This is a genomic window from Pseudonocardia ammonioxydans, from assembly GCF_900115005.1.
Classification (GTDB): domain Bacteria; phylum Actinomycetota; class Actinomycetes; order Mycobacteriales; family Pseudonocardiaceae; genus Pseudonocardia; species Pseudonocardia ammonioxydans.
This window is the reverse complement of the sequence record NZ_FOUY01000002.1, coordinates 341,570-394,161: the sequence shown is the minus strand read 5'-3', so window position 1 is coordinate 394,161 and position 52,592 is coordinate 341,570. Positions and strand designations below refer to the sequence as shown.

The window sequence follows — 52,592 nt, the reverse complement described above, 5'->3', positions numbered from 1 at the left end:
GGCCAGCAACAGCTCATGCAGCGCCGGCCACACTCCGGCTTCGGTCCAGTCCCGCATCCGCCGCCAGCACGTCACCCCCGAGACGCCGAACGCGGCGGTCGGGAGCTGGCTCCAGCTGATCCCGTTGCGCAGCACGTACATGATCCCGCGCAGCGCAGTCCGGTCGTCGACCGGCCTGCGCCCGGGGAACCGGTACCGGCGCGGTGGACGAACTGGAAGCAGCGGCTCCACGCGCTCCCACAACGAGTCAGGAACAAGATCGGCAGCCATGTCGAGCGACTCTGCCGCAGCCCAGCGAGTGTCTACAGCAGACACGCCGAGCTCATTCTGAAACTATCTCTAAGCAGCGCCAACGCGCGGAACGCGCTCCTGATGGCCGCCGCATCAGGCACGACGTCCGTGACGGGATCCGGCATGGCCTGCAGGCCGATGCTCGGCTCCTGGACCGGCTCAGGACGCCCGCAGGTCGGGCACTGCCGTTGGGCGAGCCCTCCGCTGTGAACCCGGCGGACGATCGGTCGCCCGAGGATGGTCTCGTTATGGTTCTCCTCGTGGTTGACGGGCTTCGGCATGACGGGCTCCCTCGGTCGGTGGAACCAGCCCGGTGAGCTTTGAAGTTGGTGGGCCGGTAGCGGGGCGCGGTGCGAAGCGCCCGCCCCTGTCCTCCGCGCCCGACTCCGCCCGGCGAGGCTCGCGGTCACGGGCGGCCGCAGGCCGTCGGCGCAGCCGATGCGCAGCACCCTGGACCGTGAGACCGGGCGGAGTAAGCGGCCCACCGGTCAGGGCAGCCCGGCCTACGCCGGTCCGCGGCGGCTCTGCCGCCCTCGCTTTCGAGTTGTCCACAGGCTCACGCCACGAGCCCCACACAGTCGTGAGAACCGCCTACCGTCCTCGCCATGGGCGACACCCACCGCCGGTACCTACCGGGGCTCCTACCGAACAGCCATCCCGCCGCCTCGGCCGAGCTGCGGCTGGCTGAGACGGCCCGCGTGACATCGGCCTTCGCGCGGGGCATGGTCCCCACAGGGTCGCCGGCAGTGCTGTTGCCCGGAGTTCTCCTCGACGACGCGATTCAGCTCATGCGCCATGCGCAGGACGTGCTGGCCTCGGCGGTCCGAGTTGAGCTGGCCGCGGGCACGAGCCGGCGCGCGCTGGCCGACGCCCTCGGGGAGCACGAAGACGCGACGCGCAGTCGGTCGGAGATACTCCTCGACGAAGTTCCGCCTGACATTTCGTCCGACGATCTGGTCGACCGGCTGTTCGATCTTGACGCCTGGGTCCGTCGACACCACGAATACGGGGACCCCAGGCTCACGGCGCACCCCGTGACCGACGCTGTGCTCTGCATGCTCCGCCGGCCGACCAGCGGGATTGACGGCCTTCAGGGCGCCGCTACGAACGTCTTGAGCCGCTCCTTCAGCACCGGGTCCGAGACCTCGAGCGTGAAGTCGTCGAGTTCAGAAGGATCGCGGCCGTCGCGGCGTACTGCCCCCACCAGCAGCTCACGGAGCCCAGGGGCGTCATCGGGATCGGCCTCCGCAGAGAAGTCTGCAATCACGTAGCCACGACGCCGGACGACGAAATCGAGGAGACGGCGCTGCGGTGCAAGCGGCGTCCTCTCGTCAGGCACCGCCGCGGTGTTGACCGCGGGCTCGGTCGGCTGCTCAGGCGCAAGAACAACAGCGCCTCCGCCCGCCCGAGTACGGACCACGCCCCAGGTCTGCAGCAAGTCGAGAGCCTTGTACGCCGTACCGACCCCGACCTCGTGCTCCCGAGCCAGCCTGTTGATCGCCGGAAGATACTCGCCCTCCGAGAGCTCACCCGCCTCGATCCTCCGCAGGATCGCCGCAGCCGTCTTCTCGAACGGCAACCGTGGCGCGGTCCGTGCACGTTCCACCGCCGACACGGACGTCGGCCTTTCCGGTAGCCGGGCGGTGATCCCCGCCGCGGCGCGTTGGTCGGCCTCGGCCAGCCAGGCGGCATAGACCCGCAGCGTCGTGACCCCGCCGCCGCCGTGGCCGAGACGACCTGCGACCGTGCGGATGTCCATGCCGGCGGCGATCAGCTCGGTCGCCGAGTAGTGCCGCAGGCCGTGAAAGTGGGTCTCGAGGCCGAGACGCTTCGCCATCCGGGTGTAGCGCTGCCCGACCGACGACGGCACCAGGGACGCGCTGCTGTCCGCGGACTGAGAGAACACGAAGGACGCACCGGTCAGCTCTCGCCCGAGCTGAGCGGCAGCCTCCTCGGCCCGCGCCTTGTGCTCCGCGAGCACTGCGGTCGTCTCCTCATCGAGGGTGACCCGGCGCTGCTGATGGGTCTTGGTGTCCTTCTCCACCAGGTTCCGACGCCCGTCCGTGGCGATCGCCCGACGGATCTGCACGGTCCGGCCGTCGAGGTCGACGTCGCGCCAGCGCAGCGCACACACCTCGCCACGGCGCGCCCCCGTCGTCATCGTGAACCAGACCAACGCACCCCAGTCCGGATCCGCAGACGCCTCCTCAATCAGCTTCGCCGCCTCGGCAGGCGTCGGTGGCCGCGGATCCGGCGGCTTCGGTGCGGGAACCTCGGCCTGCACCACCGGGCTCGTCGCCACCCACCGCCAGCGCACAGCCCGCTTATACGCGCCGCTGAGGACGTGGTGAACGTGCCGGATCGTCGTGTTCGACAAAGGCTTACAGACATGCGGACGGCAACGCTCGTCGCACTCATGCGGCCGCGGGGTCCGATGATCGACGACCTTGCTGCGGGGCTTGCAATGGACCCGGCAGCGACGGAGCTCGGCATAGAGCGAGTCCAGTTCGTCCGGGCCCAGAGCACCCGCCTTCTTGCTCCCAACGAACGGCCGGACGTGCTTGTCCAGATACCGCGCGTACATCAGGTGTGTAGAGGCGCTCACGTCGATCATCTCGAGGTAGCGATCCAGCAGCTGGTTCACCGTGGCAGAAGTTCGGGGGCTCCGGCGCTCGTCGACCTCGTTCAGCATCCGGGTGCGGGCGGCCTCGGCTAGAATCTCCGCCCGGGGCCCTGCCGGGATGATCTCTGTCAGGTAGTGGCGGCGCCGGGTGACAGCATCGAAGCCTGCATAGACACGCACTCGCAGGCCTCCGCTGGGCAGCGCATCGATCCCTCCGCGGGGCCGCTTCCGGCTGCCCTTCCTGGTCGCCATGACAGCACGATAGGGGCCGTTCGCGTCACGTTTGATGTCACGACACGCCCGCGCTGAGCGGGCCTGACCAACGAACTACCTGGTCGGACGTGGTGGGCGCGGCAGGGATCGAACCTGCGACCGCTCGGGTGTAAACCGAGTGCTCTCCCGCTGAGCTACGCGCCCCGACTCGAACGAGACCGTGACAGTCTCACACGGCCGCGAGCGCGCGCCGCCACCCGTCCTGGTCCCGGGGCTCCCCGGGCTGGTTCACCTCGGCGAACGAGACGATCCCGTCCGGCTGCACGAGGAACGTCCCGCGCAGCGCCATCCCCTTGTCGGCGTTGAAGATCCCGTAGTCCGAGGCCACGGCCCCGTGCGGCCAGAAGTCCGACAGCAACGGGAACGTGAAGCCGGCCGACGACGCCCAGGCGCCCAACGCGAAGGTCGGGTCGCAGGAGATCGCCAGGACCTGCGTCGCGGAGTTCTGGAAGTCCCCGACGGACTCCTGGACAGCGGAGAGCTCGCCCCCGCAGATCCCGGAGAACGCGAACGGGTAGAAGACCAGCAACGCCGAACGCCCCGACCCGAGAACCGACTCCAGCGACACCGGAGAGCGGTTCTGGTCGGGCAGGGCGAACGGCGGTGCCGGTGCTCCGGCGGTGACGCTCAGCGTTTGCCGCCCTTCCCCTGTTTCGGCGGGACGAGCTTGGACCCGACCCAGTCGTCGCCGAGGGTCGCGTTGGACGTCTGGGACAGTCCGGCGGTCGGGGCCGCCTCCGCGATCTCCGACGGTTCGAGGTGACCGTCACGGCCGGTCTTGGGTGTCAGCACCCAGACCACACCGTCGTCGGCCAGTGGGGTGCGGGCGTCGACGAGGGTGTCGACGAGGTCACCGTCGCCGTCGCGGAACCACAGGAGGACGACGTCGATGACCTCCTGGGCGTCCTCGTCGAGCAGTTCCTCACCGATCGTCTCCTCGACGGCCTCTCTGACCTGATCGTCGACGTCGGTGTCGTATCCCAGCTCCTGGACGATCATGCCCGGCTCGATGCCGAGCTTCCCCGCGATGTCGGACGCACCGGCATCAGCCGCGGTCACCACTCGTTCCCCTTTCACGCTGCTCACGCAGACCATCGTCATCGGTTCCGCGCGCGGGCGCCACCCCTGCCGCGAAATCGGATGGGGCATCGGATCACGTGGGCACGACCGGATGCAACTGCCTCGCCCGGGAGCGGCAGCCCACGTTCAGTTACGTACGAGTAGTACCTATCCTCGCCCGCACGCACCGCAAGCCGGGTCCTTCCACGTGGGACGCGAGTTTCGGGCCCGCGCCGGAAGGGGCACGATGGGGGCCATCACGCCCGCTCGACCCCGGTCGGGCGCACCGTGACCACCGCCCCGCCGACCCCGGGGGCGGCCGGGCACGGACGCGGGCGTGCGGAAGCAGGGCCGGGCGATCCCGGCCACCGACGGACCAGGCAGGGAGAACCCTTGACCGCGCAGAGCAGCAGGGCCGGCAGCACCGACAGTGGGGAGCCGCGCCGCGTCAACATCATCCGGGACGGGCTCGCGTCCCACCTCCCGGACATCGACCCGGAGGAGACGGCCGAGTGGCTGGAGTCCTTCGACGCGGTCCTGGACAACGCCGGTCAGCAGCGCGCCCGGTACCTGATGCTGACCATGCTGCAGCGGGCCCGTGAGAAGCGCGTCGGGGTCCCGGCGCTGACCACGACCGACTACGTCAACACCATCGCCACCGAGCGGGAGCCCTGGTTCCCCGGTGACGAGGAGGTCGAGCGCACCTACCGGCGCTGGCTGCGCTGGAACGCGGCGATGACCGTGCACCGCGCCCAGCGGCCGGGCATCGGGGTCGGCGGGCACATCTCGTCCTACGCCTCCTCCGCGACGCTCTACGAGGTCGGCTTCAACCACTTCTTCCGCGGCAAGGACCACCCCGGCGGCGGCGACCAGATCTACATCCAGGGCCACGCCTCCCCCGGCATCTACGCGCGTGCCTACCTCGAGGGCCGGATGTCCGAGGACCGCCTCGACGGGTTCCGCCAGGAGCTCTCCCACGCCGGCCCGGGCGGTGGCCTGCCGTCCTACCCGCACCCGCGCCTCATGCCGGACTTCTGGGAGTTCCCCACGGTCTCCATGGGCATCGGCCCGATGAACGCGATCATGCAGGCCCGGTTCAACCGGTACCTCGACGACCGCGGCATCTCCGACACCTCCCAGCAGCAGGTCTGGGCGTTCCTCGGCGACGGCGAGATGGACGAGCCGGAGTCCCGCGGCATGATCCACGTCGCGGCGAACGAGGGCCTGGACAACCTCAACTTCGTCATCAACTGCAACCTGCAGCGCCTCGACGGCCCGGTCCGCGGCAACGGGAAGATCATCCAGGAGCTGGAGGCCTTCTTCCGGGGCGCCGGCTGGAACGTGATCAAGGTCGTCTGGGGCCGTGAGTGGGACGCCCTGCTGCACGCCGACCGGGACGGCGCGCTGATCAACCTGATGAACACCACGCCGGACGGCGACTACCAGACCTACAAGGCCAACGACGGCGCCTACGTCCGCGACCACTTCTTCGGCCGCGACCCGCGCACCAAGGCCATGGTCGACCCGATGAGCGACGCCGACATCTGGAAGCTCAAGCGCGGCGGGCACGACTACCGCAAGGTGCACGCCGCCTACGCCGCCGCGACCGCGCACCACGGCCAGCCGACCGTCATCCTCGCGAAGACCATCAAGGGGTACGGCCTGGGCACGCACTTCGCGGGCCGCAACGCCACCCACCAGATGAAGAAGCTGACGCTCGACGACCTCAAGCAGTTCCGCGACGAGCAGCGCATCCCGATCCCCGACGCCCAGCTCGAGGCCGACCCGTACCTGCCGCCGTACTACCACCCCGGCGAGGACGACGACGCCATCCAGTACCTCAAGGAGCGCCGCCGCCAGCTGGGCGGGCCGATCCCCTCGCGCCGGTCGGGCTCCAAGGCGCTCGTGCTGCCCGGCGACAAGGTCTACGACATCCTCAAGAAGGGCTCGGGCAAGCAGGAGGTCGCCACGACGATGGCGTTCGTCCGGCTGCTGCGCGAGCTGGTCAAGGACTCCGAGATCGGCGGCCGGTTCGTGCCGATCATCCCGGACGAGGCCCGGACCTTCGGGATCGACTCGATGTTCCCGACCCAGAAGATCTACAACCCGCACGGGCAGAACTACACCTCGGTCGACGCCGAGCTGCTGCTGGCCTACCGCGAGTCCGAGCAGGGCCAGATCCTGCACGAGGGCATCAACGAGGCCGGCTCGGTCGGGTCGTTCACCGCGGCGGGCACGTCGTACGCCACGCACGGCGAGCCGATGATCCCGGTCTACATCTTCTACTCGATGTTCGGCTTCCAGCGGACCGGTGACTTCATCTACGCCGCCGCGGACCAGATGGCCCGCGGGTTCCTGGTCGGCGCCACCGCCGGGCGCACGACGCTGACCGGTGAGGGCCTGCAGCACAACGACGGCCACTCGCTGCTCCTGGCCGCGACCAACCCGGCCGTCGTCGCCTACGACCCGGCGTTCTCCTACGAGGTCGCCCACATCGTCAAGGACGGTCTGCGCCGCATGGTCGGCGAGGACGCCGAGAACGTCATCTACTACCTGACCGTCTACAACGAGCCCTACGTCCAGCCGGCCGAGCCCGACGGCGTCGACACCGACGGGATCCTGCGCGGCATGTACCGCTACGCCGCCGCGCCGGAGGGCAACGGCCCGGTCGTGCGGCTGCTGGCCTCCGGCGTCGCGATGCCGTGGGCGCTGACCGCGCAGACGATGCTGAACGACGAGTGGGACGTCCGGGCCGAGGTCTGGTCGGTGACCTCCTGGGGCGAGCTGCGCCGCGACGGCGTCGAGGCCGAGCGGGCGAACCTGCTCGCGCCGGGCGCCGACCCGGTCGTGCCGTACGTGACGACGACGCTGAGCGGGGGCGACCACGCCGACGCCCCGGTTGTCGCCGTCTCCGACTGGATGCGGGCGGTCCCGGACCAGATCCGCCAGTGGTCCCCCGCCCCGTTCCTGTCCCTGGGCACCGACGGGTTCGGCCTGTCCGACACCCGCCCGGCCGTGCGGCGGCACTTCGCGGTGGACGCCGAGTCCATCGTGGTCGGCGCGCTGTCGGCGCTGGCCAAGCAGGGTCTGGTCAAGTCCGAGACCGCGGCCGAGGCCGCGGCCGGGTACAAGATCGACGACCCGCAGGCGGCCGGTCCGCAGACCAGCGACTCCGGCGTCGCCTGAGCGATCCGCGGCGCCCGACGGCCCGTCACGCCCCGGTTCCGGGGCGCGGCGGGCCGTCGTGTATTTCGCCCCTCCCAGGGCGGCGCAGATCACGATAGGCTCCGGCCGACGGTGATCGCGGGAGATCACATCTCGCGCGACTCGCCGTCGCGACCAGGGCGTGGACCGTGTGCGCCGCTGGCCGGCGGTTCCGGGACGAGGTGTCCCGGGCCGATGAACGAGGGAGCAGGAATGGCAGAGGGCACCGTCAAGTGGTTCAACAGCGAGAAGGGCTACGGCTTCCTCGCTCCCGACGGTGGTGGTGCGGACGTGTTCGTGCACTACTCGGCGATCCAGACGCAGGGCTACAAGACCCTCGACGAGGGTCAGCGCGTGTCGTTCGACATCGAGCAGGGGCAGAAGGGGCCGCAGGCCAGCGGCGTCACACCGCTCGCCTGAGCCGGGCGACGCCCGCGCGGCGACATCCATCCACATCGGTCCTGACGGTCCGGGCACCGCTGCCCGGACCGTGATCGGCGGCGCCCGCCCACCTACTCGAGGCCGAGGGCGCTGTGCATCTCCCAGACGAGGACCTCGGCCCCGGCCGCGCCGGCGGTGACCCGCCGGCCGCCGTCGTCGACGATCCTGGCCGCGTCACCGACGTCCAGGACCGTGCCGGCAGGCACTCCGCCGGCGTGCGCCGTCATACCGGTCTCCAGCCCGGCGGTCCCGCGAGTCACGAACGTGTGCACGAACGGGGCCGCGGGCAGCTCGACGGCGCCTCCCGGTCCTAGCCGCACGACGGTCAGCGCGGCGTGCCGCTGCCGCAGCGGCAGCACCCGCAGGTCCCGGTGCCGCGCCAGCCCGGAGGCCAGCACGACCGGTTCCCCGCCGTCCACCGGTGCCTCGCGCACCGCGTACTCGGGCTCCCCGCCCGGGGCGTCGGGCACCACCCACATCTGCACGAACCGCACCGGCCGCTGCGCCGTGGCGTGCTCGGAGTGCCGCACCCCCGACCCCGCGCCGAGGCGCTGCACCGATCCGGGCCCCACCCGCTCGACCCGGCCGCTGCCCGAGTCGCGGTGCTCGAGCTCGCCGTCGAGCACCCAGGTGAGGATCTCGGTGTCGCGGTGCGGGTGCTCGTCGTACCCCCGGCCCGGCACCACCCGGTCCTCGTTGTGCAGCAGGAGCAGCCCGAAGTGGGTGTTCGCCGGGTCGTAGTGCGCGCCGGCGGAGAAGCTGTGCCGCGAGTCCAGCCAGCCGGTGGCGGTGCGGAACCGCTCGCCGGCCCGGTGCACGGTGACGCCCGGTTCGACGTGCGGGTCTCGGTCTGTGGAGGCGTTCATCGTCGTGTCATGCTGCCCGACGTGCACCGCCACCCGGTCGCGGACGCGACCCTGCGCCGCCTCGAGCTGGCCTCGGCGCGGCTGGCGGCGGAGTGCCTCGCGGAGATGGAACGGCGACGGTCCTGGTTCGCCGCGCTGCCCGCCGACCAGCGGGCCGGGGTCTCGCTGGTGACCCAGACCGGGGTCGCGAACTTCGTGGCCTGGCTGCGCGAGCCGGACCGCACCACGCCGCTGACCGCCGAGGCCTTCCGGATCGCGCCGCGCGACCTGGCCCGGCGGATCAGCCTGCGCCAGACCGTCGAGCTGGTGCGGATCGCGGCGGACGTGTTCGAGGAGCACCTGCCCCCGCTGGCCGCCGACGCCGCGGAGCGCCACCGGCTCACCGAGGCGGTGCTGCGCTTCGGCCGGGAGATCGCGTTCGCGGCCGCCACCGTCTACGCCGGCGCCGCCGAGTCCCGCGGTGCGTGGGACGCCCGGCTGGAGGCCCTGGTCGTGGACGCGGTGCTGCGCGGCGACGTCGACGGGGCGCTGGTGTCCCGCGCCGCGGCACTGGGCTGGGACCCCACCGCCCGGGTGCACTGCCTGGTCGGCAGCGTGCCGGGGACGGGGCCGGACTCGCCGCAGCTGATCGTGGAGCTGCGCCGGCTCGCGGCCCGGCTCGGCTACGAGGTGCTGGTCGGGGTGCAGGGACGACGGCTGGTCGTGCTGCTGCACGTCACCGGCCGGGCACCCCGGCGCCGGGTCGACCGGCTCGCCGACGGTGCCGGCCCCGACGGCACGACGGCGAACGGCACCGCGCGGGGCGACACGGCGCCGGGCGGCACCGGGGACGCCGGCACCACGACACGCGGTCGAACGGCGGTGAGCACGGCCGCGGCGGGTGCCCCGCCGGCGAGCGGTAGCGCGCCGGGCGGGACGGCAGCGGGCGACCGCGGCACACGTGCCACGTCGACGGGCACTGCGCCGCCGAACGGCACCGCCCGCTCGGGCGAGCGGTCCGGCCACGGGGACGGACCTCCGGACCCGGTGCTCGCGGAGATCGCGTCCCGGTTCGGTCCCGGCCCGGTCGTCGCGGGCCCCGCCAGCACCGACCTGGCCGCGACCGGCAGCGCCGTCGCCGAGGCGCTCGCCGGGCTCGCCGCCGCCCCCGGCCATCCCGACGCGCCCCGCCCGGTCGATGCCGCCGACCTGCTGCCCGAGCGCGCGCTGTGCGGTGACCCGGCCGCGCGGCGGCGGCTCGCCGAGGACGTCCTGGCCCCACTGCACGACGCCGGCGGCGAGCTGCTGCGTACCCTGTCGGCGTACCTGGAGGGCGGCGGCAGCCTGGAGGGGTGCGCCCGTGCGCTCTACGTGCACCCGAACACCGTGCGGTACCGGTTGCGGCGCATCGGCGAGCTGGTCGGGCGCTCCCCCACCGACCCGCGGGAGGCGTTCGTGCTGCGTGCGGCGCTCGTCGCCGACCGGGTGGGCCGGGCCCGCACGGGCCTGCCCGCCGACACCCCGCTGACCCCGCTGGACGGCAGCGAGGCCGGCTCCCCCACGGACACCGGCACCGGTCCCGGCACGAGCACCGGGACGAGGGCCGGGAGCCCGGCGGACGACCCGGTCGTACCGGGTGGAGCGGCCCGGTGAACGCTGTGCGAGTTGTCGTGAACCCTACAAAGAAGGTCCGCTACGGGCCGGTAACGAGGGCTCGGTCACACTGCTCCGTTGGAGGAATCCTCCAACTACGGTGGGCCGAAGTTCGTCGTAACCGATATCCCGTCGTCGACCCCGTGAGGTGTGTGATGTCCCGGTGATCGCCCTGCTCGCTCCCGGCCAGGGGGCCCAGACCCCCGGCATGCTCGCTCCGTGGCTGGAGGATCCGGCCGCCGAGAAGGCCGTCACCGGCTGGTCCGAGGCCGTCGGGCTGGACCTGGTCCGGCTGGGCACCACCGCGGACGCCGAGGAGATCACCGACACCGCCGTCACCCAGCCGCTGATCGTCACGCTCGGACTGCTCGCCGCGCGCCGGCTGCGCGACAAGGCGGAGCTGGGAGCGGACACGATCGTCGCCGGGCACTCGATCGGGGAGATCACCGCCTGCGCGATCGCCGGCGTCCTGACCGACGACGCCGCCGTGGCCCTGGCCGGCGTGCGCGGCCGGGAGATGGCCGCCGCCTGCGCCGCCGCCCCGACCTCGATGGCCGCCGTGCTCGGCGGGGACGAAGAGACCGTGCTGGCCCGGCTGGCCGAGCTCGGCCTCGACCCGGCCAACCGCAACGGCGCCGGGCAGATCGTCGCCGCCGGCGCCCAGGAGGCGATCACCGAGCTGGTCGCCACGCCGCCCGAGAAGGCCCGGGTCAAGGAGCTCCCGGTCGCCGGGGCGTTCCACACCGCGCACATGGAACCGGCCCGCGCCGCCCTGGAGACCCACGCCGCGTCGGTCGAGGTCGCCGATCCCGGGCTGACCCTGCTCTCCAACGCCGACGGCGAGGTCGTCACCTCCGGCGCGGACGCGCTGCGCCGCCTGGTCGCCCAGGTGACCCGCCCGGTGCGCTGGGATTCCTGCATGGAGACCCTCGGGGCGCGCGGTGCCGCGGCCTCGCTGGAGCTCCCCCCGGGCGCCACGCTCACCGGCCTGGTCAAGCGCGCCCTGAAGGGCACCCCGACCCTCGCGGTCAAGACCCCCGACCAGCTCGACGCCGCCGTCGAGATCGTCAGCGAACACGGGAGGTGACCCGCATGCGCCTGCCCGACACGACCGCCGGGGCCCGCATCCTGGGCATCGGCAGCATCCAGCCCGACCACGTCGTCACCAACGCCGACCTCGAGAAGCGGGTCGAGACCGACGACGCGTGGATCCGATCGCGGGTCGGCATCGCCGAGCGCCGGATCGCCGACGCCGAGACCTCGCTGCCCGACCTCGCGGTCGAGGCGGGGAAGGCGGCGCTCAAGGACGCCGCGTTCGACCCGGCCGAGCTGGACGCCGTCGTCGTCGCCACCTGCACGATGCCCAACCCGATCCCGAACGCGGCCGCCCAGGTCGCCACCGGTGTCGGCGCCGCGGGCGTGGCGGCCTTCGACGTCAACGCCGCGTGCGCGGGCTTCTGCTACGGCCTCGGTGTCGCCGCGGACATGGTCCGGGCCGGGACGGCACGGCACGTGCTCGTCATCGGCGCGGAGAAGCTCTCCGACTGGATCGACTGGGACGACCGCTCGACCTGCATCATCTTCGCCGACGCGGCAGGCGCCGCCGTCGTCGGACCGGCGGCGACCGGCGACGAGGTCGGAGTCGGCCCGGTCGCGTGGGGCAGCGCCGGCGACCGTGCCGACGCCATCCGCATCCTCGGCGACACGACCAACAAGCTGCACCAGGAGGGCCAGGCGGTGTTCCGCTGGGCGACCACCGCGGTCGCCCCGGTCGCCCTCGACGCCGTCGAACGCGCCGGGCTGACCCCGGCCGACGTCGACGTGCTGATCCCGCACCAGGCCAACCTGCGCATCGTCGAGGCGATCGCCAAGAAGCTGCGCCAGAAGGGCGCGCGGGAGGACATGGTCGTCGCCGACGACATCGTGCACTCCGGCAACACCTCGTCCGCGTCCATCCCGATGGCGCTGGACCACATGCGCGCCGCCGGCCGGGTACGGTCCGGCGACGTGTTGCTGCTCGTAGGCTTCGGCGCGGGACTGTCCTACGCCGGACAGGTCGTCGTCTGCCCGTGACGCAGGGTCGACGACGTCCTGGCACCACACCCTTTCCGAACTCACCTCGCAAGGAGACACCGACCGTGGCTGACAACGCTGAGATCCTGTCCGGGCTGGCCGAGATCGTCGAGGAGGTCGCCGGCATCGACACCGCCGAGGTGACCCGGGAGAAGTCCTTCGTGGACGACCTGGACATCGACTCGCTGTCCATGGTGGAGATCGCCGTGCAGGCCGAGGACAAGTTCGGCGCGAAGATCCCGGACGACCAGCTGGCCGAGCTGAAGACCGTCGGCGACGCCGTCGACTTCATCGCCAAGCACCAGTGATCCGTACCGGCGGGCAGCGCGGAGTTCGCGGAGCGCGGATCGACAGGCAGCGCGGAGCTCGCGGAGCGCGCATCGATACTGTCGGGCCCGCCCATCCGCGTGCCGCCGGGGAGAAGGAGACGTCATGACCGACGGAGTGGTCGTCACCGGTTTCGGGGCCACCACCCCGCTCGGCGGGGACGCCGCCTCCACCTGGGAGGCGCTGCTCGCCGGGAAGTCCGGCGTGGGCACCACGCAGGCGGAGTGGACCGAGAAGTTCGACCTGCCCGTGCACATCTCCGCGCAGCTCGCGGTGAACCCCACCGAGGTGCTGCCGCGGGTGCAGGCCCGCCGGATGGACCGCTGCGAGCAGGTCGCCATGGTCGCCGCCAAGGAGGCCTGGGAACACTCCGGCCTGGGCGCGATCCCGGGTGAGGACGGTGCGGCGGTCGAGGCCGAGCGGCTGGCCGTCGTCCTGGGTGCCGGCATCGGCGGTGCGCCGACGCTGCTCGCGCAGGACGACCTGCTGGAGGAGCACGGCCTGCGCAAGGTCTCCCCGCTCACCGTCCCGATGCTGATGCCCAACGGGCCGGCCGCCATGGTCAGCCTGGAGTACAAGGCCAAGGGCGGGGTGCACTCCCCGGCCTCGGCGTGTGCCACCGGCGCCGAGGCGCTGGCGTGGGCCTGCAAGCTGCTGCGTGACGGCGAGGTCGACGTGGTGCTCGCCGGTGGCGCCGAGTCCTGCATCGTGCCGATCACCGTGGCCGGTTTCGTCCAGGCCCGGACCCTGTCCAGCCGCAACGACGACCCGGAGCGTGCCTCCCGGCCGTTCGACACCGGTCGGGACGGGTTCGTGCTCGGCGAGGGTGCCGGGGTGCTGGTGCTCGAGCGGGAGGAGTTCGCGAAGGCCCGCGGCGCGACGGTCCACGGCCGCCTCGCCGGGGTCGGGCTCACCTCCGACGCCTTCCACATCACCGGTCCCGACCCGGAGGGTGAGGGCCAGGTCCGCGCCATGCGCAAGGCCGTCGAGAACGCCGGTCTGCAGCCGTCCGACGTCACCCACGTCAACTGCCACGCCACCTCCACGGTGGTCGGCGACGTCGGCGAGTCGGTCGCGGTGCGCAAGGCCCTGGGTGATCACCCGGTGCTGACCGCCCCGAAGTCGGCGCTCGGGCACCTGGTCGGCGGGGCCGGTGCGGTCGAGGGCATCATCTCGCTGCTGTCGGTGCGCGACGACGTCATCCCGGCCACGCTCAACCTCGTCGACAAGGACCCCAAGGTCGAGCTCGACGTGGTCGCCGGTGAGCCGCGGAAGACCACGGTGGATGCGGCGCTGAACAACTCGTTCGGCTTCGGCGGGCACAACGCCTCGCTGCTGTTCACCAAACCCTGACAGCGGCAGCGACTACTGCTCCAGCTGACACCGACGGCGGCCCGGGCATCCGGGCCGCCGTCGGCGCATCAGGGCTCTCCTGCTAGCAGGGGGCGCCGAGGATGCTGTCCGCGTCGCCCACCACGATCCGGGGCGGCGACCCGGCCATCTGATAGCTCCCCTGCCAGCAGATCCGGCCGACCTGCAGCCCCGGCGGTCCGTCCTCCGGGTTCTGGACGCTGACGAAGCGCACCAGCGCCAGGACACCGCCTCCGGGTGCGGGGTCGATCCGGTCGATCCGGATCGTGCCGTCGGTGGTGGTACCGACGCCCTCCAGCCACTCCTCGCGCGGCTGCGCCTCGGCCCGTTCCGCACTGACCACCCGCGTCCAGGTCCCGTGGTCGCGGCTGTTCACCGCGTTGAAGTAGAGCTGGATCTGTTCGAGCACCAGCTGCGCCGCCGGATGTCGTGCGGCGCCGGAGCTGATCGTCACGACGCCGTCGCCGGCACCGTTGCGCGGCACCGACGGCGCCGCCGCGCCCGGCGCGACCCCGTCGGTCGCCGTTCCCGACGCCGTCCACGCGATCCCCCCGACCGCGACCAGTGCCACCGCCATCGCGGCCGCGGTCACCGCGGCCCTCCCACTCACCGATGCCCCCCGTACACGGCCCCCAGTGTGCCGGGGTCGGGAGTGGACTAACCGACCCGGTGGGTGAGCAGCGTGACCACGGCACCGTCACCGGCGAAACGGAACGACTCCAGCTCGTCGTCCCACGCCGTGCCGAGCAGCTGGTCCAGCCGCCGGGTCAGGCTGCCGCCGCTCTCGGCCATGACCGCACGCAGCTGGTCCTCGGGCAGCACGACGTCGCCGTTGGCGCTGGTGCGCCCGTGCCACATGCCGAGCCCGGGGACGTGCATGAACCGCTCGCCGTCCACCCCGGGGCTGGGTTCCTCGGTCACCTCGAACCGCAGCATGGACCAGGCACGCAACGCCCCCGCGAGGGCACCGGCGCTGCCGGCCGGCCCGCTCCACGAGCACTCGGCCCGCATCTGCCCGGACGCCACCGGCTGCGCGGACCACTCGAGAGAGACCCGCGTACCGAGGACGCCGGAAATCGCCCACTCGACGTGCGGACAGACCGCAGTCGGCGACGAGTGGACGAACACCACTCCGCGTGTGCTCACTGCCAACCTCCGCTGTCGTCGACGAGGATCGTCTTCCCCTACGTCCTCGGTACGTCAGCGGTGATGCGTGGAGACTCGCGTGACGGATGTGCTGCGCGTGGGTGTCGGGTGACCTCCGTGATCTGTGGGGAACGGGTGACGCCACTCTGCCGTATCGGGGCGCGGGCGGCCACCCCGACACGACCACCGGGTGACTCGCGACCGGCGTGTCGCGACCCGGCGCGCGGGGTCAGGCGGTGTAGGTGGCGACCGCCGCGCCCGTCTCCGGGTCGGTCCGCTCGGTGCGTGTGAGGTCGCCGCGGTCGGCGAGGACGTCCAGGTGCGCACCCGTCTCGAGGACGGCGAGCATCCGGTTGAACATGTCCATGTCGTCGAAGCGATGCTCCCGGCGGGTCCAGCGCAGCACCCGCGCCACCTCCTGGGCGGAGGGGTTCCCGGCGGCGACCGCGTCCCGGCACTGGGCGAGCCGGACGTCGTGGTGGGCCAGCAGCTCGTCGGCCCGCGCGTGCACCCGGCCGCCGATCGGGCCGTGGGCGGGCAGCAGTGCGGCGTCGGGCAGGGCACGGACCAGCCGCAGCGAGTCGAGGAACTGGCCGAGCGGGCTGGCGACCGTGGTGGGCTGCAGCCCGATCGACGGCGTGATCCGCGGCAGGACGTGGTCGCCGGCGAAGAGCAGGCCGTGCGCGTCGTCGTTGAACACGAGGTGACCGCGGGTGTGGCCGGGCGTCTCGACGGCGGTCAGCGTGCGCGTCGCGGCCTGGTCCCCGACCGTGATCGCGGCGCGGTCGGCGAGCCACTCGTCGGGCGCCTCCCACTCCTCCTCGTTCGGCCGCGGCCAGGGGCCGCTGCGCCCGATCTCGGCGACCAGCTCCGCCGCGCCGCAGCGCAGCAGCCGGGTGCGCTCGGGCTCGTACTCCGGCCGGTCCGGGGAGGCGATGAACTCCAGGTTCGGGCGCTCCCCCGCACCGAGCAGGACGCGGGTGCCGTACTCGCGGCGCAGGATCGACGCCAGCGTGTAGTGGTCGCGGTGCGCGTGGGTGATCAGGAACCGGCGGACGTCACCGAACCCGGAGCCGAGCGCGGCGAGCGCCTTCTCCAGCAGGTCGCGGGCCTCGTCGATCGCCCAGCCGGAGTCGATCAGGGTCCAGCCGCCGGCGTCCTCCAGGGCGTAGACGTTCACGGCGCGCAGCCCGTCCTGCGGCAGGGGCAGCGGGATGCGGTAGACGCCGGGGGCACAGCGGAACACGCCCGAGGCGGTCCAGTCGCCGTCCGGGTCGTCCTCGGTCACGGTCGGGGCGATCACCCCGCGGATCCTAGTGCAGTGCTAACGAGTGAACGCGTCCCGGCCGGTCGTCGCGGTGTCGAACATCGCCTCGCCGTAGTGCTCGCGGAAGGTCGCGAGCATGTCGTCGAACGGCAGGTCGTGGAAGGTGCCGCGGTCGTTCTCGTAGGACATGTAGCGGGCACCGGCGCCGTCGTACTCGTGCATCAGCGCGTCGTCGCCGCCGTCGAACGTGATGGGAGCGACACCGAATCGGGCGCAGAGCTCCGCGTTGAACGCCGGTGTGGCCTTCCGCCAGCGGCCGTCGAGCCACAACGCGGTGTACCCGTGCCAGACGAACAGGTCCACCCCGCCCATCCGCTCCCGCAGCCGCGCGGTGTTGAGATGGTTGCGGACGTCGGCGAACCCGAGCCGGGCCGGGATCCCGAGCGCGCGGGCCGCGGCGGTGAGCAGCACCGCCTTGGGCACGCACCAGTTGCCGGAGAGCTCGGCGACCCGGCTAGCACGGTAGGCGTGCGGGTCGGTCACGACGCAGAACGGGTCGTACCAGATCTCGTCGCGGACGGCGTCGAACAGGGCGCTCGCCTGCTCCCGTGGCCCGGTGCGGCCCGCCGTCACGCGGTCGGCGAAGGCCCGGACGGCCGGCGCGTCCGCATCGGTGAACCACCCCGGCTCGAGGTCCTCACCCGTGGGCCCGTCCTGCTCCGCCGGTCGCGACATCGCCGTCCCCTTCCGCACTGCTGTACGACGCCTCGGTGAGGCCTGCACGAGGCCTGCCGGACACCTGCCCGAGGTCTCCTCGACGGAGCGCGCCCGCCACGTCCGCGACCCTACGCGGGTGCCAGATTCTCACCATGCGTGCTCGACAGGTCACCGTGCGTCGAGGGTCGAGAGTGAGTCCACCCGAGGGAGGGACACGTTCGCCCCGGGAGGGTGGCCGGATCCGCGCTACCGTCCCTGCGTTCGGTGATCGCGAGGTCGTTCCGCCACGGCGGGGCGGCACGAGGAGGGGCGCACGCATGGGGGCAGGTATCCCGGAGCAACGGGCCGGGCAGGAGGCGCCGTTCCTCACCGTGGCCGAGGTGGCCGAGCGGATGCGGGTGTCACGGATGACGGTCTATCGCCTCGTGCACTCCGGCGAGCTCCCGGCGGTGCGTTTCGGCCGTTCGTTCCGGGTTCCGCCGGAGTCGGTGGAGGCGTTGATCGAGTCGGCCCGCTACACGGGGGGCTGAGGGGCGCACACCGGCCCGTCGCCGCCGGGCACGGCACGGGCGACGGCTGCACGACGGTGGCGGAACCCGATCATCGTCGGGCAGCATCGTCGCCCGTGAGCTCGCCACGACACGGCGTCCCCGTCCGGGTACGGATCGGGCAACGGCCGGACCACGTCCGCTGGTTCCGGGTGGTGCCCCGCGCCGGCGACTGGGTCAACTTCGCACCACCGGGCATGCCCCGCGACGACTACGAGGTCGGCTGGGTCCTGCACTGGGCGGAGGACCCCGACGACACCGAGACCCCCGAGGTGACGATCGAACTGCAGCTGGTCGAGCCGGGATAGCGCCCGGTGTCAGCGGAACCCGTGGCTGGTGATCGCCGCGGGCCCGCCGGTACGGAGCGCGTCCAGCACCGCCCGTTCGTGCGGGACGGTCGGCTCCGGCAGCACCGCCAGGGGGAACCACCCGAGGCCCGCCGTCTTCCCCGATTCGGCCTCGTGTGGTTCGCCCGACCAGCGCCGGCAGGTGAAGAAGAAGTCGACGCGCTCGTCGATCGGCTCGCCGGTGCTCCGCGTCCGGTGCACCGCGGTGAGCGGGGCGAGGTCGGCCGGGTCGATGGTGACGCCGAGTTCCTCGTGCGCCTCCCGGACGGCCGCGGCGAGCGCGTCCTCCCCCGCCTCGACGTGCCCGGCCGCGGCGGCGGCCCAGTACCCGTCCATGAACCCGGTGTTCGCCCGTAGCTGCAGCAGCACCTCGGTCCGGTCGGCCTCGCCGCGCAGCAGCAGGACGTAGGAGGCGGGCACCACCCGGTAGCGATCGGTCACCATCCGACCCTAACCGTGCCCGCACGGTCCCCGTGGCCGGTTCCGGAACGTGGTGCTGCCCTCAGTGGACGATGCCGAGCCAGCGCCCGGCGCAGCCGTGGCAGGCGCCGTGGGTCGTGTCGGCGCGGTGCACGAGCACGTGGCAGAGGGCGCAGTGCACCAGGCGGCGACGGGCCCGGCGGAGCAACCCGTCCCGGACGGCCGTGACCTGCAGGCCCTGCTCGCTCTCCGGGTCGGTGCAGGCGAGGAGTCCGGGCACCTCGGCAGTGTCGGCCGGGTCGAGGACGGGCCGGTGGCCGTCCCACCGGGGCTCGGGACGGGCCAGCAGCGGGGGACCGTGCGGGGCGAGCCCGAGCATCAGCTGCGCCGGCTCGCCGGCCACGAACCACTCGACGGGGTCCGGGGCGGCCCCGGGCGGGGTCAGCCCGGCCGAGCGCAGGTCGGCGTCGGTCCAGCCGCCGGCCCGCAGTTCGGCGGGGGTCAGCCCGAAGTGCCGCAGCCCGTCCACCGGGAGGTCCAGGGCGCGCAGCTCGGCCGGGGACGGGACGCCGACGTACACCTGCCCGCGGGCGCCGCGCTCCTCCGCCGGGTCCGCGTCCGGCTCGGGCCCGCCGGCGGCCGGGTGCCACGGAGCGCCGACCAGGACCGCGACCACCCGCGGATCGGTGGCCAGCCGCCGCGCCACCTCGCCGGTGCGGTCCTCCACGGTGTCTCCCCTCCACCCGCACTCACCGGCGGCCGTGCAACCCGGTGTGCGGACGACGTGCACCGCGCCCCCACCGGTGATCGAGTCCGGGGGCCGCGACCGGGCACCGGCCCGCGTTCCGGGTGGCCCGGGCAACGCCGTGGGGCGGCGCCGGAACCGGCGCCGCCCCACGGATGGTGCTGTGCGGCCCGCTCAGCTGCAGCCGCTGGTGGAGCCGCACCCCTCGCAGAGGTAGCACGACCCGGCCGGTCGCATCTTCGTCCCGCAGGTCATGCACAGCGGGGCGTCGGCCGCCTTGCCCAGCCGCAGCTCCAGCAGCTCGGTGGAGCTGTGGGCCTCGGCCGGTGCCGGCGTCTCGGCCGGTGCCTCCTGCTTCGTCCCGTCGCCCGCCGGGAGCGAGGACCGGAACTCGTCCATGTCCAGGTTCTCGCTGCCCGACCCGTAGTCGTTCTCGACCTGGGCGGCCCGCTCGTCCGCGGAGAAGATGCCCAGCTGGGCGCGCTTCTCATAGGGCAGGTGGTCCAGCGCGAGCCGGCGGAACAGGTAGTCCAGCACCGACGTGGCGATCCGGACGTCCGGGTCGTCGGTCATGCCGGCCGGCTCGAAGCGCAGGTTGGAGAACTTCGAGACGTAGAACTCGAGCGGGATCCCGTACTGCAGCCCGACCGAGATCGACATCGAGAACGCGTCCATCACGCCGGCCAGGGTCGAGCCCTGCTTGCCCAGCTTGACGAAGATCTCGCCGAGCCCGTCGTCGGGGTAGCTGCCCGCGGTGAGGTAGCCGTCGGCCCCGCCGACGGTGAACGACACGGTCTCGCTCGGGCGCTTCTTCGGCAGCCGCTTGCGGATCGGCCGCTGCTCGACGACGACCTCCGGTTCCGGCTTCGCGTCCCCGGAACCGCCCTTGCCGGCCGACAGCGGCTGGCCGACCTTGCAGTTGTCGCGGTAGATCGCCAGCGCCTTGAGCCCGAGCCGCCAGCCCTCGAGGTAGATCCGCTCGACGTCCTCCACGGTGGCCCGCTCGGGCATGTTCACCGTCTTGGAGATGGCACCGGACAGGAACGGCTGCGCGGCCGCCATCATCCGGACGTGGCCCATCGGCGCGATGGACCGCTCACCCATGGCGCAGTCGAAGACCTCGTAGTGCTCGGGCTTCATGCCCGGTGCGTCGACGACGTGACCGTGCTCGGCCACGTACTCGACGATCGCCTCGGCCTGCTCGGCCTGGTAGCCGAGGTTGTCCAGGGCGCGGCGCACCGACTGGTTGACGATCTGCATGGAGCCGCCGCCGACCAGCTTCTTGAACTTGACCAGCGCCAGGTCCGGCTCGATGCCGGTCGTGTCGCAGTCCATCATCAGGCCGATCGTGCCGGTCGGGGCCAGCACCGACGCCTGGGCGTTGCGCCACCCGTTGGCCGCGCCGATCTCCTGGCACTGCTGCCAGACCTGGGTGGCCAGCGTCTGCACCGGCGCGCTGGCCGGGAAGCTGCGGATCTGGTCGTTCGCCGCGGCGTGCTTGCGGATGACCCGCTGGTGGGCCTCGGCGTTGCGGGCGTACCCCTCGTACGGGCCGACGGTCCCGGCGAGCTCGGCGGAGCGCTTGTACGCGGCACCGGTCATCAGCGAGGTGATGGCACCGGCGAGCGCACGGCCGCCCTCGGAGTCGTAGGCGTGCCCGGTCGCCATGAGCAGCGCGCCCAGGTTGGCGTACCCGATCCCGAGCTGGCGGAACGTGCGGGTGGTCTCGGCGATCGGGTCGGTCGGGAAGTCCGCGAAGCAGATCGAGATGTCCATCGCGGTGATGATCAGCTCGACGGCCCGGGCGAACGTGTCGGCGTCGAACCGGTCGTCGGCGTCGAGGAACTTCAGCAGGTTCAGCGACGCCAGGTTGCAGCTGGAGTTGTCCAGGTGCATGTACTCCGAGCACGGGTTCGACGCGGTGATCCGGCCCGACTCCGGGCAGGTGTGCCAGTCGTTGATCGTGCTGTCGTACTGGACGCCGGGGTCGGCGCAGTTCCACGCCGCCTCGGCGATGCCGTGGAAGAGCTTGCCCGCGTCGATCGAGTCGATGACCTCGCCGGTCGTGCGGGAGCGCAGGCCGAACTCGGTGCCCTCCTCGACGGCGCGCATGAACTCGTCGGACACCCGGACCGAGTTGTTCGCGTTCTGGTACTGCACCGAGGCGATGTCGGAGCCGCCCAGGTCCATGTCGAAACCGGCGTCGCGCAGGACGCGGATCTTGGCCTCCTCCTGGGCCTTGGTCTCGACGAACTCCTCGATGTCGGGGTGGTCGACGTCGAGGACGACCATCTTCGCCGCGCGGCGGGTGGCGCCACCGGACTTGATGGTGCCCGCCGAGGCGTCGGCGCCGCGCATGAACGAGACCGGGCCGGAGGCCGTGCCACCGGAGGACAGCAGCTCGCGCGACGAGCGGATCCGGGAGAGGTTCAGGCCGGCACCGGAGCCGCCCTTGAAGATCAGCCCCTCCTCCCGGTACCAGTTCAGGATCGACTCCATGGTGTCGTCGACCGAGAGGATGAAGCAGGCGCTGACCTGCTGCGGCGACGGCGTGCCGACGTTGAACCAGACCGGCGAGTTGAAGCTGAACACCTGGTGCAGCAGCATCCAGGTCAGCTCGTGGTCGAAGATCTCGGCGTCGGCGTCGGACGCGAAGTAGCCGTGCTCGACACCGGCCCGGCGGTAGGCCCCGACCACCCGCTCGATGAGCTGCTTGAGGCTGGACTCGCGGGCGTCGCTGCCGACCGCGCCCCGGAAGTACTTGCTGGTGACGATGTTGGTGGCGTTCACCGACCAGAACGACGGGAACTCCACGCCGCGCTGCTCGAAGTTGACCGTCCCGTCACGCCAGTTCGTCATGACGACGTCCCGGCGCTCCCAGTCGACCTGGTCGAACGGGTGAACGCCCTCGGTGGTGAAGACGCGCTGCACGGTCAGGCCGCGCCGCTTGGCGCCCGCCTTCCCGCGACCGCGCGCGGCCTTCGCCGGCGCCTCCCCGGTGCCGCCCGTGTCGTTCCCGGCACCTGTCGTCGGGCCCCCGACGGTCTCGGTCATCCACTGCCTCCGCATCCGACGTGTCCTGTCCGCCCGCGCGCTGGGGTACGCGGGCGGCGCGGGACGGTGCTGGCCACCGCCCCGTCTCACTCCGGTCCTGCCGCGCGGCCCCGGCCCCGGTGTGCGCCCCCTGCAGCCACCACACCGCTCCCGGCCGGGAGCCCGCTCAACCGTCCCGGTTGCCGGCCTCGTCGTCGGCTGCTTCCCCGGCAGCCGCCGAACGCAGGTCGGCGATCTCCTTCTCGAAGTCCTCGATGGAGGAGAAGGATCGGTAGACGCTCGCGAACCGCAGGTACGCGACCTCGTCGAGATCGCGCAACGGTCCGAGGATCGCCAGCCCCACCTCGTGGCTGGGGATCTCGGCCGCCCCGCGGGCACGCACCGCCTCCTCGACCCGATGGGCGAGCTGCTGCAGGTCGTCCTCGTCGACCGGCCGGCCCTGGCACGCCCGCCGAACCCCGCCGACCACCTTCAGCCGGCTGAAGGGCTCGCTCACCCCGCTGCGCTTGACCACGGCGAGCACGGTCTCCTCGACCGTGGTGAAGCGCCGGCCACACGAGGTGCAGGACCGGCGACGGCGGGTACAGGTCCCGTCGTCGGCGGTCCGGGAGTCGATCACCCGCGAGTCCGGGTGCCGACAGAACGGGCAGCGCATGGCGGACCCACCCTTCTCCCGTGGCGTACCGGGCACTCGCCCATGATACTCGGATCCCCCAACCTGTGGGAGAACGACATCAATGTAACCCCAACATCTAGGGGTTGGCCATCCCGGGTCCGGCGTGGCGCCGAGCTTCGCCCGATCGGGAAGCAGCCTCGCACACCGGCTGTCGGGGACACCCCGACCCGCGTCGGCACGTCCGGGCGCATCGCCGCTGATCAGGCTGTGCGACGGCCGCGCGGTGACCGCCCGTCGCCGCGGCACGGCCGCGCCGGACGGCCTCCCGGGTCCGCGACACGCCGCACCGGCGCGCCGGATGGCACGCCGCCCCACGCAGGCCGGATGACACGCCGCCCCGCGCGGGCCGCCGGGACCGGCGACACCAGGGAGCCCGAGGGGATCAGCGGCCCGCCGTCCCGGACACGACGGCTCCCGTGCCGACCGGCTCCACCGGGCCGGAGTTCCATCCCGCGGCCGCGTCGCCCAGCAGCCCGAGGACCACCACCGCGGTGGCGGCGCAGGCGACCGTGGCCACCCCGATCAGGAACCGCTCGCCGGCCGAGCGCACCCGCAGCCGCGGGCTCCGGCGACGCGCGGGGGCCACGCAGCGCCGGGTCGCCGGGCGGACCGTGCGCGGCGGCACGATCGCCGGCCCGGTGGAGCCGGGACGCCCCGCAGCGCGCCGGGCGCCACCGACCGCCGGGACGGCCCGCACCACGACGGGCCGCACCGCAGGGAACGGTGCTGCAGGAAGCAGTGCCGCAGGGAACGGTGCCGCCCCGGCCGGGCAGGCCTGCCCGGCCAGGGACCCGATCGAGCGCCTGACCGGGAACCCGATCGAACGCGGTGCCGCACCGGCCACCGGGACCGGACCCGCACCGGCACGCCTCGCGCCCGCCCCGCCCACGTCGGCCCGGGTCACCCCGGCAGAGCGCGCCCCGGCAGAGCGCGCCCCGGCAGAGCGCGCCCCGCCAGAACGCGCCCCGCCACACCGCACGGCACCGGCCGATCGCCGGGGACCGCGGCGCTCCCGGCCGGTTCCCGGCCCCTGCGCCACCTCTCGCACGTCGAGCTCTCGCATGGCTCCTCCTGCTCCTCCAGGACCGCACCGCCGCGTGGCGGGCCGTCGCCGTCGACGCCCGGCCACACCCGGCCGCACGTCCTGCTCGCCCCGACCGGCCCTTCCCCGAGGCCGCTCGAACGGGCGTACGAGCTGTCTAGCACCGGGCACCGACAGGATCCGCGTCGTCGCAGGTCCGGACGGTGGTCGGCGCCCGCGGCGGGTCGGTCCCGCCCGGCGCCGACACCCGGCCCGGCCCGCGTCGGCCGGCCGGCACGTGCACCGGCGCCACCGCGACCCGGGGTCGAATCGATGTTCGATCGAACGCCCGTGCGATGTTGTACCACCACGGGCCCGGCGGAATCCACGACACGCCCGGCACGAACTTCGAACGCATGTTTGGCGTACGGCCGGAATGTGGCTACTGTGGGTGCCGGTACATCCTCGAGGAGGCGAATGCGATGGCAGCGGACGAGTCCGGAGGCGGGGCGCCCACCGGGCGCGGCTCCGCGAAGGTCCGGGAGTTCCCCGAACCCCGGTCCGACACGCGCGGTCTGACCCCACGGCAGCGGAAGGTCCTGACGGTCATCCGCGACTGGGTGGACCGCTACGGCTACCCGCCGAGCGTGCGCGAGATCGGCGACGCGGTGGGGCTGACCTCCACGTCGTCGGTCCACCACCAGCTGCGGACCCTGGAACGCAAGGGGTTCCTGCGCCGGGACCCGAACCGCACCCGCGCGGTGGACGTGCGCAGCCCGGAACAGATCAGCGGTGACGGCGGGGAGGCGGAGGCCGCGGCCCCGTCGGAGACGCCGTCGCCGGCCTTCGTCCCGCTGATCGGCGACATCGCCGCGGGCGGGCCGATCCTCGCCGAGCAGGCCGTGCAGGACGTGTTCCCGCTCCCCCGGGAGATCGTCGGCGAGGGCACGTTGTTCCTGCTGAACGTCAAGGGCGACTCGATGATCAACGCCGCGATCACCGACGGGGACTGGGTGGTCGTCCGGCAGCAGCCGGTGGCCGAGCAGGGCGAGGTCGTCGCGGCGATGATCGACGGCGAGGCCACGGTGAAGACGTTCCGCCGCAAGGACGGACACATCTGGCTGATGCCGGCGAACGACGCCTACGAGCCGATCCCGGGGGACGACGCGTCGATCCTGGGGCGGGTCGTGGCGGTGCTGCGGCGACTCTGAGCGCGGCCCGCGGAGCACCCGCGGCCTCGCCCCGGACACCGGGCGGTCAGCGGCGCCGCCCGTGCAGGATCATCGCGCCGACCCCGGCGAGCAGCAGCAGGCCGAGCCCGCCGGCTCCGGCGACGGCGGGCAGCCACGGCGGGAACGTCGGTGTCGCGGGCACCTCCGCGGGCTGCTCGACGACCGGTGCCGCGGCCGCGGTCGCCGCGGGCAGCGCACCGGGGACCGTACGGATCCCGGCCGGGGAGAGGCCGCGGGCCTCCGACGCGGAGTGCAGCGTCCCGCGGCCGTCCAGCGCCACCGCCTCCCCCTGCGCCTCGTCCGGCAGCGGCACCGGCAGCGGGGCCTCCCGCAACGCCGCCACCAGCGCGTCCGCGGTGACCGGCGCCGCGGGATCACGCAGCGGGAAGATCCAGGCGTCAGTGTAGGTCCGCAACGCGGCGGCGCGGCCGCCGTCGGCTCCGGGTGGGCCGACCGCAGCCCCGGTGACCGTCCGCGAGCCGGTCGCACCGAGGGGACCGCCCGTGGTCGCCGAGTACGGCAGCACCACGTCCGCGACCCGGTCCAGCGGTACCGGTCCGGTGGCTGCGGCGCCCCCGGTGTCGTCGAGCGCGCGGGACGGCCGGTAGACACCGGCGGCACCGGTGTCCTTCTCGACGATCAGTGGGACACCGTCGTCGGCGACGAGCACCGCCTCCGCATCCCGCGGACCGTCCCGGTAGACCAGGTCGTGCACCCGCGGCGGGCCCGCGAACGGCAGCACGACCAGCCGCACCGCAGCGCGGCGGGCCCCGTTGTCACCGGTGTCGGCCAGCCACACCGTGCCGTCGGGTGTCGCGCCCAGGTCCTCGACATCGGTGACCGGGACGGCGGTGTCGCGCACGGCGGTGACCGCACAGGTCGCCGGGTCCAGGGTGAACAGCTGCGCGGTACCGCCGCCGTCGACGACGGCGTGATAGCGCTCGGGCGGGGCTCCGCGGGGCCCCTCGGCGACCAGACCCGATATCTCGGCCACCCACGGGTCGTCCACGGTGCAGGCCGGGACCGGCGGGCCGACGGACGGCCCGGGCCGATCGTCCGAGGTCACGGGCCCGTCCGGCCGGGCGGGAACGCTCGGCCCGGCCGGCGGTACGACGGCGTGTGCCGCGCTCGGCGCCACCACGCTCCCCGATCCGGCCGGCGGCACGGCCCCAGCCACACCAACGGCTACCGCCATACCAACGGCCACGGTCACACCAACGGCTGCGGTGGACCGCAGCAGGGTCGCCGAGGCGAGCGCCGCAGCGGCCCCGGCGGATCTCGCTCGCCCGGCCGGGCCGTTCGCGACGCGTTCCGCGGAACCGGTGGAGGCGGCCGCAGGGAGCGGGCCGGGCGTGGGCCGGTGCCCCCGGGTCAGCGCCCGACCACCGTCGCGGGGAGGTCGGTGGACTCCACCGCGCTCCCGCCGACCGCGTACGGCAGCACCGCGGTGCCGAGCTCGGGCCCGACCCGGGCCCGGATGCGGGTGCCGTCGCCGGTGTGCTCCTCCGCGAGGATCTCGCCCTCGTCGTGCAGCCGCGCCACGAGCGCGCCCTCGGTGTAGGGCAGCAGCAGGTCGACGTCGTACTCCGGTCGCGGCAGCCGCTCGGCGATCCGCTCCCGCAGCTTCGCGATGCCGGCGCCGTTGTGCGCCGACACGAACACCGCGTCGGGCTGGGCGTGCCGCAGCCGGGCCAGTGCGAGGTCGCCGGCCGCGTCGGTCTTGTTGATCACGAGGAGTTCCGGCGGCATGGTGCCGCCCTGCTCCTCACCGATCTCGACCAGGACCTGGCGGACGGCGGCGATCTGGTCGTCGGGCAGCGGGTCGGCCCCGTCGACCACGTGCACGAGCAGGTCGGCCCGCGCGGCCTCCTCGAGCGTCGACCGGAACGCCTCGACCAGCTGGTGCGGCAGGTGCCGCACGAACCCGACGGTGTCGGTGAGGGTGTAGGCACGGCCGTCCGCCGTCTCGGCGCGGCGGGTGGTGGGGTCCAGCGTCGCGAACAGCGCGTCCTCGACCAGCACCCCGGCGTCGGTCAGCTGGTTGAGCAGGCTGGACTTGCCGGCGTTGGTGTAGCCGACGATCGCCACCGACGGGATCTCGTTGCGCGTGCGGCTGCCGCGCTGGGTCTCGCGGACCTGACGCATCGCGCCGATCTCGCGGCGCAGCTTCGACATGCGCGCCCGGATCCGGCGGCGGTCCAGCTCGATCTTCGTCTCACCGGGGCCACGGCCACCGATCCCGACACCGCCCGCGGCCCGGCCGCCGACCTGCCGGGAGAGCGCCTCACCCCAACCGCGCAGCCGCGGCAGCAGGTACGACAGCTGGGCCAGCTCGACCTGGGCCTTGCCGTCCCGGGAGCGGGCGTGCTGGGCGAAGATGTCGAGGATCAACGCGGTCCGGTCGATCACCTTGACCTTGAGCCGCTCCTCCAGCTGGCGGAGCTGACCGGGCGAGAGCTCGCCGTCGCAGATCACGGTGTCGGCCTCGGAGGTGCGCACCGCGAGCCCCAGCTCGTCGACCTTGCCGGAGCCGATGAACGTCGCCGGGTCCGGCGTCGAGCGGCGCTGCACCAGCCCGTCGAGCACCTCCGAGCCGGCGGTCTCGGCGAGGCGGGCCAGCTCGGCGAGCGAGGCCTCGGCCTGCTCCGCCGAGCCCTCGGTCCAGACCCCGACCAGCACCACGCGCTCCAGTTGCAGGCGCCGGTACTCGACCTCGGTGACGTCGGTGAGCTCGGTGGACAGGCCGCGGACGCGGCGGAGCGAGGAACGCTCCTCGAGTTCGAGTTCGCCGGTGGACGGCATGCGGGCTTCAGTCATCTCGTCACCGAGTGTCCCACGTTCCGGGTCCGTTGTCCGGTTCGTTTCCCCGGCTCCACCCGGCCGCGCCGACCGGCGGCCCTGCGGTGTGCCCGGCGTCAGGCCGGTGCCTCCCACCAGGCCCGATCCAGCTCCCCGGTGGCCAGGAGGACGGCGGGGCCATGCAGCACCGTGGGGCCGGTGGAGCCGCCGTCCCCCGCTTCGACGGTCACCCGCAGCCGCCCGCCCGGGGTGGCGACGTGCACGTCGCCCGCGTCGTGCCCGGCCGAGCGCAACGCCGCGACGACGGCGGCGACCGTCCCGGTCCCGCAGGCCCGGGTCTCCCCCACCCCGCGTTCGTGCACGCGCATCCGCACCGTGCCCCCGTCGGCGGGCCCCTGCAGCGGGGTCACGAACTCGACGTTCACCCCGTGCGGGAACACCCGCCGGTCGTACGACGGCGCCCGGGTCAGGTCCAGCGCATCCGGGTCGGCGGCGATCACGCAGGCCAGGTGCGGGTTGCCGACGTCGAGCGCCACCCCGTCGAACCGGGCGTCACCGCTGGTCGCGACGGACGCGGCGCCGATCGCCACCGGGCCCATGTCGACGGACACGGTGTCCCCGGAGATCGTCGCCGTGCGCACCCCGGCCCGGGTGCCGATCGCACCGCCTCCCGGGGCCCAGCCGCGGTCGTGCAGGTAGCGGGCGAACACCCGCACCCCGTTGCCGCACATCTCGGCCACCGAGCCGTCGGCGTTGCGGTAGTCCATGAACCACTCGACACCCTCGACGGGCTCCGGGACCGACTCGTCCCCGGCCAGCTTCGCCCAGCGCACGACGCGGAGCACACCGTCGGCCCCGAGGCCGCGGTGGCGGTCGCACAGCGCGGCGACCCGCTCCGGCGTGAGCTGGAGCGCGGCATCGGGATCCGGCAGCACGACGAAGTCGTTCTGCGTGCCGTGACCCTTGGTGAACTCGATGCCGCCGGTGCTCATGCGACCAGGGTACGAGCGAGCACCGACCGTGCGGTCCCGGCCAGGTCCGGGTCGGCCCCGTCCAGCCAGTGGATGCGCTTGTCCCGGCGGAACCAGGACCGCTGGCGCCGCACGAACTTGCGGGTCGCGCGGACCGTGCCGTCCCGGATCGCGTCGATGTCGGGGGCGCCGGGGTCCTCGGTCAGGGCGTCGAGCACCTGCCGGTAGCCCAGCGCCCGGGACGCCGTGCGGCCCTCGGCCAGCCCGTGCGGCAGCAGTGCCCGGGTCTCCTCGACCAGCCCAGCCTCGAGCATCCGGTCGACCCGGACCGCGACCCGGGCGTCGAGCTCGTCGACGGCCCGGTCGACGCCGAGCAGGACCGCGTCGTAGCGGGGTTCGCCGGTGGTCGGCAGCGTGGCCCGGAACGGCCGCCCGGTCAGCGCGATCACCTCCAGCGCCCGCACGATCCGCCGCCCGTTCGACGGGAGCACCTCCGCGGCGGCCGCGGGGTCGACGGAGGCCAGCCGCCGGTGCAGCGGGCCGGGCCCGAGCGCCTCCAGCTCGGCCTCCAGCTCGGCCCGCAGCGCGGGGTCGGTGCCGGGGAACTCCAGCTCGTCGAGCACGGCCTGGACGTACAGGCCGGACCCGCCCACCAGCACCGGGGTCCGGCCCGCGGCCCGCAGCCGTTCGATCACCGCGCGGGCGGCGCGCTGGTAGGCGGCGACGGAGGCGGTCTCGCGCACGCCGAGGACGTCGAGCAGGTGGTGCGGCACGCCGCGCCGCTCGTCGGCGGGCAGCTTCGCGGTGCCGATGTCGAGGCCCCGGTAGAGCTGCATCGCGTCGGCGTTGACCACCTCGCCGCCGAGGGCGAGCGCGATCTCCAGCCCGAGGTCGGACTTGCCGGTCGCGGTCGGCCCGACCACGGCGACCAGCCCCGGTTCCGGCCCGGCCGTCATGCCGGTTCCCACAGCGCCACGTGGTACGCGACGCCGTAGGGCATCGAGGTGTGCCGGTGCGCGGCCCGCCACCCGCGGCCCTCCGCGGCACCGGCCATGACCTGCCACGGGGCGCGTCCGGCGGCCCACAGGTCGGCCGCGAGGTCCGGGGCGAGGCCGGCGAAGGCGTCCGGGTCGGGGACGTCCAGCGCGGTGGCGACGGCGGCGTCGAACCCCTCGGCCCGCTCGTCGAACCCGCCCGGGGCCTTCGCGGTGTGCATGGCGGCACCGTCACCGAGCACGAGCAGACCGGCGTCCTCGGGGGCCAGGGACCGGCCGAGCGCCAGGCAGTCGGCCGGCGACGCGTCCGGCGCGACGAGCTCGCCCCGCACCGACCGCACGTCGGTGCCCGCCGCGGCCCACGCGGCGACCAGCAGCGGCAACGGCAGCTCCGGCCCCTCGTCGGCGGAGCCCGGCCCGGGCAGCGCGACCGGGACGTCGCGGCCGTACCCGGTGAAGGTGCCCCGGGTCCCGGGTGCGACGGTGCGCCGCCCACCCGGGTCCGCACCGACGGCGATCCAGACGGGCGCCACCGCGGCCAGCGCCTTCGCCGCGTCCCGGACGGCGTCGCGCAGCGTCTCGGTCTCGATCGCTGCGTCCCCGCTCAGTTCGGGGACCAGCAGCGGCGGATGGGGCAGGACGGCGATCGCGGCGAGCACGGTCTCCGAGCGTAGCCAGCGCCCCGGAACGCTGCCCGGGCGATCCGGTCGGGCGGCTCCGGCGTCCCCGCGCCGGCGCGGGGAATGACCGGTCGCGGGCACGTTCGCCGCCCGCCGGCGGCCGCTCGCGGCCCGTACGGCCACCCCCGCGGGACCCGCAGGTTTCCCCGGAGGCGGTTCACCTGCTTGAATCGCGTCTCCGACCCCTCGCCGCGGCGAGGAGGCTCGGCGCGCGCACGGCCCCGCAGGACGTCCGGGCGGGGCGCCCGCCACTGATCCGGCGGGCCGAACGAGGAGGACACACCGGTGCCCGAGACCAACGCCACCCCGGGGCCACGCCCCGGCCCGCCGACCCCCGCCTCGATCCCGAAGCCGGGGCCGCCTCCCGGGGCCGCGCCCCGTCCCGGTCCGCCCGCCGGCCGGCCCGGCCCGGCACCGGCGGCCGCCGCACCGGCCCCGCCCGCCGCGCACCCGTCCCCGGTCCCGGCCGCATCGGCCGACCCGGGCCGCTGGGGCCGCGCCGACGGCGACGGCACCATCCACCTGATCACCCCGGACGGCGACCGGGTCGTCGGCTCGTACCAGGCCGGCCCGCCGGCCGAGGGGCTGGAGCACTACGCGAAGCGCTTCGACGCGCTGGTCACCGAGACCGAGGTGCTCGCCGCCCGGATCGCCGGGGGCGGGGACCCGAAGGCGTCGCTGACCGCGCTGCGGACACTGCGCGACGGCCTCGACGAGGCCGCCGTCGTGGGGGACGTCGCGGGCCTGCACGTCCGGCTCGACGAGCTCGTCGGTCGCGCGGAGCAGGGCGTCACCGCGGCCCGCGAGGAGCGCGACCGGGCCCGCACCGACGCCGTCGCACGCAAGGAGGCACTCGCCGTCGAGGCCGAGAAGCTGGCCGAGGACTCCACCCAGTGGAAGCAGGCCGGGGACCGGTTCAAGGCGATCCTCGACGAGTGGCGCACGATCAAGGGCGTCGACCGCAAGACCGACGAGCAGCTGTGGAAGCGCTACTCGAAGGCGCGCGAGGCGTTCAACCGGCGGCGCGGCTCGCACTTCGCCGACCTCGACCGGCAGCGGGTCGCGGCGAAGGGCCGCAAGGAGGAGCTGGCGGCGCAGGCCGAGGAGCTGGCCGGCTCCGAGGAGTGGTCGTCGACCGCGGCCGCCTACCGGGACCTGATGGCCGAGTGGAAGGCCGCCGGGCGCGCCCACCGCGAGGCCGACGACGCCCTGTGGGCCCGGTTCCGCGGTGCCCAGGACCGGTTCTTCGCCCGTCGCAACGAGCACTTCGCCGCCCGCGACGCCGAGTTCACCGCGAACGCCGACGCCAAGAAGCAGCTGCTCGCCGAGGCCGAGAAGATCGACCTCTCGGATCCGGACACCGCGCGCGCCGCCCTGCGGAACGTGCAGGAGCGCTGGGAGGAGATCGGCAAGGTCCCGCGCGACGAGATCCGGACCCTCGAGGGCAGGCTGCGCGGGATCGAGGAGAAGGTCGCCGACGCAGCCGACGCCCAGTGGCGCCGTACCGACCCGGAGGCCCAGGCCCGCGTCGAACAGTTCCGGGCGCGCGTCGAGCAGTTCGAGACGCAGGCCGAGAAGGCCGAGGCGTCCGGGGACCGCCGCCGTGCCGAGCAGGCCCGGGCGCAGGCGACGCAGTGGCGCGAGTGGCTGGAGGCCGCCGAGCAGTCGGTCAACGAGCGGTGAGCCGGCGGGGCGCCCTGCCAGCAGCCACTCCTAGTCGCGCTGCAGGGCCGTCCCGGCCCACACGAACGTCAGCACCACCATGGTCGCCAGCGCCAGCACCAGCCCGAACCCGGGGCCGTTGCCCCCGGTCTGCTGGGACCAGACCGCCCACATGCCGGTGACCGAGGAGATGCCGGAGCCGAACGCGGCCAGCCAGGCCAGCACCCACAGCCGGGTCAGCAGCGCCGCCGTCGGGACGACGATGCCGAACGTGCTGAGCGTGATCGCGAACAGCGACGGCATCGGCCCGGCCGCCCCGGTGGCCAGGACCTCCCAGCCCGGGCTGCCCGCCACCCACGGCAGCAGCAGCCCGACGACGGCGGCCAGCACCCCGACCGCGATCACCATGGCGCGGCGGCCACCGGGGTCGATCCGGCGCAGCGCGGCCCGGCCGGCGCTGTCGATCTCGGCCCGGGTCTCCGGCGAGACGTCTCCACTCATCGGGCACCTCCGGACGTGACGGGGACCGCGCACGGCGAGACCGGCTCGGGCTGCGCGGCCGGCTGCCCGAACGCGGGCAGGCCGAGGGTGGTGGGCGCCCCGCTGGGACGCTCGCCCGCCTCCGCCATGTCCCCGGCCCGGGTACGACGGTGGGTCAGGACCCCGCCGTCGGCGATCAGGTGGTGCGGGGCGCCCCGGTCCACGACGACCGTCACCAGGTCGCCCGGGCGGATCCCGCTCGTCTCCCCGGGGGCGAAGTGCACCAGCCGGCCGTCCCGCGCCCGGCCGGTGAGCCGCCGGGTGGCGTCGTCCTTGCGGCCCTCGCCGGTGGAGACCAGCAGCTCGACCTCCCGGCCCTCCTGCGCGCGGTTCTCCGCCCAGGAGATCTCCTCCTGCAGCGCGACGAGACGCTCATAGCGTTCCTGGACGACGTGCTTGGGCAGCTGCCCGTCCATCTCGGCGGCCGGGGTGCCCGGGCGCGACGAGTACTGGAAGGTGAACGCCTGGGCGAACCGGGCCTGCCGCACCACCTCCAGCGTCGCCTGGAAGTCCTGCTCGGTCTCCCCCGGGAACCCGACGATGATGTCGGTCGAGATCGCCGCGTGCGGGATCGAGGCACGCACGTCGGCGAGGATCCGCAGGAAGCGCTCGGAGCGGTAGGAGCGACGCATCCGGCGCAGGACGTCGTCGGAGCCGGACTGCAGCGGCATGTGCAGCTGCGGGCAGACGTTCGGCGTCTCGGCCATCGCGGCGATCACGTCGGAGGTGAAGTCGCGCGGGTGCGGGGAGGTGAAGCGGACGCGCTCCAGGCCCGGCACGTCGCCGCAGGCCCGCAGCAGCTTCGAGAAGGCGGACCGGTCACCTGCGCCCTCGCTGAAGTCCGAGCCGTAGGCGTTGACGTTCTGCCCGAGCAGGGTCACCTCGGACACGCCGTCCGCGGCCAGGGCCTCGACCTCGGCGAGCACGTCGCCGGGGCGCCGGTCGCGCTCCTTGCCGCGCAGCGACGGGACGATGCAGAACGTGCAGGTGTTGTTGCACCCCACCGAGATCGACACCCAGCCCGCGTAGGCGGACTCGCGGCGCGCCGGCAGCGTCGAGGGGAACACCTCGAGCGCCTCGGCGATCTCGACCTGCGCATTCTCGTTGTGCCGGGCACGTTCGAGCAGGGTCGGCAGGGCGTGCACGTTGTGCGTTCCGAACACGACGTCGACCCACGGGGCCTTCCGGGTGATCGTGTCGCGGTCCTTCTGGGCGAGGCATCCGCCGACGGCGATCTGCATGTCCGGGTTCGCCTGCTTGCGCGGCCGGAGATGACCGAGGTTGCCGTAGAGCTTGTTGTCCGCGTTCTCGCGCACCGCACAGGTGTTGAACACGACGACGTCGGCGGTGTCCGGGTCCTCGGCACGGGCGTAGCCGGCCTCCTCCAGCAGACCCGCCATCCGCTCCGTGTCGTGCACGTTCATCTGGCACCCGTAGGTGCGCACGGTGTAGCTGCGGCTCACACCCCGAGGGTAGGCGTCACCGGCTCCGACCTGCCGTGCGGGGCGGTGTGCCCGGCGCCCGCCCCCCGTGCTCCCGGGGGCACCCTCGGGGCGCCGGGCGCCACCGGGGTGCCCCTCGGGACATCGGGCACCCGGCCGGGGAGGATGGCCGGATGGGGACCGTGCCCGGGTCGGCGCTCTCGCGGCGCGCCGTGCTGCGCGCCGGTCTCGCGGCCGGCGTCGTGCTGGGGGCCGCGGGCTGCACCGGCGCGGCCCCGCCACCCCGGCTGGTGATCGCCGGTGGGGTGCAGCCCGGCGTCTACATCTCCCTGGCCCGCGCCCTCGCCGGGATCTGGGAGGAGTGGTTGAGGCTGCCGGATCCGCCCGAGGTCCTGACCACCGCCGGGAGCACCCAGAACATGCAGCTGCTGCTCACCGGCGCGGCGACCGTGACGATCAGCCAGGTCGACGTGGCCGCCGACCTCGCCGCCGGTGTCACCGGGGATGCGGAGCCGATGGCGCTGGCCCGGTTGTACGACGACATCACCCACATCGTGGTCCGCCGGGACTCACGGTTCCGCACGCTCGACGACCTGCGCGGGGCGCGGGTCTCGATCGGCCCCGCGGGGAGCGGGTACCAGCCGATCGCCCTGCGGCTGCTCCAGGTCGCCGGGCTCGGCGCCGAGGGTCTGGGCCAACGGGCCGAGCTCGGGCTCCCGGAGGCGATCGAGGCGCTGCGCACCGACGCGATCGACGCGTTCTTCTGGTCCGGTGGTGTGCCGACCGGCGGGATCCGCGACCTGGCCGCGGAGCTCCCGATCCGGCTGCTGGACCTCGGCGCGGTCCTGGACCGGATGCGCGAGCGCTTCCCCGTCTACTCCGTCGGCACCGTCCCGGCGAACACCTACGGCCTGCCCGGCCCGGTGTCGTGCCTGTCGGTGCGCAACGTGCTGCTGGTGTCTGCCGGGTTGGACGGGGCCACCGCACGCGCCCTGATCGACGCCGCCTTCGCCGAGCAGCCCCGGCTGGCCCAGGCCAGCCCGGCCGCGGTGACGATCGACTCGCGCTCGGCGATCGGGACGCAGCCGGTTCCGCTGCACCCGGGTGCGGTCGAGTTCTACCGGTCGACGAAGGGCTACTGACCACCACACTCCGTGCCCATGACGGCACGCCCGGCGCCTCCCGCCCGCCGACCGCCCGACGCGCGCCCGGTCCGCGCCGGCCGGTGCTCCGGCGCGCCACGCCCCGAGGGGCACCCTCGTAGCGCTCAGCGCCCCCAGGGTGCCCCCCGGAGCACGGGAGCGGGGCCCGGCCGGCGCTCATCGAGCCCGGCGCCCCGCACCTCCGCGCCCCCAGGGGCACCCCCGTAGCGCTCGACGCCCCCAGGGTGCCCCTCGGGGAGCGGGGCCCGGCCGGCGCCCATCGAGTCCGGCCCCCACACCTCCGCGCCCCAAGGGCACCCCCGTAGCGCTCGGGGCCCCCAAGGTGCCCCTCGGGGCATCGGGCCCGGCACCGGGCCCGAGCGGGGCCTCGACGTTGCCCAGCGCCTGACGCCGCGCGCGCCGCGCCCCGCGCCGCCGCGCCGCGAGGGGCACCCCCGTAGCGCTCAGGGCCCCGAGGGTGCCCCTGGGGGCGCGTGGGACGGGGACGGAGACGAGGGCGGGGACGAGGGCGGGGATGGGGCGGCGGGCGCGGGTGGGGCCGGCTCGAGCCAGAGTGTGACGCGCAGTCCGCCCCCGGGCGCGGGGTCCAGCGCCAGCCTCCCGCCCGCGGCCGCGGCGGTGCGCGAGGCGATCGCCAGACCCAGTCCGCTGCCCTCCACGTTGGACTGCCCCGGTGCCCGCCAGAACCGGTCGGTGGCCCGGGCGCGTTCCTCGACGGTCATCCCGGGGCCCCCGTCGACGACGCTGACGCCGACCCGGTCGGCGACCCGCAGCGTCGCGATCCGGACCCGCCCGCCCTCGGGCGTGTACTTCAGCGCGTTGTCCAGCACCGCGTCGAGCACGGTCTCCAGCCCGGCCGGGTCGATCCGGGCGCGCAGCCCGCGGGGCCCGCTGCGCCGCAGCTCGACCCCGATGTGCTCGGCCAGCGGCCGCCAGTTCTCGAGCCGGTCCTCGACGACGTCGTCGAGCCCGGTGACGGTCTCGCCGGACGCGGTGTCGGCGGCGCGCTCGGCACGGGCGAGCGCGAGCAGGCCGTCGAGCACCCGGGACAGCCGCTCGGACTCCTCCAGCGCCGCGGCGTGCTCCTCGGCCGCGGCCGGATCCACGTGCCCGTCCAGGTTGGACAGGCGCAGCCGGAGCGCGGTGAGCGGGTTGCGCAGCTGGTGCGAGGCGTCGGCGACGAAGGCCCGCTGCGCGTCGAGCGCCCCGCGCACGGTCTCGGTCATCCGGTCGAACGAGCCCGCGAGCAGGCGCAGCTCCGGCGGGCCGGTCCGGCGCATCGGCGGGCCGGGCGGCCCCCCGGCCACCACCGCGGTCCCGACCCGCCCCATCGCCGCGTCGAGCCGGCGCACCGGACGCAGGATCCACACCGTCAGCGGCAGCGCGACCAGGGCCCCGGCGAGCAGTGCCAGCAGCGCCACGCCGGCGATCACCGACCAGGCACGCAGCTCCGCGGACCGCAGCGCGTCGGTGGGTGAGACGGTCATCGTCGCGCCGACCACCTCGCCGTCGACCAGCACGGGTTCGGCGAGCACGATCGGCCGGTCGTCCCACGGCATGAGCAGCGGGTGGGTCTCCGACCGGCGCCCGGCCAGCGCGACGCGCAACCGGTCGGCCGGTTCGCCCTCGAGACCGGGCAGGCGTTCCGGCGGCCGGGACGCGACCAGCAGCCCGCCGGTGCGGTCGAACACGGCCACGGCGACGTCGTACACCTCGTCGTAGCGCGCGATCTCCGCGACGAACGCGGTCGACGCGGAGTGCCCGTCCGGCGACTCGATCAGCAGGCGCTGCGCCCCGGACGCGAACGAGATCGTGTCGGTCAGCCGGTCGGTGAAGACCTCCTCCTGGCTGCGCTGGGCGTGCGTGAGCGCCAGCGGCACCCCGAGCCCGGCGGCGAGCAGGCCGACGAGCACCAGGAAGACCAGCAGCAACCGGCTCCGCATTCCGTCGTTCCCCCGCCGGCCGCGTCAGTCCTCGGTGGCGGCGAACCGGTAGCCGACGCCGCGGACGGTCCGGATCAGCTCGGGCCGGCCGAGTTTGGTGCGCAACGTCGCCACGTGCACGTCGAGCGTCCGGTTCGCCCCGGCCCAGCCGCGGCCCCACACCTCGGCGACGATCTGCGCGCGGGTGCAGACCGCACCGTCGGCCCGGGCGAGCAGCGCGAGGACCTGGAACTCCTTGCGGGTGAGGACGACCTCGGTGTCCGCCACGGTCACCGCGTGCCGGTCGGGGTCGACGCGGACGTCCCCCACCGTGACCGGGCCGCTCCCGGCCGGCGCCGCGACCCCGTCCGTGCCGACCTTGCGGCGGCGCTGCACGGCGTGCACCCGGGCGACCAGCTCGCCGATGTCGTAGGGCTTGACCAGGTAGTCGTCGGCCCCGGTGTGCAGGCCCTCGATCCGGTCGGTGATCTCGCCCCGGGCGGTCACCATGAGCACCGGGACCTCGCTGACCGCGCGGATCTCCCGGCAGACGTCGAGACCGTCGGTGTCGGGCAGGCCCAGGTCCAGGAGCACGACGTCGACCCCGTCGAGGTGGTCGGTCACGCCGCGCCCGTGGTCGAGCCGGGTCGTGGTCATGCCGTGCCGGTGCAGCGCCGGCCGCAGCGCCGCCGCCACCCTGTCATCGTCCTCGATCAGCAGGATGTGCACACCGACCGTCCCTTCCGTTACGTGGCCGAGACCCTAAGGCTTCCTCAAGGTGGTGGACTCACCCCTCGGATCCGTCCAGGCTCTCGCCATGTCCGGAGGCAGCATGACCAGCGCATCGGCATCCACCCCCATGGTCCGGATGGCCGGGGTGCAGAAGCACTTCGGCGATCTCCACGTGCTCCGCGACATCGACCTGGAGGTCGCCCGCGGCGAGGTCGTCGTCGTGCTCGGCCCCTCCGGCTCCGGCAAGTCCACACTGTGCCGGACGATCAACCGGCTGGAGCCGATCGACACCGGCACGATCGAGGTCGACGGCTGCGCGCTGGCGGCGGAGGGCAAGGCGCTGGCCGCGTTGCGCGCCGACGTCGGCATGGTGTTCCAGTCGTTCAACCTGTTCGCGCACAAGACGATCCTCGAGAACGTCACGCTCGCCCCGATCAAGGTGCGCGGGCTGTCGAAGGCCGATGCGGAGAAGTCCGCGCTGGGGCTGCTCGAGCGCGTGGGCATCGCGAACCAGCGGGACAAGTATCCGGCCCAGCTCTCCGGCGGCCAGCAGCAGCGGGCCGCGATCGCGCGCTCGCTGGCGATGACGCCGAAGGTGATGCTCTTCGACGAGCCCACCTCCGCGCTGGACCCGGAGATGGTCAACGAGGTGCTGGACACGATGACCTCGCTGGCGAAGGAGGGCATGACGATGCTGGTCGTGACCCACGAGATGGGTTTCGCCCGCAAGGCCGCGCACCGCGTGGTGTTCATGAGCGACGGCGAGATCGTCGAGGACTCCACACCGGACGACTTCTTCACCCGCCCGCGCAGCGACCGCGCGAAGGACTTCCTGGGGAAGATCCTCTCGCACTGAGCAACTGAGCTGCACCCGACCGGCGCCACCCCTTTCCCTCACGAGTGGAGATCGACGCATGAAGAGAACCCGGATGCTGGTGGCGGCCGTGCTGGCCGGCGCCCTCGCGCTGGCCGGCTGCGGCCAGCAGGGCTCCCCCGGAGCGCAGGGCTCCGGCTACGAGCCGGCCGTCGCCGAGAACGTCACGGTCGAGGGCTCCCCGACCTTCGACAAGATCCAGCAGCGCGGCCGCCTGATCGTGGGCGTGAAGGACGACCAGCCGGGCATGGGCTTCCGCGACGCCACCACCGGCCAGTTCTCCGGCTTCGACATCGACATCGCGAAGATGATCGCCGGTGGCCTCGGGTTCTCCCCGGACCAGATCGACTACAAGGTCGTGCCGTCCGCCGCCCGGGAGGACGCCATCGAGCGCGGCGAGGTCGACTACTACGTCGGCACCTACACCATCAACGACAAGCGCAAGGAGCGCGTCGGGTTCGCCGGCCCGTACTACATCGCCGGTCAGGGCCTGCTGGTGCGGGCCGACGACAACGAGATCACCGGCCCGCAGACGCTGCAGGGCAAGACGGTCTGCTCGGCCACCGGGTCCACCCCGATCCAGCGGGTCCGGGAGCAGAACCTGACCGACCAGATCGTCGAGTTCCAGACCTACACCCAGTGCGTGGACCAGCTGATCAACGGCCAGGTCGACGCCGTCACCACCGACGACGCGATCCTGCTCGGCTACGCCTCGCAGAACCCGGAGCAGCTGAAGGTCACCGGCGAGACGTTCTCCGAGGAGCCCTACGGCGTCGGTGTCCCGCGGGACGACGCCGCCTTCCGCAACAAGATCAACGATCTGCTGCAGGCCGCGGCCGACGACGGCACCTGGAAGACGATCTACGACGGCACGCTGGGCAAGTCCGGTACCCCGGCCGACCCGCCGCAGGTCGAGCGCTACTGACCACCCCACGGTGTGGCCCGCGGTGAGCCCGTCACCGCGGGCCACACCGTGCCCGAGCGCGGAAGGAGAGCGTCGCGGTGAACGTCCTGCTGGACAACCTCGACCTGTACCTCAGGGGTTTCGGCGGCACCCTCGCCCTGTTCGTGGTCTCCGCGATCGGGTCGCTGATCCTCGGCACCATCATCGCCGGCATGCGGGTCAGCCCGGTCCCGGTGCTGCGTGGCGTCGGGACGCTGTACGTGACGGTCCTGCGGAACACCCCGCTCACGCTGGTGCTGTTCTTCTTCGCCTTCGCCTACCCGCGTCTCGAACTGGTGGAGCTGTCGTTCTACACCCTGGCCTGCATCGGCCTGACCCTCTACACCGCGGCGTTCGTCTGCGAGGTCGTCCGCTCGGGGATCAACACCGTCCCGGTCGGGCAGGCCGAGGCCTCCCGGGCGCTGGGCTTCAGCTTCACCCAGACCCTGGGCCAGGTCGTGCTGCCCCAGGCGGTCCGGGCCGTGGTCCCACCGTTGACGAACGTGCAGATCGCCCTGTTGAAGAACACCACGATCGCGGCCGGTTTCGCCGTGGTCGAGGCGGGCGGCATCTACGCCAACCTCTCCGAGCGCGGCTACAACGTGTTCGTGGGCCTGCTGTGGGTCGCGCTGTTCTTCATCATCCTCGTGGTCCCGCTGACGATCCTGCAGCGGCGGCTCGACCAGCGCTGGAGCGCGGCCCGATGAGCCGCGGAGGCGACACGCACCGACCCGACGTACGTCTGCCCGCGGAGGCGTCATGAGTTCCGTCCTCTACGACATCCCCGGCCCCGCGGCCCGGGCCCGCAACCGCACCGTCGGCGCCATCGGCGTCGCGGCGATCGTCGCGGTGCTGGTCTTCGTGGTCTACCGCTTCTACGACGCCGGGCAGTTCTCCCCGCGGCTGTGGGAGTGGATCACCTACATCAACATCCAGTACCTGCTGCTGAACGCGCTGTGGGCGACGGTCAGCGCGTTCCTGGTCGCCGCGGTGCTGTCGCTGGTGTTCGGTGCCGTGTTCGCCGCGGGCAGGCTCTCCGACCACCGCTGGATCAGCGTTCCCGCGACGGCGGTGGTCGAGCTCTTCCGCGCCGTCCCGCTGCTGATCCTGATCTTCATCCTGTTCTACGGCCTCGACCGCGGGCTGGGCATCACGATCGATGCCTTCTGGGCCGTCGTGCTCGGCCTGATGCTCTACAACGGCTCGGTGCTCGCCGAGGTCTTCCGGGCCGGGGTGAACGCGGTGCCGCGTGGCCAGAGCGAGGCCGCGTACGCGCTGGGCCTGCGCAAGGGCCAGGTGATGACCAGCGTGCTGCTCCCGCAGGCGGTCCGCTCGATGCTGCCGACGATCCTGTCGCAGCTGGTGGTGGTCCTCAAGGACACCGCGCTCGGGTTCATCATCCTCTACCCGGAGCTGCTCTACCAGGCGCGCTTCCTGGGCAGCCAGAACCAGCTCGGGGCGCCGATCCTGCCGGTCGCGCTGGTCGTCGCGGTCATCTACATCGGGCTCTGCCTGATCCTGACCGGGATCTCGCGGCTGGTGGAGAAGCGGCTCGCGCACGGCCCGCGCAAGGCCAAGCCCGCCGACCCCGACCTGGTCGCCCCGCAGGCCGGCCACGGCGGCGTCTGACCCTCCCCGTAGGGACGGTCAGAGGTGGCGCAGGAACGCGTCCGGGTCTGCGAGGAAACCCCGGGTGAGGACGACGGGGGCGGCGTCGTCGTAGGCGGTCCGCCGCACGGCGCCGTCGTCGCCGATCTCCAGGATGGTCGCGCCGGGCAGCGCCAGCAGGATCGGCGAGTGGGTGGCGACGACGAACTGGCAGCCCTGCGCGGTCAGGTCGGCCATCCGGCCCAGCACCGCCATCGCGCCGGTCGGCGAGAGCGCGGCCTCGGGTTCGTCGAGCAGGTAGAGCCCGCGCGGGCCGAAGCGGTGGTTGAGCAGCGCGAGGAACGACTCGCCGTGCGACCGCTCGTGCGGTGACCCGCCGAAGGCCGCGGGCAACCCGTGGCCGATGTTCTCCACCTCGGTGGCGACGTTGTAGTACGACTCGGCCCGCAGGAAGAAGCTGATGCGCTCCCGTCCGGGCCGGCGCGCGACCCGCAGGTGGGTGCCGAGGTCGGACTCGCTGGAGCGGGTGGCGAACCGGAACGAGCGCGAGCCGCCCTCCGGGTTGAGCCCGAGCGCGACGGCGAGCGCCTCCACCAGGGTCGACTTGCCGGAGCCGTTCTCCCCCACCAGGAACGTCACGCCCGGGCGCAGGACCAGGCCGCCGTGCTCGCGCAACCACCGCACCACCGGCAGGTCGAACGGGTAGCCGGCGTCCGGTGCGTCCGGCGCCAGGCTCGTGCGGGCGAGGAAGTGCCCGGCGGCGGAACTGCTCGGCATCGCCCAGCACGGTAGCCGGGTCGTGACCGCGTCCGGACACACGATGTCGATCTCTCGCCGGACGGATGGCTCGTGCGTGGAACGGATACTCTCGGACGGAGCGGCTCCGTACCGGGCCGCGCAGACGACCAGCGTCCTCGTCCGCCGAGGACGCCGTCCGGAGGAGGGCGACATGGACACCGTGCCGGTCGGCTCGTCGGACTCCATGCCCGCCGTGCTGGCACAGATCGCCGAGCGGATCACCGACCGCGGCCCGCGCCGGCCCGGTCCCCGCAGCGAGCAGCTCCTGGAACAGCTCACCGTCGCCGCGGTCGCCAGTGTGCCCGGCGCCACCTACGCCGGGCTGACCATGCGTGACGGCGACGGACTGCAGTCGCGGGCACCGAGCGACCCCCTGATCGCCGATCTCGACCGGTTGCAGGCCGAGTGGGCGGAGGGCCCCTGTGTGACGACGCTCACGCCCGGAACCTCCAGCCGGCTCCGGGTCCCCGACTTCGCCCTACCGTCCGAGCAACGCTGGCCGCGGTTCGGCCCGGCGGCCGTCGAGCGGGGCGTCCGCAGCCTGCTGTCGTTCGCCATGGCGCCGTACGAGGCCCCATCCGGGGCGCTGAACCTCTACAGCACCGTGCCCGACGCGTTCGACGAGACCGCCCAGGCCATCGCCGGGGCGTTCGCCACCCAGGCCGCGGTGCTGGTCTACGGCGCGACCGCCGTCGCCGACCTGGAACAGGCGCTCACCACCCGGGACGTGATCGGCCAGGCCAAGGGCATCGTGATGGAACGCTTCGGTCTCGACGACCACCAGGCGTTCAACCTGCTCGTGCGCTACTCCCAGCACACCAACACGAAGCTGCACGACGTCGCGCGGGAGGTCACGGCCGGACCGGTGCGCCGGTCCCGGTCACAGCGCTGACGGCGGTCAGCCGCGGAGGGTCTGCCCGGGGGTGACGCCGTAGGCGGTCCGGTAGTCCAGGGCGAAGCGGCCGTGATGGGTGAACTGCCAGGCGTCGGCGATCGCGGCGACGGTGTCCCCGCGCGACGGGTCCGCGGAGACGAGGTCGCGGTGGGCGTTCGCCATCCGGACCTGGCGCAGGTAGCGGATCGGGCTGACCCCGCAGTAGCGGCGGAACGCGTGCTGGAGACCGCGCTTCCCCACCCCGGCCGCGGCACCGATGTCGTCGATGCCGATGTCACGGCCGGCATTCTGCTCGATGAAGGCCATCGCCCGCCGCACGACGAGCGGCGCCCGGCCCCGGCCGTCCTCGCCGCCGCCGCGCAGCATCGCCACGGGGTCCGCACCGCGCTCGCAGGCGGCGACCATCCGCCGGGCAAGCTCGTCCGGGGAGCTGTCCTGCCGCCAGCCCAGCATCGCCAGCAGCTGCCCGGCCTGGCTCGCGGTCAGCCCGAACACCACCATCAGCATGCCGGTGGCCTGCTGCTGGGTCGCTGAGGCCCGGGCGGGTGCCGCGTGGGCGGTGGCGTCGCGCAGCTCCTCGTGGCGGTGCCACAGACCCTCGACCCGCTCCCCCAGGGCGGCGGCGCGGCTGCGCGCCTGCCGGGCCCGGGCCCGCGTGACCGCCCGGTCCTCGGCGGCCCCGGCCGCCTGGTCCGCAGGACGCGCGTCGTGGGGCACCTCGTCGTCGAGCAGGGCGGCCACCGATTCGAGGAACGCCGCCACGTCGGCGGGTGCATCGATGTCGGCCACGGCGCCAGCATAGGCAGGCTGCGGTCCCGGCGCACCGGGTCCGTCACCGTCGGGCCCCGGATGCGCGGGTGTCCGGCGTCGGTCGCTGCGGCTCACGGGGCGAGGTCGTCGAGCTGGTCCATGATGATGATGGCCCCGCTGCGGTCCCGGTCGCGGTAGCGCAGCGGGTCCACCGTGATCGCGATCCGGACGGTGCGGCCGCGGCGGTTGATCGCCTCCACGGTCAGGGCGACCCGCTCGGCGGGAGCAGGGGAGTCGGTCTGGTCGTCGGTCCGGGACAGGGCCCGGTCCTCCCCGTCGGTGCCGGAACGGCCGTCGGTGAGGGCGTTGCGCACGATCGGCCGGATCCGGTCGGTCGGCAGCCCGATGTCGAGGTTGAGCAGGTGCCGGCCGACCGCCTCGTCGGACCGCAGCCCCCACAGGTCGGCGGCCCGGTGGTTCCACGCCTGCACCATCAGCTCCGAGTCGACCACCACCACGCCGGAGCGCAGGCTCTCCAGCACGGCCTGGAGGAAGTCGTTGGTGTCGTCGAGCTCGGAGGTGCGGTCCCGCAGCTCGTCGTTGATCGACTGGAGCTCGTCGTTGGTCGACTGCAGCTCCTCGTTCATCGTCTCGAGCTCCTCGTTGGTCGACTGCAGCTCCTCGTTGGTGGTCTCGAGCTCCTCGACCGTCGACTGCAGCTCCTCGTTGGTGGTCTCCAGTTCCTCGACCGTCGACTGCAGCTGCTCGTAGGCGGACTCCACCTGGCGGTGGGCGTGCTCGAGCTCGGAGGCGAGCTGGCGGTACCGGCTGACGTCGGTGAAGAACACCGCGACCGAGGCGACGCCGCGCGGGCCGGCCGGGAGCGGCACGAGCTGGATGTCGAAGTGCAGCGTCTCGTTGTTGTGGGTCCACTCGACCTCGTGCAGCGCCACGGAGCCGCGCTGCTGCTGGACCTGGTCCACCGCGGAGGCCAGTTCGGGCAGACCGGCGAACAGCTCGAGCTCGCCGACGTGCCGGCCGACGTCGCGGGCGGACACCCCGAGCTGGGTCTCCGCGCGGCGGTTGGCCAGGCCCAGGACCCCGTCCGGCACGACGGCGAGCGCTGCCACCGGGCTGGACATCAGCGCCTCGTCCTCGATCCGCGGGGTGGCCGCGGCACTGGTGGAGTACACCGGCTCGATCACCGTGGGCGCTGCGCCCACCGTGTCGGCCTTGCGGAAGAACCGCCGCTTGAGATCCGTCGGGACGAACAGCCGGGCATGGCTGAGCAGCATCTCGGCCTTGCCCAGGAACAGGGCGCCGCCGGGCTTGAGCGCGAAGTGGAACCGGGCGAGCACCTGGGCCTGGGTCTGGGCGTTCAGATACATCAGCGTGTTGCGGCAGACGAGCAGGTCGAGCCGGCTGATCGGGGCGTCCTGCACGAGGTCGTTGCGGCCGAAGATGACCGAGCGGCGCAGGTCCGGGCGGAACACGAACCGCTGGCCGTTGCGGTCGAAGTAGCGTTCCCGCCACTCGGCCGGGACGGGTTCGAGTTCCTTGTCGGTGTAGGCGGCCTGACGGGCCGTGGCCAGCGCGTCCTCGTCGACGTCGGTCCCGTAGATCTTGACGCGCTCGCGGAACTGCTCGGGCCCGAGCGCCTCGGCCAGCAGGATCGCGAGCCCGTAGGCCTCCTCCCCGCTGGCGCACCCGGCCGACCACACCCGTACCGGCTCGCCCGGGCGCAGGGCCGACAGCAACCTCGGCAGCACTTCGTGCTGCAGGTGCACCCACGAGTCGTGGTCCCGGAAGAACCCGGTGACGTTGATCAGGACCGTGTTGAACAGCCGGGTGAACTCCTCCTGGTCCACCTGCAGCCGGTCGAGGTACTCGTCGATCCCGGTGAAGGAGAGCTGCTGCATGCGGCGCGCGATCCGCCGGCGCAGGCTCGACCGCTTGTAGCCGGTGAAGTCGAACCCGCGCGTCTCCTTCAGGAACTCCAGGAGCTGCTCGAACTCCGGATCCGGCCCCTCGTCGACGAGCTCGCTCATGCAGGTCCCTTCCCGTGCGGGTCGTCGTACGTGCCGGGGGTACCGGCCAGCAGCCGGCGCAGCACCCCGGCCGATCGGACCGCCTCGTCTGCGGCATCCCGGGCGCGGGCCACCACCCGGTCCGCGCCCTGCTTGGCCGCCGTCGCCGCGATCCGCCGCTGCAGGGCGGCCTTGTCCTCCAGCGCGCGCAGGGCCATGTAGAGCGCGGTCTCCACCGAGTGGTCCTGCTCCGAACCGAGGGCGTGCTGGGACCAGGCGTGCCCGACCCGGCACCGGTACCGCACGGCCCCGCCGTCGTGCAGCTCGAACAGCGGTCCGGCGCAGTCCGGACAGGCGAGCCCGGCCGCCGTGCCGGGCGGGTCGATGTCGGTCATCTCCGGCGCCTCCATTCGTGCCACCGCGACCTCCCACAGCAGGCGCGACGAGCCGCGCCCGGTGGCGGTACCCGGCAGGTCGCGGCCGAGCACCCGCGACAGGGCGGCGCCGAGCAGGCCGGCGGGTTCGACCAGGGCGCCCGGCACCTGGTCGAGCGCGGCGCGCGGCATGCTCGGGTAGAGCGCCTGCTCGGGGTCCTGGACCAGTCCCGTTCCTCCGTGCCGCACCACCTCGAGCATCCCGGAGGCTCCGTCGTCGAGGGCCCCGCTGAGCACGATGCCGACCGCACCCGCGCCGACGTGCAGCGCCAGCGACCGCAGGAGCGGGTCGACCGCGGGCCGGTGGCCGTTCTCCTTCGGGCCGCGGCTGAGTACCGCCGTGCCCTCCTTGTCGACCAGGAGGTGGTGATCGGGCGGGGCCACGTAGATGCGGCCCGGCTGTAGCGTCTCGCCGTCCCGGGCGTGGGCGGCGGGCAGCGGTCCCCGGCGGGCCAGCAGCTGCGGCAGCACGGTCGAGGCGTCCGCAGGCTGGTGCACCGTCACCAGCACCGGGGCGGGCAGCCCGGGGTCCAGCGACCCCACCAGCTCCAGCAGCGCCTCGACGCCGCCCGCGGAGGCGCCGATCCCGACCGCCCGGCGCAGCGTGGGCGCGCCGACGCCGGGTCCCCCGGACGCCCCGTCCGGGTCACGTCGCGCGTCCTCGACCACACCGCACCTCGACCACTTCCCGGCCGGATCGCGCTCGATCCGGCCACGACACTCATCGCCGCGCGCCCGCGGCGTACCCGGTCCCGGCCGCGCAGCGTGACGGCCGCGCCTGCTCCCCGGTACCGCGAAACGCATTCTTCTACACCACCGGTCGGGTGGTCACGAGCGTCCCTGCCCCAGCGGGACGACGTGGTCGACGGTCCCGGCGCTGCGCCGGACGGACCCCCGCACACCGTCGCCCGGCACGCTGCTCCGGCGTCGTCGTGCGGGGATCGCGGCGTCCCCGCCACGGTGGCCGTTCCCGGCGGCGGCCCCGCCCGGCGCTGCCGCCCCGACACGTGCGCACCGCGCTCCCCGGGGGTCTGCACCGGTCCCGCGCCGGTGGCCGCTCGATGACGTTCCGTGGACAACGCCGAACCCCGGCGGCTATTCTCGACAGGGTCGTGCGGCCGAGCGGAGTCGTTCCCCACGCACCCCTGCGAGGCAGGTTCCAACCAGCGGACCCGGGCCCCTTCCCCCAGCTGCGCCCCGGCGCGGCCCGTCCGTACCGGACTGACCATGAACAGTTCTCCGACACCCGTCGCCGGCGAGCCGGCGGCGCCCGTGTCCCCTGTGCCCCCTGTGTCCTCTGTGTCTCCTGCGTCCCTCCCGGAACGTGCCGCGACCGGATCCATGGCGGTCACCCTGACGCAGGACGCGTCGGGCGTGGCCGTCGTCGACGTGGCCGGCGAGATCGACCTGAGCACCTGCGCCGAGTTCGGCGCGACCCTGCACCGCGCCGTCGACGCCAGCCCGTGCCACGTCGCCGTCGTCGACCTGGACCTCGTCGAGTTCCTCGCCGCCTGCGGGCTGGCGGTGCTGATCGAGACACACCGGCACGCCGGCCGGCTCGGTGGACGGCTGCAGCTCGTCGTGCACGCCGCCGCGCCGGCCGTGCGCAGCCTGCGCTTTCTCCCGCCGGGCGGCCCGGACGTGGAGGTCACCCCCGCGGGCCCGCGGGTCGTGCACGAGGCCCGTCCCGCGCCACCGGGCGGGCCCGGGCATGTCCCGGAACGGCCCCCGCCGTGACCCCACCCGCGCACCCGGCGGTGCCCCGGCCGGAAACTCCCTCGACGACCGGCTCCGTCCCGGCCGTGCGGCGCGCCTCGCGCGCCGGTATCCCTGACACCGGTTGTCGTCCTCCGCACAGTCGCGGCGCGCATCGGACACCTGTTCCCGGGTAGCCGGCTTCCGCACACCCCTGACCGAGCGGAGGTGCGGTTCGTGTTCGCCTCACTCCTCACCGCGGGACTGGAGCGCTTCGCCGAGGTGTCGATGGCGGTGCTCGACCAGAGCCGGCCCGCCGAGAACCGGTCCGGCAGCGGTCGGCTCGAGGACGATGCCCGGTCCGCCGTGGCCGGCCACACCCCCGCCGGCCCCGGCGACGGCGCTCCGGTGCTGCTCATCGGCGGGCTGGGCACCACCGCCCCGTTCCTGCGCCCGCTCACCCGGTGGCTCGGGCAGCGTGGCTACGCGGTCACCCCGGTCACGGTCGGGGCCGGCCTGGACTGCGCCGAGCAGACCGTCGACGAGCTGGCGGGCGTGCTGGAGGACGTGGCCGACCGCTCCCGCCGCCGGGTCCGGCTGGTCGGGCACAGCCGGGGAGGCCAGTTCGCCCGGGTGCTGGCCCGGCGGCGTCCGGACCTCACCGGGGCGCTGGTCACGGTCGGTACCCCGTTCGACCTGTACGCGCTGCGCTGGCCGACGTTCCTCACCGCCGCCGCCATCACGCTGGCGGGGACGCTCGGGATCGGCGGGCTGGCCCGCGTCACCTGCCTGGCCGGTGGCTGCTGCCGTCGTTTCCGCGCCGACCTGCGGGCCCCCGTCCCGGACGGGGTGCCGTTCACCAGCGTCTACAGCCGCGAGGACCGGGTGGTGCCGTACGAGGCGTGCCGCGCCTGCGCCACGCACGACTCCGCGGCACACCGGACCCGGGTACGCAACGTCGAGGTGCCGGGCAGCCACGTCGGGCTGCTGGTCGGTCCGCACGCCCGCTCGGCCGTCGTCGACGGCCTGATCGCGGCGCACGACGACGGGCCGGGCGGGCGCCCCGGGGCGGACGTGACGGCACTCCCGGCCCCGGCGTGACCCGTGGCGCGCGCCGTGCGGGGCGCGCGCCAGGGAGGGACGCCCGTTCACGGGGTCGGCGGCCACGCGCACCGGCGGGTGTGGACCCGGATCGGTCCCACCGACCGCCCACCGGCGACCCGGCAGGCCGCCAGGCAGAACTGGGTCCACATGTGCAGCTGGATCTCCTTGCCGATCCCGAGCCGGTCGAACACCACCGCGGCGGGTCCGTCGCCGGGACGGGACCAGGCCTCGACGCCGAACTCCAGCCCGCCGTCGACGTCGCGGGCCCGGAACTCGATCTGCCCGGCCTCGATGTGGCCGGCGAGCGTCGCGAACCGGAACGACGTCGCGTCCCGGGCGACCACCCGGACCGGACCGCTCCAGGGGGCCGGCATCCGCACGACGTACTCGTCACCGGCCTGCAGCTCGCCGAGCCGCCCGCGGAGCTTGCGGAACGAGGCCACCTCGGACGGCGCGGCCCGGTCCGGGTCGGCGCAGAGCCGGTCCACCAGACCGGCCGCGTCGACCCGTGCGCCCCGGATCAGCACGCGGAACGTGCGGTGCAGCAGCGGTCCCGAGCCCTCCTCGGCCGTCGTGAGATGGGCGTCGAGGGAGCCGTCCGGCAGCGCGGGCGGGCGATCCGTCGCGTCACCGGCCGCCTCGCTGCGCTCGATCCGGCCCGCGCAGCGGACGTATCGGGCCGTGCTCAGCGCCAGACCGGCGGGGTAGCGGGCGATCGCGGCGGCCCGCCGGAGCGGGCCGGGCTGCGGGGTCGGCTCCGGGCGGTGCGGCGTCCGGCCCGGGGTCCGGTCCGGGGCCGCCGCGGCGTGCCGCTCGACGGCCGCGGCCAGCGCGTCCGGGTCCCGCACCGTCACGGTGACCGCCGGGTGCCGGAGCACCCCCAGCGGTTCGAGCCCCGGCACCGGCCGGTGGAAGCGGATGCAGACCCCGCGCTCGGTGCTGGTACCGAACGTGAGACCGCGGTCGGCGAGCGACAGGCGGGGGCCGAGCACCTTCGACGCGGCGAACGGCCCGGTGACCCGGGCGCCCGCCAGGTTGCGGACCGGGGTCGCGAGCGACCAGTGGCCGAACCGGACCAGCAGCCGGTCGGCGTCCAGGACCACCTCGGCTTCGGACGGGTCGCGCACTCCGAACGGGCGGAGCACGGACCGGAACCGCGGGTCGAGCGCGAAGCCGTAACGGTCCGGGTGCGTGTCCGAGTCGTGCACCCGCCGGGCGTACCCGCTGCCGTGGCGGGCACGCCTGCGGCCGGTCAGAGGTTCTCGATCTCCACCGGCTCGATGGCCTCGTCCGCGGGCAGCGCGAACCCGAAGACCCGCGCGTAGAAGGCCAGCTCCGCGTCGAGCGCGCGGCGGATGTTCTCGGCCTTGCGGAACCCGTGCTGCTCCCCGCGGAACAGCAGGTAGGCCACCGGGACACCCCGCGCGCGCAACGCGTCGACGATCATCTCGGACTGGTTGGGCGGCACGATCGCGTCCTCGTCGCCCTGCAGCACGATCAACGGGGTCGAGAAGCGGTCGACGTGGGTCAGCGGCGAGCGCTCGCGGTAGACGTCACCGGCCTCCGGGTAGGGCCCGACCAGGCCGTCCAGGTAGCGGGACTCGAACTTGTGCGTGTCCGCGGCGAGCGCTGCCAGGTCGGCGACGCCGAAGTGGTCCGCTCCCGCCGAGAACGGGGTGTCCGCGCGGGCCAGCGCGGCGAGCGTGGTGAACCCGCCCGCCGAGCCGCCGCGGATCGCCATCCGCGCCGGGTCGACCCGGCCGGTCTCGGCGAGGGTGCGCGCCGCGGCCAGGCAGTCGGCCACGTCGACCACCCCCCACGCGCCCTTGAGCTGCTCGCGGTACTCGCGGCCGTACCCGGTGGATCCGGCGTAGTCGACGTCGACGACGCCGAACCCGCGGCTGGTCCAGTACTGGACCCCGACCGACAGCACCGGCGCGGCGGCCCCGGTCGGTCCGCCGTGGATCACCACGAGCAGCGGCGGCAGCTCGTCGGCGGGCGCGTCGTGCGCGCCGAGGGGCGGGTAGTACAGCGCGTAGCCGGTGCGCGGGCTGCCCTCGGCATCGCCGGAGAGGAACTGGATCGGCTCCGGCACCGAGATCGTCTCCGGGTGCAGCCCGAGGTCGCGGGGCGCGCGCAGGGTCTGCACGCCGGCCGCGCCGGGCTCCCCCGCACTCGCCGGCGCGGGGACGACCCGGTGCACGCCGGGCTCGGCGGTCGGGCTCCCGGCCACGCAGACGACGGCGTGCGGCCCGTCCGCACGCACCGAGCCGACCACCGAGAACGGCGTGTCCAGCTCGGTGATCGTGCCGTCCAGCTCGCGGACGGCCAGCGCGTCGAAGCCGTGCGAGGACCGCGCGAACACCACCCGGCCGTCGTCGAGGAGTGCGTAGCGGGATCCGCCGAGCGCCCAGCCGGGCACCCCGATCTCGGCGTCGATCCGCACGAGCGGCTCGATGTCCTCACCGGGCATCCAGCGGTAGAGGTTCCACCAGCCGGTCCGGTCGGACAGGAACGTCAGGGACCCGTCGGGCTGCCACTGCGGCTCGGTGACCGACTCCCCCGGCCCGCCGGCGACGACGGTGTCCACACCGGTCACCAGGTCGCGGACGGTGAGCTCGACGTCGTCCCAGGGCATCGAGGGGTGGTCCCAGGACAGCCAGGCGAGCGCGGCGCCGTCCGGCGAGATCCGGGGCGCGGCGACGAAGTCCGGGCCGGTGACCAGCACCTGCGGCGTGGAGGGCACCCGGGCGTCCAGCCGGACGACCTCGTTCACGACCTCGGTGGCCGGTGCCTGCTCGGACGGGTGGTGCTCCCGGACCGCGACGAGCCAGGACCCGTCCGGGGCGACGTGGCCGTCGGCGTAGCGGTCCCCGCGCGCGACCGCGGGCTCCGGGGTCAGCGCCACCGGGTCGTCGCCGGCGCGGTGGTCCAGGCGGTACACGCGCTGGTCGGACCACTCCACGTACCAGACGACGCCGGGGCTGCCCGGGTGCAGCCACCACGCGCCCCCGCCGTACTCGTGCACGGCGGTGCGGGCGTTCGCGCCGGCGGGCAGCAGGTCGCTCCGGGAGCCGTCGGTGCTGCGGTCGGGCCGGCGGACCAGCTGGGTCCGCCCACCCTCGGTCGCGCGGCCCTCGGCCCAGATCACCGCGGCGCCCTCGGTGCCGGGCTCCCCGTCCGGCCGGACGTCGCCCAGCCGTACCGCCGCCGTCACCACCAGTT

The 52,592-nt window shown here is 73.9% G+C and carries 49 protein-coding genes and 1 tRNA gene (1 of these 50 cut by a window edge); 19 read left to right on the top strand and 31 right to left on the bottom strand.

Annotated elements, in window-relative coordinates:
- From BM093_RS04360 to BM093_RS04335, 6 genes are all read right to left on the bottom strand, one after another.
- Positions 1-270 (bottom strand): transposase (locus tag BM093_RS04360; protein WP_143105251.1); only part of this gene is annotated, 270 nt, incomplete at its 3' end.
- 32 nt (positions 271-302) lie between these two features.
- On the bottom strand, positions 303-572 hold the full coding sequence (locus BM093_RS04355; RefSeq protein WP_093337422.1) for a hypothetical protein: 270 nt from the start codon (positions 570-572) through the stop codon (positions 303-305).
- Between the two features lie 809 nt (positions 573-1,381).
- The gene (locus BM093_RS04350; protein ID WP_093337419.1) at positions 1,382-3,166 is read right to left on the bottom strand and encodes a tyrosine-type recombinase/integrase; all 1,785 of its coding nucleotides are present in this window, start codon (positions 3,164-3,166) and stop codon (positions 1,382-1,384) included.
- 90 nt (positions 3,167-3,256) lie between these two features.
- Positions 3,257-3,331: transfer RNA gene (locus BM093_RS04345), tRNA-Val, on the bottom strand.
- A gap of 25 nt (positions 3,332-3,356) precedes the next feature.
- A complete protein-coding gene (locus BM093_RS04340) occupies positions 3,357-3,818 on the bottom strand; it encodes a peroxiredoxin (RefSeq protein WP_093337415.1) in 462 nt (153 codons plus the stop codon).
- The gene (locus BM093_RS04335; protein WP_093337412.1) at positions 3,815-4,249 is read right to left on the bottom strand and encodes a DUF3052 domain-containing protein; all 435 of its coding nucleotides are present in this window, start codon (positions 4,247-4,249) and stop codon (positions 3,815-3,817) included. Before BM093_RS04335 ends, BM093_RS04340 begins: the two co-directional genes overlap by 4 nt.
- A gap of 390 nt (positions 4,250-4,639) precedes the next feature.
- On the opposite strand from BM093_RS04335, the gene aceE reads away from it, so the two are divergent.
- On the top strand, positions 4,640-7,432 hold the full coding sequence (aceE, locus tag BM093_RS04330; protein WP_093337409.1) for a pyruvate dehydrogenase (acetyl-transferring), homodimeric type: 2,793 nt from the start codon (positions 4,640-4,642) through the stop codon (positions 7,430-7,432).
- A gap of 231 nt (positions 7,433-7,663) precedes the next feature.
- On the top strand, positions 7,664-7,870 hold the full coding sequence (locus BM093_RS04325; protein ID WP_093337406.1) for a cold-shock protein: 207 nt from the start codon (positions 7,664-7,666) through the stop codon (positions 7,868-7,870).
- 92 nt (positions 7,871-7,962) lie between these two features.
- Here the strand turns inward: BM093_RS04325 and BM093_RS04320 are convergent, their stop codons facing one another.
- Positions 7,963-8,757 carry a pirin family protein gene (locus BM093_RS04320; RefSeq protein WP_093337403.1) on the bottom strand — a complete coding sequence of 265 codons (795 nt, stop codon included), beginning with the start codon at positions 8,755-8,757 and terminating at the stop codon, positions 7,963-7,965.
- Positions 8,758-8,766: 9 nt separating this feature from the next.
- Here BM093_RS04320 and BM093_RS38120 point away from each other — a divergent pair, with 9 nt between their 5' ends.
- From BM093_RS38120 to BM093_RS04295, 5 genes are all read left to right on the top strand, one after another.
- On the top strand, positions 8,767-10,389 hold the full coding sequence (locus BM093_RS38120; RefSeq protein WP_093337400.1) for a helix-turn-helix domain-containing protein: 1,623 nt from the start codon (positions 8,767-8,769) through the stop codon (positions 10,387-10,389).
- A gap of 163 nt (positions 10,390-10,552) precedes the next feature.
- Positions 10,553-11,476 carry an ACP S-malonyltransferase gene (locus tag BM093_RS04310; protein WP_093337396.1) on the top strand — a complete coding sequence of 308 codons (924 nt, stop codon included), beginning with the start codon at positions 10,553-10,555 and terminating at the stop codon, positions 11,474-11,476.
- 5 nt (positions 11,477-11,481) lie between these two features.
- Positions 11,482-12,462, top strand: a complete 981-nt coding sequence (locus BM093_RS04305) for a beta-ketoacyl-ACP synthase III (protein WP_093337570.1) — start codon at positions 11,482-11,484, stop codon at positions 12,460-12,462.
- Positions 12,463-12,527: 65 nt separating this feature from the next.
- Entirely contained in the window at positions 12,528-12,770 is a 243-nt protein-coding gene (locus tag BM093_RS04300; RefSeq protein ID WP_093337393.1) for an acyl carrier protein, read from the top strand.
- A 124-nt stretch (positions 12,771-12,894) separates the two neighbouring features.
- On the top strand, positions 12,895-14,142 hold the full coding sequence (locus BM093_RS04295) for a beta-ketoacyl-[acyl-carrier-protein] synthase family protein (RefSeq protein ID WP_093337390.1): 1,248 nt from the start codon (positions 12,895-12,897) through the stop codon (positions 14,140-14,142).
- An 82-nt stretch (positions 14,143-14,224) separates the two neighbouring features.
- Here BM093_RS04295 and BM093_RS04290 read toward each other — a convergent pair whose 3' ends face one another.
- From BM093_RS04290 to BM093_RS04275, 4 genes are all read right to left on the bottom strand, one after another.
- A complete protein-coding gene (locus tag BM093_RS04290; RefSeq protein ID WP_093337387.1) occupies positions 14,225-14,752 on the bottom strand; it encodes a hypothetical protein in 528 nt (175 codons plus the stop codon).
- Between the two features lie 65 nt (positions 14,753-14,817).
- Complete coding sequence (locus BM093_RS04285) at positions 14,818-15,306, bottom strand: DUF3145 domain-containing protein (protein ID WP_177238249.1); 489 nt, start codon at positions 15,304-15,306, stop codon at positions 14,818-14,820.
- A gap of 229 nt (positions 15,307-15,535) precedes the next feature.
- A complete protein-coding gene (locus tag BM093_RS04280; protein WP_093337382.1) occupies positions 15,536-16,609 on the bottom strand; it encodes an MBL fold metallo-hydrolase in 1,074 nt (357 codons plus the stop codon).
- Between the two features lie 21 nt (positions 16,610-16,630).
- On the bottom strand, positions 16,631-17,308 hold the full coding sequence (locus BM093_RS04275) for a transglutaminase-like domain-containing protein (RefSeq protein ID WP_093337567.1): 678 nt from the start codon (positions 17,306-17,308) through the stop codon (positions 16,631-16,633).
- Positions 17,309-17,607: 299 nt separating this feature from the next.
- Between BM093_RS04275 and BM093_RS04270 the strand changes: the two genes are divergently transcribed.
- Entirely contained in the window at positions 17,608-17,820 is a 213-nt protein-coding gene (locus tag BM093_RS04270) for a helix-turn-helix domain-containing protein (protein WP_093337380.1), read from the top strand.
- Between the two features lie 95 nt (positions 17,821-17,915).
- A complete protein-coding gene (locus tag BM093_RS04265) occupies positions 17,916-18,146 on the top strand; it encodes a hypothetical protein (protein WP_093337377.1) in 231 nt (76 codons plus the stop codon).
- A 9-nt stretch (positions 18,147-18,155) separates the two neighbouring features.
- On the opposite strand, the gene BM093_RS04260 is transcribed toward BM093_RS04265, so the two are convergent.
- From BM093_RS04260 to BM093_RS04240, 5 genes are all read right to left on the bottom strand, one after another.
- The gene (locus tag BM093_RS04260) at positions 18,156-18,629 is read right to left on the bottom strand and encodes an NUDIX hydrolase (RefSeq protein ID WP_245773287.1); all 474 of its coding nucleotides are present in this window, start codon (positions 18,627-18,629) and stop codon (positions 18,156-18,158) included.
- A gap of 58 nt (positions 18,630-18,687) precedes the next feature.
- On the bottom strand, positions 18,688-19,332 hold the full coding sequence (locus tag BM093_RS04255) for a hypothetical protein (RefSeq protein WP_093337374.1): 645 nt from the start codon (positions 19,330-19,332) through the stop codon (positions 18,688-18,690).
- Positions 19,333-19,524: 192 nt separating this feature from the next.
- The gene (locus BM093_RS04250) at positions 19,525-22,404 is read right to left on the bottom strand and encodes a vitamin B12-dependent ribonucleotide reductase (protein WP_093337371.1); all 2,880 of its coding nucleotides are present in this window, start codon (positions 22,402-22,404) and stop codon (positions 19,525-19,527) included.
- Between the two features lie 166 nt (positions 22,405-22,570).
- Complete coding sequence (gene nrdR / locus BM093_RS04245; RefSeq protein WP_093337368.1) at positions 22,571-23,059, bottom strand: transcriptional regulator NrdR; 489 nt, start codon at positions 23,057-23,059, stop codon at positions 22,571-22,573.
- A gap of 403 nt (positions 23,060-23,462) precedes the next feature.
- A complete protein-coding gene (locus BM093_RS04240; RefSeq protein ID WP_143105250.1) occupies positions 23,463-23,792 on the bottom strand; it encodes a hypothetical protein in 330 nt (109 codons plus the stop codon).
- A 791-nt stretch (positions 23,793-24,583) separates the two neighbouring features.
- Between BM093_RS04240 and lexA the strand changes: the two genes are divergently transcribed.
- Positions 24,584-25,312, top strand: a complete 729-nt coding sequence (gene lexA, locus BM093_RS04235) for a transcriptional repressor LexA (RefSeq protein ID WP_093337362.1) — start codon at positions 24,584-24,586, stop codon at positions 25,310-25,312.
- Between the two features lie 46 nt (positions 25,313-25,358).
- Here the strand turns inward: lexA and BM093_RS35745 are convergent, their stop codons facing one another.
- The 5 genes from BM093_RS35745 to BM093_RS04210 form a co-directional block, all read right to left on the bottom strand.
- Positions 25,359-26,399, bottom strand: a complete 1,041-nt coding sequence (locus BM093_RS35745; protein WP_093337359.1) for a hypothetical protein — start codon at positions 26,397-26,399, stop codon at positions 25,359-25,361.
- Between the two features lie 305 nt (positions 26,400-26,704).
- A complete protein-coding gene (hflX, locus tag BM093_RS04225; protein ID WP_093337356.1) occupies positions 26,705-28,150 on the bottom strand; it encodes a GTPase HflX in 1,446 nt (481 codons plus the stop codon).
- Between the two features lie 98 nt (positions 28,151-28,248).
- On the bottom strand, positions 28,249-29,124 hold the full coding sequence (gene dapF, locus BM093_RS04220; RefSeq protein WP_093337354.1) for a diaminopimelate epimerase: 876 nt from the start codon (positions 29,122-29,124) through the stop codon (positions 28,249-28,251).
- On the bottom strand, positions 29,121-30,059 hold the full coding sequence (gene miaA, locus BM093_RS04215; RefSeq protein ID WP_093337562.1) for a tRNA (adenosine(37)-N6)-dimethylallyltransferase MiaA: 939 nt from the start codon (positions 30,057-30,059) through the stop codon (positions 29,121-29,123). The genes dapF and miaA overlap by 4 nt, the downstream gene beginning before the upstream one ends.
- On the bottom strand, positions 30,056-30,757 hold the full coding sequence (locus BM093_RS04210) for a class III extradiol ring-cleavage dioxygenase family protein (RefSeq protein ID WP_093337350.1): 702 nt from the start codon (positions 30,755-30,757) through the stop codon (positions 30,056-30,058). The genes miaA and BM093_RS04210 overlap by 4 nt, the downstream gene beginning before the upstream one ends.
- A gap of 363 nt (positions 30,758-31,120) precedes the next feature.
- Between BM093_RS04210 and BM093_RS04205 the strand changes: the two genes are divergently transcribed.
- Positions 31,121-32,461, top strand: a complete 1,341-nt coding sequence (locus BM093_RS04205) for a DUF349 domain-containing protein (RefSeq protein ID WP_218162655.1) — start codon at positions 31,121-31,123, stop codon at positions 32,459-32,461.
- A 30-nt stretch (positions 32,462-32,491) separates the two neighbouring features.
- Here BM093_RS04205 and BM093_RS04200 read toward each other — a convergent pair whose 3' ends face one another.
- Together BM093_RS04200 and miaB are read right to left on the bottom strand one after the other, a co-directional pair.
- Positions 32,492-32,941: an Rv2732c family membrane protein gene (locus tag BM093_RS04200; protein WP_093337345.1), complete on the bottom strand. Its 450-nt coding sequence runs from the start codon at positions 32,939-32,941 to the stop codon at positions 32,492-32,494.
- Positions 32,938-34,443 carry a tRNA (N6-isopentenyl adenosine(37)-C2)-methylthiotransferase MiaB gene (gene miaB / locus BM093_RS04195; RefSeq protein WP_093337342.1) on the bottom strand — a complete coding sequence of 502 codons (1,506 nt, stop codon included), beginning with the start codon at positions 34,441-34,443 and terminating at the stop codon, positions 32,938-32,940. Before miaB ends, BM093_RS04200 begins: the two co-directional genes overlap by 4 nt.
- A gap of 152 nt (positions 34,444-34,595) precedes the next feature.
- On the opposite strand from miaB, the gene BM093_RS04190 reads away from it, so the two are divergent.
- Positions 34,596-35,564: a TAXI family TRAP transporter solute-binding subunit gene (locus BM093_RS04190; protein ID WP_093337339.1), complete on the top strand. Its 969-nt coding sequence runs from the start codon at positions 34,596-34,598 to the stop codon at positions 35,562-35,564.
- A gap of 464 nt (positions 35,565-36,028) precedes the next feature.
- On the opposite strand, the gene BM093_RS04185 is transcribed toward BM093_RS04190, so the two are convergent.
- Both BM093_RS04185 and BM093_RS04180 read right to left on the bottom strand, forming a co-directional pair.
- Positions 36,029-37,528 (bottom strand): sensor histidine kinase, encoded by a 1,500-nt coding sequence (locus BM093_RS04185; protein WP_093337336.1) that lies wholly within the window; start codon positions 37,526-37,528, stop codon positions 36,029-36,031.
- 24 nt (positions 37,529-37,552) lie between these two features.
- Positions 37,553-38,236: a response regulator transcription factor gene (locus BM093_RS04180; protein ID WP_093337333.1), complete on the bottom strand. Its 684-nt coding sequence runs from the start codon at positions 38,234-38,236 to the stop codon at positions 37,553-37,555.
- A gap of 130 nt (positions 38,237-38,366) precedes the next feature.
- On the opposite strand from BM093_RS04180, the gene BM093_RS04175 reads away from it, so the two are divergent.
- The 4 genes from BM093_RS04175 (at position 38,367) to BM093_RS04160 (ending at position 41,685) form a co-directional block, all read left to right on the top strand.
- A complete protein-coding gene (locus tag BM093_RS04175; RefSeq protein WP_177238256.1) occupies positions 38,367-39,095 on the top strand; it encodes an amino acid ABC transporter ATP-binding protein in 729 nt (242 codons plus the stop codon).
- A 58-nt stretch (positions 39,096-39,153) separates the two neighbouring features.
- Positions 39,154-40,038, top strand: a complete 885-nt coding sequence (locus tag BM093_RS04170) for a glutamate ABC transporter substrate-binding protein (RefSeq protein ID WP_093337327.1) — start codon at positions 39,154-39,156, stop codon at positions 40,036-40,038.
- A gap of 77 nt (positions 40,039-40,115) precedes the next feature.
- On the top strand, positions 40,116-40,763 hold the full coding sequence (locus tag BM093_RS04165) for an amino acid ABC transporter permease (protein ID WP_093337324.1): 648 nt from the start codon (positions 40,116-40,118) through the stop codon (positions 40,761-40,763).
- A gap of 52 nt (positions 40,764-40,815) precedes the next feature.
- The gene (locus BM093_RS04160) at positions 40,816-41,685 is read left to right on the top strand and encodes an amino acid ABC transporter permease (RefSeq protein ID WP_093337321.1); all 870 of its coding nucleotides are present in this window, start codon (positions 40,816-40,818) and stop codon (positions 41,683-41,685) included.
- An 18-nt stretch (positions 41,686-41,703) separates the two neighbouring features.
- On the opposite strand, the gene BM093_RS04155 is transcribed toward BM093_RS04160, so the two are convergent.
- Complete coding sequence (locus BM093_RS04155) at positions 41,704-42,441, bottom strand: AAA family ATPase (RefSeq protein WP_093337318.1); 738 nt, start codon at positions 42,439-42,441, stop codon at positions 41,704-41,706.
- 172 nt (positions 42,442-42,613) lie between these two features.
- Here BM093_RS04155 and BM093_RS04150 point away from each other — a divergent pair, with 172 nt between their 5' ends.
- Entirely contained in the window at positions 42,614-43,354 is a 741-nt protein-coding gene (locus BM093_RS04150; RefSeq protein WP_093337315.1) for a GAF and ANTAR domain-containing protein, read from the top strand.
- A 6-nt stretch (positions 43,355-43,360) separates the two neighbouring features.
- Here the strand turns inward: BM093_RS04150 and BM093_RS36515 are convergent, their stop codons facing one another.
- The 3 genes from BM093_RS36515 to BM093_RS04135 form a co-directional block, all read right to left on the bottom strand.
- Positions 43,361-44,146 carry a helix-turn-helix transcriptional regulator gene (locus BM093_RS36515; protein WP_218162649.1) on the bottom strand — a complete coding sequence of 262 codons (786 nt, stop codon included), beginning with the start codon at positions 44,144-44,146 and terminating at the stop codon, positions 43,361-43,363.
- Between the two features lie 92 nt (positions 44,147-44,238).
- Positions 44,239-46,155 (bottom strand): CheR family methyltransferase, encoded by a 1,917-nt coding sequence (locus BM093_RS04140; protein ID WP_093337312.1) that lies wholly within the window; start codon positions 46,153-46,155, stop codon positions 44,239-44,241.
- On the bottom strand, positions 46,152-47,237 hold the full coding sequence (locus BM093_RS04135; protein ID WP_177238248.1) for a chemotaxis protein CheB: 1,086 nt from the start codon (positions 47,235-47,237) through the stop codon (positions 46,152-46,154). The genes BM093_RS04140 and BM093_RS04135 overlap by 4 nt, the downstream gene beginning before the upstream one ends.
- A gap of 672 nt (positions 47,238-47,909) precedes the next feature.
- Between BM093_RS04135 and BM093_RS04130 the strand changes: the two genes are divergently transcribed.
- The gene (locus BM093_RS04130; protein WP_177238247.1) at positions 47,910-48,305 is read left to right on the top strand and encodes an STAS domain-containing protein; all 396 of its coding nucleotides are present in this window, start codon (positions 47,910-47,912) and stop codon (positions 48,303-48,305) included.
- 195 nt (positions 48,306-48,500) lie between these two features.
- Positions 48,501-49,364, top strand: coding sequence for an alpha/beta hydrolase (locus BM093_RS04125; protein WP_143105249.1), 864 nt, complete (start codon positions 48,501-48,503; stop codon positions 49,362-49,364).
- 47 nt (positions 49,365-49,411) lie between these two features.
- On the opposite strand, the gene BM093_RS04120 is transcribed toward BM093_RS04125, so the two are convergent.
- Positions 49,412-50,575 carry a DUF1990 family protein gene (locus tag BM093_RS04120; RefSeq protein WP_245773286.1) on the bottom strand — a complete coding sequence of 388 codons (1,164 nt, stop codon included), beginning with the start codon at positions 50,573-50,575 and terminating at the stop codon, positions 49,412-49,414.
- Positions 50,576-50,619: 44 nt separating this feature from the next.
- On the bottom strand, positions 50,620-52,592 hold the 3' portion of the coding sequence (locus BM093_RS04110; protein ID WP_245773285.1) for a dipeptidyl-peptidase 5. 46 nt of this gene lie beyond the right edge of the window; the window shows 1,973 of its 2,019 coding nt (coding positions 47-2,019); its start codon lies off the right edge, out of view — the gene reads right to left on this strand; the stop codon is at positions 50,620-50,622.

Excerpts from the sequence above, each read along its gene's own strand:
- BM093_RS04160 (WP_093337321.1), top strand. The coding sequence starts at position 40,816 with ATGAGTTCCGTCCTCTACGACATCCCCGGCCCCGCGGCCCGGGCCCGC.
- BM093_RS04260 (WP_245773287.1), bottom strand. The coding sequence starts at position 18,629 with ATGGTGACCGATCGCTACCGGGTGGTGCCCGCCTCCTACGTCCTGCTG.
- BM093_RS04350 (WP_093337419.1), bottom strand. The coding sequence starts at position 3,166 with ATGGCGACCAGGAAGGGCAGCCGGAAGCGGCCCCGCGGAGGGATCGAT.
- BM093_RS04320 (WP_093337403.1), bottom strand. The coding sequence starts at position 8,757 with ATGAACGCCTCCACAGACCGAGACCCGCACGTCGAACCGGGCGTCACC.
- BM093_RS04305 (WP_093337570.1), top strand. The coding sequence starts at position 11,482 with ATGCGCCTGCCCGACACGACCGCCGGGGCCCGCATCCTGGGCATCGGC.
- BM093_RS04200 (WP_093337345.1), bottom strand. The coding sequence starts at position 32,941 with ATGAGTGGAGACGTCTCGCCGGAGACCCGGGCCGAGATCGACAGCGCC.
- BM093_RS04170 (WP_093337327.1), top strand. The coding sequence starts at position 39,154 with ATGAAGAGAACCCGGATGCTGGTGGCGGCCGTGCTGGCCGGCGCCCTC.
- BM093_RS04325 (WP_093337406.1), top strand. The coding sequence starts at position 7,664 with ATGGCAGAGGGCACCGTCAAGTGGTTCAACAGCGAGAAGGGCTACGGC.
- lexA (WP_093337362.1), top strand. The coding sequence starts at position 24,584 with ATGGCAGCGGACGAGTCCGGAGGCGGGGCGCCCACCGGGCGCGGCTCC.
- nrdR (WP_093337368.1), bottom strand. The coding sequence starts at position 23,059 with ATGCGCTGCCCGTTCTGTCGGCACCCGGACTCGCGGGTGATCGACTCC.
- BM093_RS04150 (WP_093337315.1), top strand. The coding sequence starts at position 42,614 with ATGGACACCGTGCCGGTCGGCTCGTCGGACTCCATGCCCGCCGTGCTG.
- BM093_RS04130 (WP_177238247.1), top strand. The coding sequence starts at position 47,910 with ATGGCGGTCACCCTGACGCAGGACGCGTCGGGCGTGGCCGTCGTCGAC.
- dapF (WP_093337354.1), bottom strand. The coding sequence starts at position 29,124 with ATGAGCACCGGCGGCATCGAGTTCACCAAGGGTCACGGCACGCAGAAC.
- BM093_RS04185 (WP_093337336.1), bottom strand. The coding sequence starts at position 37,528 with ATGCGGAGCCGGTTGCTGCTGGTCTTCCTGGTGCTCGTCGGCCTGCTC.
- BM093_RS04295 (WP_093337390.1), top strand. The coding sequence starts at position 12,895 with ATGACCGACGGAGTGGTCGTCACCGGTTTCGGGGCCACCACCCCGCTC.
- BM093_RS04275 (WP_093337567.1), bottom strand. The coding sequence starts at position 17,308 with ATGTCGCGACCGGCGGAGCAGGACGGGCCCACGGGTGAGGACCTCGAG.
- BM093_RS04175 (WP_177238256.1), top strand. The coding sequence starts at position 38,367 with ATGGTCCGGATGGCCGGGGTGCAGAAGCACTTCGGCGATCTCCACGTG.
- BM093_RS38120 (WP_093337400.1), top strand. The coding sequence starts at position 8,767 with ATGCTGCCCGACGTGCACCGCCACCCGGTCGCGGACGCGACCCTGCGC.
- BM093_RS04190 (WP_093337339.1), top strand. The coding sequence starts at position 34,596 with ATGGGGACCGTGCCCGGGTCGGCGCTCTCGCGGCGCGCCGTGCTGCGC.
- BM093_RS04355 (WP_093337422.1), bottom strand. The coding sequence starts at position 572 with ATGCCGAAGCCCGTCAACCACGAGGAGAACCATAACGAGACCATCCTC.
- BM093_RS04140 (WP_093337312.1), bottom strand. The coding sequence starts at position 46,155 with ATGAGCGAGCTCGTCGACGAGGGGCCGGATCCGGAGTTCGAGCAGCTC.
- hflX (WP_093337356.1), bottom strand. The coding sequence starts at position 28,150 with ATGACTGAAGCCCGCATGCCGTCCACCGGCGAACTCGAACTCGAGGAG.
- BM093_RS04270 (WP_093337380.1), top strand. The coding sequence starts at position 17,608 with ATGGGGGCAGGTATCCCGGAGCAACGGGCCGGGCAGGAGGCGCCGTTC.
- BM093_RS04250 (WP_093337371.1), bottom strand. The coding sequence starts at position 22,404 with ATGACCGAGACCGTCGGGGGCCCGACGACAGGTGCCGGGAACGACACG.
- BM093_RS04155 (WP_093337318.1), bottom strand. The coding sequence starts at position 42,441 with ATGCCGAGCAGTTCCGCCGCCGGGCACTTCCTCGCCCGCACGAGCCTG.
- miaA (WP_093337562.1), bottom strand. The coding sequence starts at position 30,059 with ATGACGGCCGGGCCGGAACCGGGGCTGGTCGCCGTGGTCGGGCCGACC.